We start from the raw sequence: 54863 nt of genomic DNA, 5'->3' as shown, positions 1-54863 counted from the left end.
CGGGCTCCGGCGCGATGAAGCCGTCGAGCGACATCGTCACGCTGAAGAACACCTTCCCGGCCATCAGCCATCCGCTCCCTTCGGTGTGGTCTCGTTGCAGGTGATTTCGGCGACGTAGACCGCCAGGTTGCGCAGCGTCTGCTCGCCGCCCTCGATCGCGTGGTATTTCTCCACCGCCTCGTCGCGCAGTTCCTTGGTGGGGAACACCGTGCGCATCACGATCCGGGTCTCCTCGCCGGCCGGCTCGAAGGTCAGGACCGACTCGAAGGCGTTGGGGTCGTCGCGGGACTCGCCGTGCACCAGCGCGATCCGCTCCGGCGGGACGATCTCGGTCCAGGTGATCCACTCCTGGTAGTCGGTCCCGTCCGGTCCGTGCATCACGAAGGCCCACTCCCCGCCCGCGCGGAACTCGAAGGACCGCGTCGTGGTGGTGAACCCTTCCGGTCCCCACCACCGAGACAAGTGCCGGACCTGCGTGAACGCCTCGAACACCAGCTCCCGTGGGGCACCGATGGCCCGGGAGATCACGATCTCGCGGTCCGTGGTCGTGCGGTCGGGCTCGCCGCCGCTACTGGTCGTCGTCATCCGGTGGTTCCTCCTGCCTTGCCTGTTTCAGATCGCGCACGTACTCGTCCAGCCGGTCGAAGGTCTCGCTCCAGAACCGTTCGAAGCCGCCCACCCACTCGTGGACCGGCCGCAGCCCGCTGGCGTCCAGGCCGTACAGCCGCTGCTTGCCCGCCCCGCGGACCCGCACGAGCCCGACCTCGCGGAGCACCCGCAGGTGCTTGGACGCCTGCGGCAGGGTCATCCCCAGGTCCCGCGCCAGTTCGGTCACGGGCCGCTCGCCGCCCCGCAGCAGCACCAGGATCTTCCGCCGCTGCGGTTCGGCGATCGCGTTGAACGCATCCGAGGTCGTCGCCGCTCGTGCCATGGCGTCATCATATGCCCATATAGGAAAGTGTCAACGTTGTGACCAACGACCGGCTCGGGCTGGTCCGGCTTGCCGTCGGCTGTGCGGTTCGTGCTCATGACCGGGGCACTGGTGGTTGGCGATGACCTGCTGGAGTCGGGCGAGCTGGGGTCGTCGATGTCGGGGGTGCGGCGACTGCTGCGTTCGCCAGTACTCAGCCGGCAGGCGGCGCGGGCGGGTCGAGGACGCAGGTCATGACCTGACCGGGGAAGACCCGCAGGGCGGGGTCCGTGAGTAGCGGCCGCGCAGATGGCGAGTGGCCATGGGCGCCAGTTCGTTCTCGAACGTCTCGACCGGGGTGGTCCGCGGGTAGGTCATGAGCTTGTGCGTGTTCGTCTCCACGGTGAACACGATCAACTCGGCCGCGGTGTCGAGGTCTTGTACGTGGACGTCGGGGTGGCGGGCGAGGAGGTCGCACACCTCGGCGATGCGGTTGGTGGTGCCGCGGCGTAGCCGTGCTCGGCGAAAACGTGAGCAGCCGCGGTGAGGGCGCGGTCGTGAGCGAGTTCCGGGCGCACCTGGCGGGGCTTGCGACGTGGCTGAAGACGGCGGTCGGCCGACGGCATCCGGGAGCCTCCTCAAGGCACGAAAAGCGAGTAGCCAAAGAGCTGAGCTATTACTCACAATAGTGCCATGACCTGCAAGAACAAGGCCGTGCCGGATGTGGGGGGCAGGCTGTGATCCCCAAGGTGTACCTGCCTGAGTCACGCACGATGATCACGTTGGAGGTGCGCCGCCGTGAGTTCCTCACACCGGGCTTCGCGAGCGTCACCCTGGGCGGCCCGGCCGTACGGGACCTGGTCGTCGCCGGCAACGACCAAGCGGTTCGCCTGTTCTTCCCACGCGAGGGACAGACCGCGTTGCGGATGCCGACCGTCTCGAACGAGGCATGGATCGCCCAGCTGATGCTGCTGCCGAAGTCGGTGCGCCCGTGGGTCCGCAACCTGACGATCCGGCGCGCGCGGCCCGCGGACGACGAGATCGACATCGAGTTCGCCGTGCACGGTGACTCGCCCATGTCGTCCTGGGTGCGCCGGGCCGAGCCGGGCGACCCGGCGGGGATCTTCGACATCGGCACCATGTACCGGCTGCCGGAGCACGCGGAGGGGCAGCTGCTGGTCGGCGACGAGACCGCACTGCCCGCCATCCTGTCGATCCTCGACGGAACACCGCCCTCATTGGCCACGGAGGTCTACCTGGAAGTGGCGGCCGCGGCCGACATCCGGTCCGTCGAGGCGCCCGCCGGCGCCCGCATCCACTGGTTCAGCCGCGACGACGAAGATCTGCGGCCCGGCACCTTGGCGCTGGACGCGGTGCGCCGCGCGTCGCTGCCGTCCGGCCGCTTCTACACATGGGTCGCGGGCGAGTCTCGGCTGGCCACGACGTTGCGGCGGCATCTGGTCAACGACCGTGGTGTGCCCAAGCGAGACATCTCGTTCTTCGGCTACTGGCGCCTGGGCCGGTCGACCCCCGGCTGAAAGGAATCCTTGTGCAGCAAGAAAACCAGTTGAGCACCCTGGGTCGGCTGACGACGGTGGACGAGGTCGAGGCCACTGTCGGCCGCCCGGCGTCGGCGGTCATGCTCAAGCAGATCAGTGCCCTCGACGAGGGCTGCCGGACCGTCCTCGCCCTGTGCCCGATCGCGGCCCTCGGCTACCGGGACGCGGACGGCACCAGCAGAACGACCTTCATCGGAGGCGTACCGGGGTTCGCACACGTCCACTCGCCCACACGGATCTCGTTCTCCCTGCCCGAGGCCGGCGACCCGCACGGTCCGGTCTCGCTCTTCTTCCTCCTGCCGGGCGTCGGGGAGATCCTGCGCGTCAACGGCTCGGTGGCCTCGCGGAAGGGCGCGGAGACGACCGTCGCCATCGAGGAGGCGTACGTGCACTGCGCCCAGGCCGTCCTCCGGTCCCGCCTGTGGCAGCCGCCCGCCCCGGCCGAGCCGGCCACCGAGATCGCGGGGGACGGCCCCCTGTGCCGGCCCGGCGTCGTCGAGTTCCTGGCCGCAGCACCGTTCCTCGCGTTGTCCACGTGGGACTCGTCCGGCGGGAGCGACACGAGTCCCCGCGGGGACCGGCAGACGGCGGCGCGGATCCTCGACGGCCGCACGCTCGCCATCCCGGACCGGAAGGGCAACAAACGCGCCGACACGCTCCACAACCTGCTGCAGGACGACAGGCTCTCGTTCGCCGCGCTCGTACCGGGCCGCAGCGGTGTGCTGCATGTCCGCGGTCGCGGCGCGATCACCGACGATCCCACGCTGCTGGAGACGATGGCGCTGCGCGGGATGCCCCCGCACCTGGCGCTGCTCATCGACGTCGAGCACGCCGAGGTGACCGGCAACGACGCCGTGGCCCGCGCACGGCTGTGGACCCCCGGCACACACCTCGACCGGAGCACGGCGCCGGATCTGATAGCGCTCGCGGGAGAACACCTCGCCGTCGGTTCGGCCAACGCCGAGAACGGTCCACCTGCCTTCCTGCTGAAGCTCATCGGGGCGATCCCGGGGGTGACCCGACTGCTACGGCTGGCGACGAACCGTACCTACCGCTCAGGGCTGCGGAAGGAGGGCTACGAGGACGTCGAGCCCAGCAAGGAAGGGCGGCGCCGTGGCTTCCTGCGCCGACGGCCTGCCGACGACGGCGGGACGAAGGACGCAGGGACGGGGAACCCGCTGCGGGAGGTGCGCGTCACCGAGGTGCGCAGAGAGACGCCGACCGCGGTCACCCTCGTGCTTGAGGACGCCGGCCGGAACCCGGGATCGTTCGACTTCCGGCCCGGCCAGTTCTTCACCCTGGTCGCCGACATCGACGGACGCCCGGTACGACGGGCCTATTCGGCCTCGTCGGCGCCCGGGGCGTCCCGGCTGGAGGTCACCGTCAAGCACATCGACGGCGGCCGGTTCTCCACCCACGTACACCGGAGCCTCCGGGCCGGGGACCGCCTCGCGGTGCGCGGCCCGTCGGGGTCCTTCCACGCTGAGCCACAGCCCCCGGACGAGATCGTGCTCGTCGCGGCGGGCAGCGGCGTGACACCGATGATGAGCATGATCCGCACCCGGCTCGCCGACCGGTCGGGCCGCGACCGGATCGCGCTGCTCTACAGCAGCCGCAGCACGGACGAGATCATCTTCGCCGACGAGCTGACCCGGCTGGCGAAGGACCATCCCGACCGGCTCTCGGTCACCCACGTCCTGACCCGCCGCGACGGGCGGCTCGACGCGGACGGCATACGCCGCTGGATCACCGGCCTGGTCCCGGCCAAGGACGCTCACTACTACACCTGCGGTCCCGAACCGCTGATGGACGCCGTCCAGGGCGTCGTGGCCGGGCTGGGAGTCCCGGCCGAGCTGCTGCACCAGGAGCGCTTCGCCAGTGGAGCGGGCGCCGGGACCGCGGTGACGGTGCCGCGGGAGATGACCGTCGAGGAGGACGGGCACACCGTCGGCACGGTGGTGGTCGAGCCCGGCCAGACACTGCTTGACGCGGGACTCGCCGCGGGGCTGCCGATGCCGTACTCCTGCACGGTCGGGAACTGCGGCGACTGCATGGTGCGACTGCGCAGCGGAGAAGTCACGCAGAACGAGCCGAACTGCCTCACGCCGCAGCAGCAAGCCGACGGCTATGTCCTGGCGTGCGTGAGCTGCCCCCTGTCGAAGGTCACCCTCGACATCGCGGACCCGTGATCGCCGGCTGGCCGCCCCCTGCGGCCACCCTGGGGAGCGTAGACAGGGCGGCTGGTGCCACGGGGAGCCCTGCTGGGGTGGTTCAGCGAGTCGGTTGCTGGGCTTCGGCCTCGCCTGCGGTGTCCGCGTCGGGCCTGGCCGCGGTGGGGGTGGGCGTGGGGAGTGCCGTCGTGCGGGTGGCGCGGATCGCGCCGAGGGCGGTCAGCGGCACGAGGGCGAGGGTGACCATCACAGTGCCGACGAGGGCCGGTCCGGTCAGGCCCAGGGAGGAATCCAGGGCGCTGCCCGCGATCCAGGAGCCGAAGGAGACGGCCAGTCCGGCGGCGAAGGTCGGGGCGTTGCCCGCGAACCGCACGGCCAGGGAGGTGACGACCGGGGGTACGGCCATGCCGGTCATGCCCAGCAGCACCACCAGTACGATGGTCGGCACGGCGTGGGCGGACAGCGGGATCAGCAGCAGGAGGATCAGTGCGGCGCCGATCGCGGCGCCGGTGACGGTGGCCAGCGGCTTGCGGTCGCCCAGGCGCCCGCCGAGGTTGGTGCCGGCCAGGGCACCGATGCCGTAGCCGATCAGTACCAGCGGTACCGAGTCGCCGGAGATGCCGGTCCGGTCGGTGAGCAGCGGGGTGATGTAGCTGAAGGCGGCCATGGCGCCGCCTGTGATCAGGGCGGTGGCACTCATCGACAGCCAGAGTCTGCCCTGGCGCAGCGCGGTGAACTCGGAGCAGACCAGGCCGTGGCCCGCTCCGTGTCGGCGGGCACGAACCGGCTGATCAGCAGGGCCGCGGCGGCGGCCAGGGCGGCCAGGGCCCAGAACGTGCCGCGCCAGCCGACGGTCTGCCCGGCCCAGGTGCCCACGGGCACGCCGATCACGGTGGCCAGGGCAGAACCGCTGATCATGATGCCCAGGGCGCGGGAACTCGCGGCAGGGCCAGCCCCATGACCGGTGCGCCGACGATCATGCCGATGGCGAACGCGGTGATCAGCAGTCCTGCCTGGGCGACGCCGACGCCCAGGTCGACGGCCAGGTCGGGCAGGATGCCGGCGATGATGAACTCGGTAGTGCCCATCAGGAACGCACCGATGCCCAGGAGATGGACGACGAACGGCAGCGCGCGGGACTTGTCTTTCGAAGGAGACATGCGGAAGAAACAACCTCTTGCTTCGGGGACGGCCGCAGGAGTGCGGCGATCACCTTCTTGGCGTACTGGTGCGCTGGGCGGCGTGGAGGGACGTGGGGTCAGCCGTCGGTGTCGGCGGAGGCCGGTTCCGCTGCGGTGGCGGCCCAGGAAGCCAGCAGCTTCAGACCGTCCTCGGCCGTGCTGCCGGGCACCGCGCTGTAGACGGCCACGGCGATCTGCTCGTCGGCGGCCAGGAACATGGTCTCGTGGTCGAGATCGAGCCGGCCCACGGTCGGATGGCGGAAGCGCTTCGTCCCGTCTCGGAAGATCCGCACGTCGTGGGCGGCCCCACAGCACCCGGAAGGCGTCGCTGCGCGTGGAGAGCTCACCGATCAGGTTCGACAGTTCGCGGTCGTACGGGTCCTTGGCCGCGGCGACCCGAAGTGCGCCGACGGCGGTCTGGGCGATCTGCTCCCAGTCGACGTAGAACTGCCGGGCCGCGGGACTGAGGAAGCAGAACCGGGCCGTGTTGCTCCCACAGGCCGCATCCTCGTACACCGGTGCGTACAGCGCCCGCCCGAGCGGGTTCGCCAGCAGGACGTCGAAACGGTGGTTCGTCACGAACGCCGGCAGCGTCGCCATGGCCTCCAGCATCCGCCCCACCCCCGCCCGCACCGCCGGACGCACAGCGGCGGCGCTTCGCCGGGTACGGGCAGGTCCCGTGCTCGCGGCGCGGGGCCAGGTCGTACAGGTGCGCCCGCTCCGTGTCGTCGAGTCGCAGCGCCTTGGCGAGCGAGTCCAGAACGGCGTCCGATACGCCGCCGAGGCTGCCGCGCTCCATCCGGGTGTAGTACTCGACGCTCACACCGGCGAGCATCGCGACCTCGCTTTATTCGAGGCTACGGCGTTCCACGCACGGGAGAGGGGCTGCTGGGTGCGGGGGTATCGAGTTCGTCACGGTCGAGGGTGGCGTACCAGGTGGCGAGGAGGGTGAGGGCGTCCTGGGCGGGGGTGCCGGGTTCGGCGCTCAGGGCGGTGAGGGTGAGGCCGGGGTCCGTGGGAATGGGAAAGGCTTCGAAGGTGAGGGTGAGGTCGCCGACGGCAGGGTGGTGGAAGCGCTTGAGACCGGCGTGGTGCAGGCGCACATTGTGCGCTGCCCACAGGGTGCGGAAGTCTTCGCTCTGGGTGGACAACTCGCCGATCAGATCGCTCAGTTCACGGTTGTAGGGGTCGCGGCCCGCTTCGGTGCGCAGAAGGGCCGCGGCCGTGGCGCGCTGATCCTGCACCTCGGGCATGTAGTCGGCGGCACCGGGGTTGAGGAACTGGAAGCGGGCGAGGTTGACCGGACGCGCCGGGTCCTGGAACACGGGCCAGTAGAGCGCCTTGCCCAAGGAGTTGGTGGCGAGGATGTCGAGGCGGCCGTTGCGGATGAAGGCGGGCGCGTCGGTCATCGCGTCGAGCAGCTGCTGCAGAGCGGGCCGGACGGGCTGGGTGGCGCGGCGGCGGACGGGGCGCCGGGTGGAGCCGGCGGTGCGCGCCAGGTCTATCAGGTGGGCGCGCTCGGACTCGTCGAGCTGGAGGGCGCGGGCGAGGGAGTCCAGGACGGCCTCGGAGGTGCCCGAGAGGCTGCCGCGCTCCATGCGGGCGTAGTACTCGGCGCTCACGCCGGCGAGCAGCGCGACCTCCTCGCGGCGCAGCCCCTTGACCCGGCGGTTGCCGTGGGCGGGCAGGCCCGCCTGCTGCGGGGTGATCTTGGCGCGGCGGCTGGTGAGGAACTCGCGGACCTCGCTTCGGTTGTCCATACGTCGAGGCTACGACGATCCCCGAACGTGAAAGGTGCCCTGCCAGTACACGTATCAATGGGTTCTTCCGCACACCTGTGACCTGCCGTTTCATCGATACCAGGCCAGCAGATGGCCGCCCTCCCGCTCCGGTGGCACGCACCGGAGCCGCGGGGCCGAACACAAGCCGATGCCCGCCCTCTGCTGCTGCGGGCATCCCACGGACAGGAGCCGGTGATGGCGCAGGACAAGCAGACCAATGGGCCGCGTCAGCAGTTCGGGGACCTCGCCCCGGCGCTGGCCGGGTACAGCGAGGACGTGCTGTTCGGACAGGTGTGGGAGAACCCGGACCTGTCCCCGCGCGAGCGCAGCCTGGTCACCGTGGCCAGCCTGATCACCGGCGGCAGCACCGAGCAGCTCGCCTTCCACCTGGGCAGGGCGCAGGAGAACGGGGTCAGCGACAAGGAGCTGATCGAGACGATCACCCACCTGGCCTTCTACGCGGGATGGCCCAGGGCCATGTCGGCACTCACCGTCGCCAGGACCGTCCTCACCGGTTCCTGATCCCGCCCCCGCTCGGCCCCGGCGGCGCCCCCACGGCGCACCACCCACTTGTACGCGAAGGATTACGGATCATGGAAATTGTGCAGCCCCCGGCGACCCTGAAGCTGCCGGCGGAGATGTTCACCGGGGACGCCTGGGCGGATGTGATCTACCGCGGCGAGGAGCCGTCCCGCGCGCGGGCGAACCTGGTCCGCTTCGCCCCCGGTGCCCGCACCGCCTGGCACTCCCACGGCCTGGGCCAGACCCTCTGCATCGTCGAGGGCATCGCCCTGATCCAGGCCCGCGGCGGCGAGATCGTCGAGGCTCGCCCCGGGGATGTCATCTTCACTCCGGCCGGTGAGGAGCACTGGCACGGTGCGGCCCCGGACCGGTTCATGGCGCACATCGCCCTGTGGGAGGGCGACGACGTCGACTGGCTGGAGCACGTCAGCGACGCCGAGTACGCGGGCCCCCGCAGCTCCTGACCCCTGGCCCCGCAGCTCCTGACACCTCCCGGCGCCGGAAGTCATCCGGCACCCCCTGCTTGTTTCGCGAGATACGGAAAGAACCATGCGCCAAACCGTGCTGCACGCTCCTCGTGACCTCCGGGTCGAAGACCGGCCCAGGCCCGTCGTCCAGCAGCCGACGGACGCGGTGATCCGCACCGTCGCCACCTGCGTGTGCGGCTCGGACCTGTGGGACTACCGGGGTATCAACGACGTCGCCGAGCCCACCCCGGGCGGCCACGAGTACATCGGCGTCGTCGAAGAGGTCGGCGGCGACGTGACCGGCATCAAGCCCGGCCGGCTGGTGATCGGCTCCTTCTTCGCCTCCGACAACACCTGCCCCAACTGCGCGAACGGCTACCACACGTCCTGTCTGCACCGCGAGTTCGTCGGCGGCGCCCAAGCCGAGTACGTTCGCGTGCCCCTAGCCGACGGCACCCTCGTGCACGTGCCCGGCGACGTCGCCGAGGAACACATCCCCAGCCTGTTGGCCTGCTCTGACGTGATGGGCACCGGCTGGTACGCGGCCCGGGCCGCCGAGGTCGAGCCCGGCGACACCGTCGCCGTCGTCGGGGACGGCGCGGTCGGCCTGTGCGCGGTCATCGCGGCCAGGGAACTCGGGGCCGAGCGGATCATCGCCATGTCCCGCCACGAGCCCCGCCAGAAGCTGGCCCGCGAGTTCGGCGCCACCGACATCGTGACCGAGCGCGGCCAGGAGGGTGCGGCCCGGATCAAGGAGCTGACCGACGGCATCGGCGCCGACGCCGTCCTGGAATGCGTGGGCACCCCCGACGCCATGCGGCAGGCCCTCAACTCCACCCGCCCCGGCGGCAACATCGGCTTCGTCGGCGTCCCGCACGGCGTCACGATCGACGGCGCGGAGCTGTTCTTCTCCCACGTCGCCCTGCGCGGCGGCCCCGCCCCGGTCCGCGCCTACCTGCCCCACCTCATCCAGCTCGTCCTGGACGGCCGCATCAACCCGGGCAAGGTCTTCGACCTCACCCTGCCCCTGGAGCAGGCCGCAGAGGGTTACAAGGCCATGGACGAGCGCCGCGCCATCAAGACCCTCCTGCGCCCCTGACCCCCGCACCGCGCCGAGCCGTGCTCTGCGGTCACGCATGCCCCCGGACCACGGCCGGCGGGCCGGCTGCCGCCACCGCAACGATTGGATCTTCTCCTCATGAACCCGCAGTACAACTTCGAAGGCCAGGTCGCCCTGGTCACCGGTGCCGCCTCCGGCATGGGCCTGGCGGCCGCCCGCCTCTTCGCTCGGGCCGGCGCGGCCGTTGTCCTGGCCGACGTCAACAAGGATGCGGTCGAGGCGGCCGCCAAGGAACTCACCGATGCCGGCCACCAGGCCATCGGCGTCGTGTGCGACGTCACCGACGAGGACCAGGCCGCCGCCATGGTCGACCAGGCGGTGGCCACTTACGGCCGCCTGGACATGGCGTTCAACAACGCCGGCATCCAGGCCCCGCCCTCCGACGCCGCCGACGAGAAGGCCGAGGACTTCGACCGCGTCAACGCCGTCAACCTGCGCGGCGTCTGGGCCGCCCAGAAGCACGAACTGCGCCAGATGCGCAGCCAGGGCTCCGGCGCCATCGTCAACAACTCCTCCCTCGGCGGCCTGGTCGGCCTGCCCGAGCGCGCCGCCTACCACGCCTCCAAGCACGGCGTGATCGGCCTGACCAGGAGCGCCGCCGTCGAATACGCCCCCCGAGGCATCCGCATCAACGCCGTCTGCCCCGGCGTGATCGAGACCCCCATGGTCGCCGACATGCTCGAAGGCCAGGCCGAAGCCATGGCCGCGATCATGCAGCAGCAGCCCATCGGTCGCCTCGGCACAGCCGACGAGGTCGCCGCCGCGGCCGTCTGGCTGTGCAGCCCCGCCGCCAGCCTTGTCGCCGGAGTCGCCCTGCCCGTGGACGGCGGCTACACCGCCCACTGAGACCCCCCGAAGACGTGGGCGGCGACCTGTACGTCCGCCGCTACAACGGCACCGGCTCCCGCTGGTACCAGACGGCGATGAGGCAGAAGGCCGGACTCATCCGCATCGCCGGCACCGAGCACGAAGTGACCTTCGCCCCCGCCGCACAGCCCCCGTACGACCTGAGATCACCGGCCGCGCCATCCGCGGGCACTCCCGCCGCGAAGACATCGTGCAAGGTGGGGGTTGGCCGAGGCGTGCCACCGTTGGTGGCGGTAGGCCGTCCAGTCGGCGGCGAGTTGGTGGGTGGCCTCCTCCAGGTTGATGGTGTGCCGCAGCTAGCTGCGCCGTACCTCGGGAGAGAGCGAGGCCGGCGGTGTGCAAGGTCCGGATCTTCTTGGCGGGCAGCGCGTGAATGGCTGGCAAGGGCGGGCCAGTTCACGTCGGATCCTCTTGGGGGTCTCCGGGGGTGACGACCTTGCCCAGAGCGGATCTTGTCTCCCGTTGCGGGTCGCGGCGGTGAGGTTCCCTCGGGGCAGGATGTGTTGCGCGACCTGGGAGAGGTCGTCGTCGGAGACCTGGGCGTAGCTGCGTTCGAGTCGTACGCGCAGCGATCCCTCCTCCTGGGAGACCTCCGACATGGCCGGGTCCGTGAACGCCGCGTCGAGGGTGGCGTGCGTGTGCCCGCTGAGGTGGTGCGAGACGACGCCGTCCAGCAAGTGCCGAAGTCCCGAGCGCTCCCTGCTGTTGACCATCCGCCGATGATTCCGGAGCTCCGCCGGGCAGTCAGCAGTCTGTGATCCAGCGGGCGGCGAGGAGTCCGGAGACGGCGGTGAGGACGGCGGCGGCGATGACGGTGGCGTTGAGGCCGAGGGCGTCGGCGAGGATGCCGGCGACCAGCGCGCCGGCGGCGTAGCCGATGTCCCTCCAGAACCGGTAGGTCCCGAGGGCGTTGGCCCGCCATGCCGGGTGGGCGTGGCCGGAGACGGACGCGATGAGGGCCGGGTAGACCATGGCAGTGCCCAGGCCGAGGAAGACCGCGGAGAGGACGCCCGCGAGCAGTGGGCGGTCGAGCAGGGTGAGGGCGAGGACGAAGCCGCCGGCCTGGACGAGCATCCCGTAGACGATCAGGGGCTTGCGGCCGATGCGGTCGGCGAGGTGGCCGGTGGCGATCTGTCCGAGGCCCCACAGGATGGGGTACAGGCCCTTGATCAGGCCGACGGCGGCCAGACCGAGACCGTGGTCGGTGAACAGCAGGGGGAAGACGCCCCAGGTGAGGCCGTCGTTGAGGTTGTTGATCAGCCCTGCCTGGCTGGCGCCGCGCAGGGAGCGGTTGCGCCAGGAGGTGCGGGTGAACGTGGCCTTCAGCCCGGCGTCCTCGTCGGTCGGCAAGGGCGTGGTGTGGTGGGCCAGTTCGAGGGCGACGTGGGCGGCGGTGTCGCGGACGACGACAGCCAGAGCGAGGCCCGCGACCACGAAGACCACGCCGATGAGCTCCGGCACGGGGCGCAGGCCGTAGCTGGTGGCGAGGTAGCCGGTGAGCAGGGCGGTGACGCCGACCGCGGCATAGCCGGCGGCTTCGTTCAGTCCGGTGGCCAGCCCGCGTCGGGCAGGGCCGACGAGGTCGATCTTCATGTTGACGGTCATCGACCAGGTCAGGCCCTGGTTCAGGCCGAGCAGGACGTTGGCCGCGACGATCCAGTCCCACGAGGGCGCCCAGGCGAGGGCGAAGGGGACGGGAATGCCGAGCAGCCAGCCGGTGACCAGGAGTTGCTTGCGGCGGAAGCGGGAGGTGAGCGCTCCGGCGGCGAGGTTGGTCAGGGCCTTGGTGATGCCGAAGGCGATGATGAAGGAGAAGACGGCCAGGTCGCTGCTCAGGCCGAACGTCTCGGAGCCGATGAGCGGGACGGTGGTGCGCTCCAGACCGACCAGGCCGCCGACGCAGACGTTGACGATGATCAGCAGGGTGAACTGCAGCCAGTTCTCCCGCAGTCCGAGCCTTACGGGCTGCCCGGCGGCGTCCGTCGGTGGAGTGGCCGTCGGGGTGGCGTTCACGAACGGGTGCCCTCCGTGCCCTGGACGAGGTGCTGGCCTCGGGCGGCGGCGTAGTCGGCCGGTCCGCCGTCGAGGACGGCGACATCGGTGTGGCCGGCGCGCTCCAGGAGGCTGGCGGCGGTCATGGCCCGCTCGCCGTGCCCGCAGGCCACGACCGCGCCCACGGGTGTGTCGGCGGCAGCGGCGGCCAGACCACCGAGCTCGACGTGAGCCGCGCCGGGGACGTGCCCGGCGGTGAACTCGGCTTCCTGCCGGACGTCGACGTACGGGCGGCCCGCGGCGCGGTCGGCGGTGACGAAAGCCGTGGTGGTCTGGGGGTTTCCGTTGGCGAGCCAGGCGTCCATGCCGCCCGCGAGGTGGCCGGCGAGGTGCTCGTAGCCGATCTTGTAGGACTGCCAGACGATCTCGCTCAGATCCTGATCGGCGCCGGTGACGAAGGCGATGGGTGCGGTGTCGGGCAGGAGCCAGCCGAGCCAGGTGGCGAACTGGCCGCGTAGCGGGATGGACAGGGAGCCGGGGATGTGGCCGGCGGCGTAGTCGGCGGCCGGGCGGACGTCGACGACGTGGCCGCCGTCGGCCATCAGGGCCCGCACCTGCTGTGCGGACAGGGCGGGCAGCAGCGGCTGCGCGGTCAGCACCGCCGGGCCGCGCCGGTTGATCCCGCCCAGCCGGTCGAAGTAGGCGGGGTAGGTGCCCAGGCTCCCGATCAGCTGGGAGACGAAGGCGTCCTCGTCTGGTGCGCCGAGCAGCGGGTTGGCCTGCTTTTGCGCGCCGATCGTGGTGGTGCGCTCGGTGCCGGGCGGGACGGAGCAGAAGGAGCCGGCGCCGTGGGTGGGCCACACCGCGGTCGCGTCCGGCAGGGCGGTCAGCTGCTTCAGCGACCGGTACTGGGCCCGGGCGAGTTCCTCGGTGCGCTGCGGGCCGAGCAGATCGGTGCGGGCGGCGGAGTTCACGATCAGCGACCCGCCGGTGAACACCCCGAGCTTCCGGCTGCCGTCCAGCAGCAGGAAGGACAGATGCTCATCGGTGTGCCCAGGGGTGGCAAGCGCCCGCAGCGTCAGCCCGCCGAGATCGACCTCGTCGCCGTCGGCCAGGCGCTGGTGGTCGAAGGCACGCCGTCCGGCGGCGGAGGCCAGGATCGTGGCGCCGGTGTCGTGGCCGAGCTGGACGGCACCGGAGAGGAAGTCGGCATGCAGATGTGTGTCCGCGGCGAACGCGACGTGCAGCCGGCGCCGCTCGGCTGCCGCCCGCAGGTCGCGCAGGTCGCGGCTGGCGTCCATGGCCAGGGCGCGGCCGTCGCCGAGGTCGAGCAGGTAGGCGCTGTTGCCCAGCCCTTCGTCGACCAGCGGGATGAGGTGATCGTCCGCGAAGCCCACGGCATCCTCCAAGTTCTCTAGAACGGGGGCATGTGGTCACACCCACCAGACTCAACTACAATAATCCATGGATTTATGGAGGATGCCAATGTCGGAGAACACGAAGAGTGCGACGAAGGCCCGTCTGTACGACGCGTTCGCGGCCAGCGGCAAGGCGCTGGCCAGCGGAAAACGCCTGGAGCTGCTGGATCTGCTGGCCCAGGGCGAGCGCACCGTGGACGCGCTGGCGAAGGCGGCCGGGCTGAACCTGACCACCGCGTCCGCGCATCTGCAGACGCTCAAGCAGGCCGGGTTCGTCACGACCCGCCGCGAGGGTGTGCGCATCCACTACCGGCTCGCCGGCGACGACGTCGCCCAGCTGTTCGCACTGCTGCGCAAGGTCGCCGAAGCCCACCAGGCCGCCGTGCCCGCCGCGCGCGACGCCTACCTCGGCGAGGACACCGCCGCCGAGCTCAGCCGTGCGGAGCTGCGCGCCCGCGTCGCCGCCGGGGACGTCGTCGTGCTCGACGTGCGGCCGGTCGAGGAGTACCAGGCCGGGCACATCCCCGGCGCCGTCTCCATCCCGGTCGAGGAACTTGCCGACCGGATCAACGAGTTGCCCGAGGACCTGGAGATCGTCGTCTACTGCCGCGGCGAGTACTGCGTCCTGGCCTACGACGCGGTGCGGCTGCTGACCGACCGTGGACGGCGGGCGATCCGCCTCAATGACGGCATGCTGGAGTGGCGCCTGTCGGAGCTGCCCGTCGACGCCTCGAACCTGACGTGATCGACCCAGTTCTCGGCCTCCCGTCGCCCCTGGGGCTTGCCGACGGGCCGGTCTATCTGGACTGCAACGCCACCGCCCGGGTCGCCGAGGCGATGCGGCCGCACCTGACGAACTTCTTCGGCAGCTCCTCCAGCAGCCGCCCCCTCGCCCAGGAGCCCCGCCGGGCGCTCGCGGAGGCCCATGCCCAGTTCGCCGGTCTGATCGGCGCCCGGCACGGCGGGGTCGTCTTCACCTCCTCAGGCTCCGTCGACAATGACGGACTCGTCCACCCGGCAGCCCTGGCCGACGCGCTCGCCCTCGACGTCGACGGGCTGGGCGTTGACCTGCTTACGATCGTGGGGCACAAGATGTACGCGCCCGAGGGCGCCGCCGCCCTGTACGTACGCGACGAGGTACGGCTGGAACCGGCCGTCGACGGCGGAGGCCAGGAGCGCGGCCTTCGCGCGGGAACGGAGAACGTCGCCTTGGCCGCCGAGCCAGCCGACGGCGCCCCAGGCCGGCTCGGCGGGCACTCCGACCTGACCGCAGGCGTCCTGATCGGCCCCGCCGACCTGTTGGCCCCGGTCGCGACGCGGCGCAGGAACCTCGGCCAGGTCATCGCCCCCGAGACCGCGTTCCTCCTCGCCCGCTCCTGCGCTCCCTTCCCGTCCGGGTCCGCGCGCAGAACACCACCGCCGCGGCCGTCGCAGCCTTCCTCGCCACCCACCCGCGTTCACTACCCGGGGGCTGGCCAGCGGCGGGCACAAGCGAATCGTGGACGCACAGATTCGCGGAGGCGCCATGCTCAGTGCCGTTCTGGACGCGGACGTCGAGCAGACCGCCGCGATGGTGGACCGGCTGCGCCTGTTCGCCATCGTGCCCAGCCTCGGTGGAGCCGAGTCCCTGGTCACCCAGCCGATCACCACCGCCCACCACGGCCTGGACCCGGCCGAGTGGGCCAAGCGGGGCATCGCCGACAGCATGGTCCGCCTGCCCGTCGGCCTCGAAGACGCCGGCGATCTCATCGCCGACCTCGCCCAGGCCCTCGACGCCGACTGAACCCACCCCGTGCACCGGCCCGCCGTGTCCGCGTTGCTCACCCGGTGCCGGGCCGGTGCACGACGGCCGCACCCCCTGGACGGGACCACCACGTCCGCCACGCCCTTCCCACCGGTCCCGCAATCGCTCACCTCCACTCCGGAAAAGAGACATGACCAGCACCGCGCCCGCCAGTACGACGGCCTCCATATCTGACCCCGCCCAGGCCCAGCCCAGGATTCTGCGCGTTCTGGTCGCCTCCCAGATCCTCAGCGGAGCCGGGCTCGCCGCCGGCGTCACCGTCGGCGCCCTGCTCGCCCAGGACATGCTCGGCTCCACCAGCCTCGCCGGACTGCCCAGCGCCCTGTTCACCGCTGGATCCGCCCTCGCCGCGATCGCGGTCGGCCGTATCTCCCAGGCCCGCGGCCGCCGTCCCGGCCTCGCCGCCGGGTACCTCACCGGAGCCATCGGCTCGGCCGGCGTCATCGTCGCCGCCATCCTGGACAACCCGGTCCTGCTGTTCATCGCCCTGTCCGTCTACGGCGCGGGCACCGCCACCAACCTCCAGGCCCGCTACGCCGGAGCCGACCTCGCCGCACCCGGCCACCGGGCCCGCGCGGTCTCCACCGTCCTGGTCGCCACGACCCTCGGCGGCGTCGCCGGCCCCAACCTCGCCGCCCCCACCGGCACCTTCGCCGAAACCCTCGACATCCCCAACCTCGCCGGGCCCTTCATCCTCTCCGGCATCGCCTACGCGCTGGCCGCGCTCGTCCTCGCCCTCTGGCTGCGCCCCGACCCGCTGCTCCTGGCCCGCACCCTTGCCGAGGCGGAGGGCACCGAAGCCACCGCCGGTACGACCGCCGCCGACGCCCCAGGCACGCGGGAGGGCCGCGTTGGCGTGGTCCTCGGCGCGCTCGTCATGGTCCTCACCCAGCTCGTCATGGTCGCGATCATGACGATGACGCCGGTCCACATGCACAATCACGGCCACGGCACCGCCGCCTCCGGCCTCGTCATCGCCATCCACATCGGCGCCATGTACCTGCCCTCCCCGCTGACGGGCTGGCTCGTCGACCGCTACGGCCGGATGAAGGTCACTGCCGCTTCGGGCGTCACCCTGCTGGCCGCCGGCATCCTCGCGGCCGTCGCGCCCGGCGACTCCGTCGCGCTCCTCGCGCTCGCCCTGGCCCTGCTGGGACTGGGCTGGAACTTCGGCCTCGTGGCCGGCACCGCGATCATCACCGACACCGTCCCGTTGGCCACTCGCGCCAAGACCCAGGGCATCGTCGACGTCTCCATCGCCATCGCCGGCGCCACCGGCGGCATGGCCTCCGGCATCATGGTCGCCGCCACCAGCTACCCCGCCCTCGCCCTCACCGGCGGCATCCTCTCCCTCGCCCTCCTGCCCGCCGTCGCCGCCACCGCCTACCGCCGATGAGCACCATGAACCCCGAGTACCCGGCACCGGACATCACCGTCGACGGCACCGGCCTGCTCTGCGTCACCCTCCTGCTGCTCCTGCGCAAGGAGATCGACGGCGCCGAGCCGGGCACCGTCGTCCACGTCATCGCCACCGACCCGGCCGCACCGCTCGACCTGCCCGCCTGGTGTCACCTGACCGGTCACATCTACCTCGGCCCCGTGCCCGGCAACCGGCCGGTGTTCGCGCTCCAGCTGGCTTCCGACGCGCTGCCCACCCGGGCCGACGCCCCATGGCACGCCGCCGGCACCTAGAGGACGCTCGCAGTGACCTCACAGGCTGATCGGCGACAGGTGTGCCCCGGCCGCTGGGGCCGCCTCGGCACTCAGGCCGTACGGGCGTACCCCCCGTACCCCCTCCCGGGCACCCGAGCGGTGTGGCCGGAGAGGGCCGGTTCTGCGAGCGGGTCCGTGTTCGGCGGAATGCGGCTTGCATCCTGTACCTAGGTACAGGTTTACCGTCGAGGTGTCCCCGGAACGCGGGGGCGGATGACGGGAGTGAGCGCGATGAGTGATCTGGCGTGGGTGCCGCAGTCCTGCACGCTGCCCACTGAGGAGCGGCCGTTGCGGGTGGCGGAATGGGATGCGCTGCTCGCCGAGCGGCTGGTCGCGGTGACCCGGTCGCGGCCGCTGACGCTCCGGCTTGCGCTGAAGGACGGACCGGGCGTGGACGATCAGGTCCGGGACCTGGCCGAGCGGGAGGGCGGGTGCTGCTCGTTCTTCACCTTCGCCGTGACCTTCGGTGGGGACGGCATCGGCTTGGACATCTCGGTGGACGCCGGCCACGCGCCGGTGCTCGCCGCCCTGGAGGCACAGGCCGGCGAGCAGGTGCCGCAGTGAGCGCACGTCTGCGCAGTGGGCAGGTCGCCGAGCGGGCCGGGGTGAACCTCCAGACGCTGCGCTACTACGAACGCCGCGGCCTGCTCGCCGAGCCCCAGCGCAGCATCGGCGGCCACCGGCTGTACGGCGAGGACGCCGTGACCACACTGCGGGTGATCAAGGCCGCACAGTGGCTCGGCTTCACGTTGGAGGAGGCCGTCGAGCTGCTGGAGACCAGCCGTCACCGGCACGGCCGCCCGGTGGCCGGCCTGCAGGAGCGCGCGGCGGCCAAGCTCGCCGAGGTCGACGCGAAGATCGCGGACCTCACCACCATCCGTACAGCCCTGGCCGCTGCCGTCGAAGCCGGCTGCGACGACCTGACCGCCTGCGCGGGAAGCGGCTGTTGCCCCATCCCCTTCACCGACCTGGCCGAGGAGACCCGTCATGCCGGACCCTGCTGCTGACCCGAGTCCGCACAAGACGGCCAAGGCCCTGGCGGGCCTGGCCGCTCTGGCGTGCGTGGCCTGCTGCGCGCTGCCCCTTCTGATCACCGCCGGTGTGCTCGGCGCCGGTGCCGGAGCCGTCGTCGGCTGGCTTCCCGCTCTGGCCGTCGTGTTCGCGGTGCTCGCGGCCGGGTCCTGGTGGCTCCAGCAGCGAAGGCGCGGATCCTGCTCCTGCGGGTCCGTACGGGCCGACCGGGAGGGGTGCGGCTGCGGCGCCTCCGTTTAGTGGTCGGCCCGGTCAGGTTAGTAGTCGGCCGGTCGGGCGGGTCGGTGAGGTGGGCAGGGGGACCAGCCGGGGTACGGCGCGGACGTAGATCACCATGCCGATCACCTCGACGAGGGTCTGGGTGACGACGACCGCGGCGACCGCGAGGTTGTCGGGCAGGGCCAGGGCAAGGGGCAGGACGACCAGGGAGTTGCGGGTCGCTCCGGTGAACACGATGGCCCTGCTGTCGCGGGCTTCCAGCCGGAAGAGGCGGGCGACCGCGAGGCCGGCGAAGGCCATCACGACGGGGAAGGCCGCGTAGAACGGCACCACGGCGGCGACGTCGGACAAGCTGCCGCCGTCGCCGAGTTCGGGCACCTGGGAGGCGACCACGGCCAGCAGGGTCGCGCACATCAGCGGGACCACCGCGGTGCCTGCCGCATCGGCTGCCTTCTGCCCGGCCGGGTGGCGCGCTGCCCACGCCTGGGTCAGCCGGGCGAGCGCGAGCGGGATGACGATCAGGACGCGAACGCCTCGACGAACGGGCCCACTTCGACCACGTCGGCCAGCTCCGGGCCCATGAACAGGAACAGGTAGCCGGGCAGCAGGATCATCTGCGCGATCAGCAGCAGCGGCGTCGCCGCGAGCAGGCGATCGCTGCTGCCGCCGGCGAGCCCTGAGAAGACGATCAGGTAGTCGATGCACGGTGCCAGCAGCACCGGCAAGGACCGGGTTGATGGCATGTTCGAGGCCCAGCCCAGCAGCCCGCCGGCGGCAAGGGCCCCGATGTAGAGGGCGACTTGGCGGCGTTCCATGCCTGTGGCCAGGTCGGATGAGGACGACAACGTACGAGCTCGTTGCACGTGTGGTGGAAGACGGGGCGGAACGAGGGTTCGGTCAGGCCGCGGGGGAGGGGGTGAACAACTCCGTGATCCGATCGGCGGCCGCTGCCGGGGCCTGGACCTCCAGGTGCACGACGCCACCGTCGAGGCGCAGGCGGAAGCCCAGTGAGGGGCAGCATTGCTGCTCGGCGGCGGCGAGCTCGGCCAGCGCGCCCGCCCGGCCGATGGGCAGCATGAGCCGCATTCCGCCCGGCATCGCAGACCGGTCCGCGCCGTCGGTCGCTTCCCTCCAGGCGACGACGCGTTCGCGCGACGACTCACCGGTGAGCGAGCACGACGTGGACGCCTCAGTCCGCCCAGCGTCTCCATCGCCACCAACCCCCGCGCCCTCGGGCGTACCCGCCGGAGCGACGTCCGCGGAGTGAGTGGGGATCAGGAAGCGACATCGCGGGTCACAGCGTTCGGCCCGATCAGGCAGGGAGTCCAGGCGCTCCAGACCCTGGTGCGGGGACGCGGTGAACGCGGCCAGCTCCGCCGCCCGCCGTTCGGCGTCCTTGATCCGCGCCACGACCCGGGGCCGCAGATCCGCCTTGACGTCCCGGCAGGACGCGGCCTTCCACACCGACAGCAGCTCGCCGACCTCCTCCAACGGCAGGCCGAGGTGCTTGGCCGCGTTGATGAACGCCAGCCGCTGCACCGCCTCCTCGCCGTACACCCGGTACCCGGACGCTGTCCGCCAGGCGGGCAGCAGCCAACCGCAAAGTGGTGGCCGGCACGCCGCTGCGCTCGGCGAGCTGGGAGATCCGCATCGTTCTCACGCCGTCGACCGTAAACCTTCGACTTACGTGGAAGGTCAAGCAGGCGTGCAGAGGGCGACGTAGTGGCGGCGCCGGGACGGAGGGCCGTGCGGAACTTCACGAACAGCAGGAGCATCCCGGGCGGCAGCCGCAGCCGGCGTGCGAGAGTTCCGCGGTCGATGACCACCAGGGACAAGGTCTTGTCCGACTCGACCGCGACCACCGCAGCCAGGAGGTGCTCCCGGGCGTGACCGAGCGTCTAGTGCTGTGACCGGGATGGTTCACCGTGAGCGGAAGGTGGCTCGTGGGACGAGAGCACGTGAAACGGCTGGTATTACTGGGGTATGCAGGAAGAGACCGCACGCTCCGCGATCGACACGTTCATCTCCGCGTTCAACGCCTCGGACGACAGCTATGTGACTGCCCTGCTCTCCCAGGCCCTGACCTCAGACGTGGTCTTCTGGGGGCCGTTGGGCCGCAGCGAAGGAATCGGGGCGGTCGAGCGGTTCGTGCTGGACATCCGGCGCCACCCGGCGGGGACCGGCACGATGGTGCGCTGCTCAGCGGTGGACATGCCTGACGAGTGGGCCCGGTACCAGTGGGTCTTCACCACGCCTGATGGAGGCCCCCGGCTGGCGGGAACGGATGTCGTCCATCTGCGGCGGAGCCTCATCGACCAGGTCATCGTCTTCGCGGGGGAGATCGAGCCGTTTGCCTCCTGAGTCATCTGTCGCTGTCCTTCTCCTGAACTTGCCCCGTCGGCGTTCGAGGGCTGCTGTTCGCGGTTGGTCAGGCTGCGGTGTTGAGGGGGCGTACGCCCCAGCGGATGCTCTTTTCGCTGCGAGTGCGGGCGCGTTCCTTGCGTTGGGCGGCGAGTACGTCGGGGTGGCGGGCGTTGGTGTTGCGCGAGCGCTGGTGGCGGTGCGGTGCCTGGGTTTGCGCGGGGTGGCTGGGGTGGCGGGAGTTGGCTGGGGTGAACTGCCGCAGCGGGCCGAAGTGGGCCTCGATCGGGTTGGCCCAGGAGGCGTAGGTCGGGGTGAAGCACAGTTCGGCCTTGTTCTTCTTCGCCCAGCGGCGGATGCCCGCGCCGGTGTGTCGGGGTCGGCGCGGATCGACTTGAGCGCGGCCAGGGTGTTGGCGGTGCCCTTGCAGAGGCGGTTGACGCCCCACAGGCGGTCGTCGCCCACGGAGTAGCAGCCGTGGAAGTAGGTGACGCCGTGGGTGCGGCGGTAGGTCGCTGGCAGCCGGTTGGGCTTGCCCTGCTTGGCCCAGCAGGAGCCCGCGGTGGGCCGGATCCCCAGGCAGGCTCAGCCACCGTGCCTCCAGCGCTCGGATCGGACGTCACCGCACATCCAACCGTCACGACCACCAACCCGGTGAACCTTACGGTCACAGCACTAGGTAGGCCAACGAGTACTTCAGTTGGCTGCTCCGACGCGCCACCCCGTGTCCCGGTGATGGATGAGCGCGCACCACCGCATAGTGGGCGGTCTTCTACTGGCCGGCCTGCATCCGGACGACCGCGACCCCTCCATCCAGGTCTACCGTCGTCCGGTTCGGCGGCGCCCCGTCCTGCTCGTCGTCCCGCATGACCAGGGACGACTGCCGCTCCTTGAGTTCGTTTTGCTTCCCCGGCGAGAAGCTCGCGTGGAGCTGCTCAAAACCGGTCGCCGATATCTGGCCCTGGCGAGCGCTGTTCCGCCACGGCAACAGGCCGGCGCGCCCAGCCCGGAGAAGTAGCTGATCCACGAAGGCCACGACGGTCAGCACGATGACCAGTCCGGGCAGGGTCATGAAGACGGCGAATTCCATGGCCCGAGTATGGGCCCCGGGAGGGCGAGGCCGCAGGGCGTGCGGCGTGGTCGACCATGACGCGCAATCTGTACTCGGTCACAGCATCCGGCAGACGATCCGGGCGTTCGACCCGCACCAGGTCCTGCTGCCGCCGTCGCTGGACGACCGACTGCCCGAGGATCATCTGGCCCGGTTCATCACCGACTTGGTCGACGAGGTGCTCGACCTCTCACCGATCCTCGCGGACTACACCGATGGGCGGAGGGCGGGATGACCTTGGTGCGTGGGCTGCGACCCGCTGAGCTGGGATCGCTTGGCCAGCGGGGCAGGTGCCGGGAGTGTCTTGACGACGCGGCCGTCGGCGATGACGTGCATCAGCCGGCCGCCGAAGCGGAGGGTGACGGGCTGTCCGGCCAGGTGCTGCGGGGTCTTGTCCTTCTGGCCGCCGAGGCCGATATCGCCGTCGCGTCCGACGATGCGGCGGGGAACTTCAGCTGCTGGTTTGTCGGGCAGGCAGAGCCTGCCGATCGGCGAGATGACCACCTCGAACTCGACGGCTCGGATGTAGGGGAGGGAAGCTGCGGCGCCAGCAACTCGGCCACCACCGCAGGTCGGCTCATCCGCCGGTTCGGGCAGATGGACCTGGTGCTGCTGGTCCTTGACCGGGGCCGGGCGGAACACAGCGGCCGGTGAACTGCTTTTCCGTGGTCGGTCAGCACGTCCGACGGCACTCCGTACGTGGTCATGGCCTCGGCGACCACCTTGGCAATGACGATGAAACGGGAGTGGTCGTCGATGCCGGTGACGAGCTTGCATTCGCGGCCACTCGCCAGGAACACCCCGCCCATGAGATCGAGCTGCCACAGCTGCATCGGCCGGATTCTGCGGGCGCCCCAGCGCGGGTAGGCCCGACGCAGTTCACAGACCGGGGCCTCGGCCTCGCCTGCCACCTGGTGCGGCGAGGTATGCGGGCTGCGGGACCTGGCCACCAACCCGCCCGGTCCACCGGTGTGATATCGCTCGGCCCAGGTATGGATCGACTGCCGCGAGACCCCGAACCGGCGGGCGACCTCGGTGACGGGGACCCCGTCCAGCATCTGGAGCGCTTCGCGGTACCGGTGCTCGGCCATCCACCGGCTCCGATTCGCCTGCTCCTGCCACGTCAGGGTCAACGAGACCGCGACGTCCAGGATGTGCCGAGGCATTCAGACGTCTCATGGGACCGTCAAGCATCAATCCGGTACGGACTGTTCGACAACTCGGGGGACTTCACACTACGGGGAGAACGAAATGGCCGTTGACACTCAGCGAAGGCCGGCACCAGATCGGTGCCTTTGCGTGAGCGGAGCACGAACCGCCCGGCGTCCAGCGACAGCAGGGTCCGCCACCCGTCGTTCACCAGACTTGACCTGGCCGACGCTCTGCCGGCCAGAGCCTGCGGCGGGCTGACTGCCCTGCCCGACCGTGGTGTGCGGTGGCATCACGCATCGGAGGGGAACCTCTCCAGGTCGTCAGCGTGATTGCCCGGGTGCGGGCCGGTGGCCGAGGGTGGGTCGATCAGCCAGTCCGCAGCGATCGCGGCGGTGCGCTGTTCGAGCAGCGCACCGGCGTCGCGGACGCAGCGTGCGGGGTCGGATTCGATGTCGGTGAGGGAGTAGGCGGCCCGGATGCCCGCGCCGCGCAGTTGCTCGACGGACAGCTCGGTGCGGCCGGCGACCGCGACCACCGGGACGCCCTGGGTGCCCGCCGCGCCGGCCACGCCGACGGGTGCCTTGCCGTGCAGGCTCTGCGCGTCCAGCGATCCCTCGCCGGTGATCACCAGCCGGGCTCCGGCCAGCTCCTGGCGGAAGCCGAGCAGATCCATGAGGACCTCGATGCCCGCGCTCGGCTGGACGCCGAGGAAGGCCATGGCAGCGAAGCCCACGCCGCCGGCGGCTCCCGCGCCGGGTCGCCGGGCGTGCTCGTCGCCCACCACCGCGGCGGTGGCCTCGGCCCAGTGAGCCAGGGCCGCGTCCAGCACCTCGACGTCCGCCGCCGTGGCGCCCTTCTGCGGGCCGTACACGGCGGCGGCGCCCAGCGGGCCGAGCAGCGGATTGTCGACGTCACTGGCCATGACGACCTTCACCTGGCGCAGGCGCGGGTCCAGGGAGGTCAGGTCGATGGTGTGCAGCCTGGCCAGAGCCGCCCCGCCGCGCGGCAGTTCGGTCCCGGAGCTGTCGAGCAAGGCCCCTCCGAGGGCCTGCACGAGGCCCGCGCCACCGTCGGTGCAGGCGCTGCCGCCCAGCCCGAGGACGATACGGCTGCACCCGGCGTCCAGAGCGGCCCGGATCAGCTGCCCGGTGCCGTAGCTGGACGCGTTCAGGGCGTCCGGTCTGCCGTCGGGCAGGAGGTGCAGCCCTGACGCCTGCGCCAGCTCTACAACCACCGTACGGTCCTTGACCGCGACCGCGGCCTGCACCGGTTCCCCGGTGGGTCCGGCGGCGGTGACGTCGACGCGGCGGAAGCCGGCGGACAGGGCCGCCCGGAGGGTGCCCTCGCCGCCGTCAGCGATGGGGACGGTGCGGATCGGCAGGGTCGGGATCACTGCGCGCAGGCCCGCCGAGACGTGGTCGGCGACCTCGACGGCGGTCAGCGAGCCCTTGAACTTGTCCGACGCGATGACGACATGGCCACGGGCGGGTGCCGGCTGGATCATCTGCACGATCTCACTTCCGGGAGATACGGCTCCGGGAAGCTGCTCGGAGCGGTGAGAGACGAAGAATGGCGAGGCGAAGAATGACGGGCGAAGAAGAGGGGGAGGTGTCTCCCGGCGGCGCCGGCGCGACCGGATTTGGGTCACGCCGCCGGGAGGAGTTTTTCGATGCTGCGCAACTGAGGGCGCGGGGTCGGTCAGTCGAGTGTGTTGAGCACCGCCGTGGGTGCGTCCGAGGCATGGAGGGCGACCGATTCGAACTCGTTGATCGAGTCGAGGCCGGCGCCGCCCATGGAGACGTTGGTGACGCGCTCCAGGACGACCTCGACGACCACCGGGACGCGGTAATCGGTGATGAGCTTCTTGGCCTGGTCGAACGCGGCACCGAGCTCGTTCGGGTCGAAGACCCGGATCGCCTTGCAGCCCAGCCCCTCGGCGACCTTCACGTGGTCCACGCCGTAGCCGTTGACCTCGGGAGCGTTGACGTTCTCGAAGGACAGCTGGACGTGGTAGTCCATGTCGAAGGCACGCTGCGCCTGGCGGATCAGGCCCAGGTACGCGTTGTTCACGACGACGTGGATGTAGGGGATGTTGAACTGCGCGCCGACAGCCAGTTCCTCAACCATGAACTGGAAGTCGTAGTCGCCGGAGAGCGCGACGACCTGGCCCTCGGGGTCGGCCGTGGCGACACCGAGTGCGGCCGGCAGGGTCCAGCCCAGCGGGCCGGCCTGTCCGGCGTTGATCCAGTTGCGCGGTCCGTAGACGTGCAGCAGCTGCGCGGCCTGGATCTGTGACAGACCGATGGTCGTGACGTAGCGGGTGTCACGGCCGAAGGCCTTGTTCATCTCCTGGTAGACCCGCTGCGGCTTCACCGGCACGTTGTCGAAGTCGGTCTTGCGCAGCAGCCGGCCCTTGCGCTCCTGGCAGCTGGACGCCCACCGGGAACGGTCCTTGAGCGCCCCGGCCTCCTTGCGTTCCTTCGCGACCTGCACGAAGAGCTCCAGGGCGGCCTTGGCGTCCGAGGCGATGCCCAAGTCCGGCGCGAACACGCGGCCGAGCTGGGTCGGCTCGATGTCGACGTGGACGAAGGTGCGGCCCTCGGTGTACTTGTCGATCGCGCCGGTGTGGCGGTTGGCCCAGCGGTTGCCGATACCCAGGACGAAGTCCGACTCCAGCAGCGTCGCGTTGCCGTAGCGGTGCGAGGTCTGCAGACCGACCATGCCGGCCATCAGCTCGTGGTCGTCCGGGATCGTGCCCCAGCCCATGAGAGTGGGGACGACCGGCACGCCGGTCAGCTCGGCGAACTCGACCAGCAGATCGGAGGCGTCCGCGTTGATGACACCGCCGCCGGAGATGATCAGAGGCTTCTCGGCGGCCTGGAGTATGTCCAGGGCCTTCTCGATCTGCGCCCGGGTCGCGGTCGGCTTGTAGACCGGTAGCGGCTCGTAGGTGTCGATGTCGAACTCGATCTCGGTCATCTGGACGTCAATCGGCAGGTCGATGAGCACCGGGCCGGGACGGCCGGAACGCATCAGGTGGAAGGCCTGCTGGAAGACACCGGGGACCTGAGCGGCCTCGAGGACGGTGGTCGCCGCCTTCGCCAGCGGCTTGGCGATCGAGGCGATGTCGACGGCCTGGAAGTCCTCCTTGTGCAGCTTGGACACCGGCGCCTGGCCGGTGATGCACAGAATCGGGATCGAGTCCGCGGCGGCCGAGTACAGGCCGGTGATCATGTCGGTGCCGGCCGGGCCGCTGGTGCCGATGCAGACGCCGATGTTGCCGGCCTTGGCACGGGTGTAGCCCTCCGCCATGTGCGAAGCACCCTCGACATGCCGGGCCAGGACGTGGGTCAGCCCGCCGTTGGTCCGCATCGCGGCGTAGAACGGGTTGATCGCCGCGCCGGGCAGCCCGAACATATGGGTGACACCCTCACGCTTGAGGATCTCCACCGCGGCCTGGGCCGCTGTCATACGTGCCATGTCAGTTCACCTCTCGTCCGGCGAGGCGCTCGACACCTCGGAGCAACGCGGAGTGGTCGAGCGGGCCGTCGCCGTTGGCGCGGGCCGAGGCGACGAGCTGGGCGGCCAGCGAACCGATCGGCAGCGGTGCCTCGACGGCGCGGGCGGCGGCGGTCACGATGCCCATGTCCTTGTGGTGCAGGTCGATCCGGAAGCCCGGAGCGAACTCGCGGTTGACCATGTTGGCCTTCTTGCGGTTCAGCACGGTCGAACCGGCCAGGCCCCCCGCGAGGACGTCCAGGGCGGCCGGCAGGTCGACGCCCGCGTTCTCCAGGAAGACCACGGCCTCGGCCACGACCTGGATGTTCACCGCGACGATGAGCTGGTTGGCGGCCTTCACGGTCTGGCCGGCGCCGGTCGGACCGACGTGGATGACGGTGGTGCCCATGGCGTCGAGAACCGGCTTGGCGTCGGCGAAGTCGTCCGCCGCGCCGCCGACCATGATGGACAGGACAGCCTCGATCGCGCCGGCCTCGCCACCGGAGACGGGGGCGTCCAAGGTCCGCACGCCCTTCTCCTTGGCGGCGGTGGCGACCTTGATGGAGGTCTGCGGGGTGATGCTGCTCATGTCGATGACGAGCGTGCCCGGCTGCACGTTCTCCAGGACACCGCCCTCGCCGAGGATGACCTCCTCGACCTGCGGGTCGGCGGGGACCATCGTGATGACGACCTCGGCGTCGGCGACGGCCTCGGCGACGCTGCCCGCGCCCTTGCCGCCGGCGGCGACGAGCTTGTCGATGGCGGGCCGGCTGCGGTTGTAACCGGTGACGGTGTGGCCGGCCTTGACGAGGTTGGCGGCCATCGGGCTGCCCATGATGCCGAGGCCGATGAAGGCGATCTTCCGGGGGGTGGTACTCAAGGCTTCTCCTTGGTCGATTTTCTGCGTGCGGACCGGATCTTCAAGGGGCCGTTCAGCCGGCGCGGCGCTCCCGGGGAAGCCAGTCGAAACTGTCGGCCGAGGCGACGGTCGGCTTGTACTCCAGGCCCACCCAGCCGCGGTAGCCGGCGGCTTCCAGCCGGGCGAGTTGGCCCTCCAGGTCGATCTGCCCGGAGCCCGGCTCGCCGCGTCCCGGCGCGTCCGCGATCTGTACGTGGCCGATGCGGGCGGCGTGAGCCGTGATCACGGCGTCGACGTCGTCGCCGTTGACGGTCAGGTGGAACAGGTCGGCGAGGAAGCCGACGTTGTCCACGCCGCTCTCACCCTCGACCCGGTCGATGACGGCGATCGAGTCCGCCGCGGTGAGCAGCGGGTAGGCCGGAGCGCCGCTGACCGACTCGACCAGGACGGTGGCGCCGGTCCGCTGCGCGGCCCTGGCCGCGAGGGCCAGGTTCTCCGCGGCGAGGTCATCCTGCGCTTCGGGGTCGACGCCCTCCACCCGGTTGCCGTACAGCGCGTTGAAGGCCTTGCAGCCGAGCTGCTCGCCGATCCCGAGGGTGACGTCGATGTTGTCACGGAACTCGGCGGACCGGGCGGGCCACGACACCAGGCCGCGGTCGCCGCCGGCCATGTCGCCGGCGAAGAAGTTGAGCCCTATGAGCTGGACGCCCGCGTTACGCACGGAATCGACGAACGCGTCGATGTCCCGGTCGGACGGCACAGCCTCAGCGAACGGCCACCAGAACTCGACCGCGTCGAACCCGGCGGCCTTCGCCGCGGCCGGACGCTCCAGCAGCGGGAGTTCGGTGAAGAGGATGGACAGGTTGACCTCATACCGAAGCTGATGCATCTTCATTTCCACATCCTGGAAGAAGTGTTTTGCTGCATGGAATATCTATCTGCGGGTCCGGGCTGCCGTCAAGAGATTCCATGCGCGAAATATCCCTGGTAAGCCCAAAGATGCCGCTGGGGCGCCGGCGTGGATCGCCGTCAGCTACTGCGAACCCTGGATCAGGCCTCGCGGCCGAGGGCCTTCAGGTAGGCGCGCCACCCGCCGAACTCGGTGATCTCTTTGTGGAGTTCCCGCTCCAGCTCGCCTTGGCGAAGGATCATCGAGAAGCAGGCAGAGCCGTCCTCGAGCTTGATGATGCCGAACTCCAGCTCGGCCGGCTCGGTAGGCAGCAACTCGTCACGCAACACCTCCATGGGTACGTCGTAGACCTCGCCCTCGATGGCCGTGTCGACGGAGGCGTCCGGGAGCAGACCCGGGCAGGTCTCGCGGATGGAGAAGAAGCGGTAGCCGGGAGCCGTACGGGTCCTCTGCACCAGCGGGGCGCCGCGGAGGTGGTGGTGGAACGGGCCACCCTGCATCGCCTGGCCGTTCAGGAACATGTGTGCCATGGGGACCTTCTCTCTGAGGTGCGCTGAGACGACAGAGTCGTCGTCGGGCCGGGGGAGGTCGGACATGAGCGGGGCGCGGTGGCCGGTCGGTCGCGCGAGCGGCCGGTCAGTCCAGCAGGGCATAGCCGGGCACGGTGAGGAAGTCGGCGAAGTCGCTGTCGAGGGCGACCTGTTCGAACAGCGCACCGGCCTGCTGCCAGCGGCCGGCGTCGTACGCGGAGTCGCCCAATGCCGACCGCGCCGTGGCCGCGCAGCCACGCCTCGATGTACCGCAGGCCGACCGCGATGGCGCTGTGCAGGCCGCGCTCGGTGCAGGCGCCCTCGGTGCCGGCGACGTCGAGCAACTGCTCGGCGGTGATCACGACGCTCTCGACGGGCCGGCCCTTCTGGTTCGGCCCGTCGCCGAGAACGGCGTCGAAGGCGGCCCGGCAGACCGGCACCAGGTCGGGGTGGGCCACCCAGGAGCCGTCAAAGCCGTCACCGGCCTCGCGGTTCTTGTCCGCCGCGACCTTGGCCAGCGCCGCCTCATTGCCCGCAGGGTCGCGACGCGAGGGGATGAACGCGGCCATGCCGGCGATGGCGTGGGCGCCGCGCCGGTGGCAGGTCCGCACCAGCAGGCGGGTGTAGGCGCGCATGAGCGGCGACGTCATGGTGATGGTGTCGCGGTCGGGCAGGATGAAGCGCTCACCGGCGTCGCGGAAGTTCTTGATGGCGCTGAAGAGGTAGTCCCAGCGGCCGGCGTTGAGGCCCGCGGCGTGCTCGCGCAGCTCGTACAGAATCTCCTCCATTTCGAAGACCGCGGTGATGGTCTCGATCAGGACCGTGGCGCGGACGGTGCCGCGCTCGATGTCCAGTGCCTCCTGGGCGTGCACGAACACCTCGTTCCACAGCCGCGCTTCGAGGTGGCTCTCGGTCTTCGGCAGGTAGAAGTACGGGCCGCTGTTCGGATCCTGCGCTCCCCGGGCGATCAGCCGCCGCGCGTTGTGGAAGAAGTACAGGCCGAAGTCGAACAGGGCGCCGGCGAAGGGCTTGCCGTCGACGAGCAGGTGGCGCTCCTCCAAGTGCCAGCCGCGTGGGCGGACCACGACAGTGGGGAGCTCCGCGTCCGGCCGCAGGCGGTACTCCTTGCCCTCGGGCGAGGTGAAGTCGATCCGGCGCTCGAAGGCGTCGATCAGGTTCGCCTGGCCCTGGACGAGGTTCGACCAGGTCGGAGCGGTGGCGTCCTCGAAGTCCGCCAGCCAGACCTGCGCGCCTGAGTTGAGGGCGTTGACGGTCATCTTGCGGTCGGTGGGACCGGTGATCTCCACCCGGCGGTCGAGCAGGGCGGCAGGCGGCTCGGCAACCTTCCACTCGGCCGCGCGGATCTCCGCGGTCTCGGGGAGGAAGTCCAGCCGGCCGGTGCGGGAGATCTCCTCGCGCCGCGCGGTGCGCGCCGCCAGCAGTTCCTCGCGCCACGCGCCGAAGCGGCGCTGCAGACCAGCCACGAAGTCCAGCGCCTGCGGCGTCAGGATTCGCTCGGACTCCTCGACATGGGCTCCGGTCACCTCGATGTCAGGCATTGTTTCCCCCTGAGAGCCCGGCGCGGTCCTGGTCCCGGTCATTCGCGGTGGTGTGCGCGGCGGCGGCCTCACGGACGGCTGCGGCGACGGCCGGGGCGACCGAGGCGTCGAAGACGCTCGGGACGATGTAGCCGGCCGACAGCTGCCGCGGGGGCACGGCGGCGGCGATGGCACGGGCCGCGGCGGTCATCATCTCGCCGGTGATGTCCGAGACGCCCGCGTCGAGCAGTCCGCGGAAGAAGCCGGGGAAGGCCAGCACGTTGTTGATCTGGTTGGGGTAGTCGGACCGCCCGGTGGCGACCACCGCGGCGTGCCGTCCGGCGGCGACCGGGTCTACCTCCGGGTCCGGGTTGGCCAGGGCGAACACGATCGCGCCCTCGTCCATCGCCGCGATGTTTTCCTCCGTGAGGAGGTTCGGCGCGGAGACTCCGATGAACACGTCGGCGCCGCCCAGCGCCTCCTTGAGCGTGCCACGGCGCCCGGAGCAGTTGGTGTTGTCGGCGATCCACCGCCGGAAGTCGTCCATGCCCTCCTGCTCGGGGTTGAGGACGCCGTGCCGGTCGCAGCCGATGATCTCCCCGACGCCCTGCCTGTGCAGCAGCCGGATGATCGCGTGGCCGGCCGCGCCGACACCGGAGACCACGATCGTGATGTCCTCGATGCGCTTGCCCACCACGCGAAGGGCGTTGGTGAGGGCGGCCAGGACCACGATGGCGGTGCCGTGCTGGTCGTCGTGGAAGACCGGGATGTCCAGGGCCTCGCGCAGCCGGGCCTCGATCTCGAAGCACCGCGGCGCGGAGATGTCCTCCAGGTTGATCCCGCCGTACACCGGCGCCAGGGCCCTGACGACGGAGACGATCTCGTCGGTGTCCTGGGTGTCCAGGCAGACCGGCCAGGCGTCGACGTCCGCGAACTGCTTGAACAGCGCGGCCTTGCCCTCCATGACAGGGAGCGCGGCCTCGGGGCCGATGTTGCCCAGTCCGAGCACGGCCGAGCCGTCCGTGACCACGGCGACGGTGTTCCGCTTGATCGTCAGGCGGCGGGCGTCGGCCGGGTTCTCGGCGATCGCCGTGCAGACCCGCGCCACGCCGGGGGTGTACGCGCGGGAGAGGTCGTCGCGGTGCTTGAGCTGGACCTTCGGCGTCACCTCCAGCTTCCCGCCGAGGTGGACCAGGAACGTCCGATCGCTGACCTTGAGGACGGTGACTCCGGGGACGGCGGCCACGACCTTGCCGATCTGCTCCGCGTGGTCCGCGTCGCGGGCATCGCAGGTGGCATCGACGACCAGGCGGGCGGCCCGATGCTCGGCGACGTCGAGCGCGGTGAGCGCCCCGCCCGCCTCCCCGATGGCCGCGGCGATCGCCGAGGTCACCGCGGTGTCCGCGGGACCCTCGACACGCATGGTGATCGAGTAGCCAGGAGTCGGGGGTGTCGTCTTATGGCCAACCTTAATTTCCATATGGTGGAGCCTAGCTTCCGCATTGCAGAAGTCAAGGGCGCCGAGAGTCTCCGGATGCAAGCCGCCCGGCCGTTAGCCACCCGGGAACGTGCGCACTTCCGCCATGCGAAAGCCCGTGGTCCCATGCCCCCGACGGCCCGGCGGATGTCGGACGACTTCGGGGGCGGTCCCGCATGCCGGGTGCTGGACCCATCGCCCCCGACGAACTTCGCCGGCAAGAGCCGGCCGAAGTCCCCACGGCGGCCCAAAGTGGGGAAGTATGCTTTCGCTATGCGAAAAACCCAGAGCCCCGAGGAGTCATCTCCGGCGCGGCTTGGCGGCGTCCAGTCCATCGTGCGCACCTTCGAACTGCTCGAGGCGCTGGCCGACCAGGGCGGCTCGGCCAGCCTGTCCCGGCTGGCCGAGACGTCAGGCCTGCCGCTGCCCACCATCCACCGGCTGGTCCGGACCCTGGTCAGCCTCGGCTACGTACGCCAGGAGGCGTCTAGGGAGTACGTGCTCGCCCCGCGGCTGATCCGGCTCGGCGAGAGCGCCGGCCGCATGCTGTCCACCTGGGCCATGCCCCACCTGGCGAAACTCGTCGACCTCCTCGGCGAGACCGCCAACCTCGCCATGCTCGACGGCGATCAGATCGTCTACGTCGCGCAGTCGCCCGGCCGGCACTCGATGCGCATGTTCACCGAGGTCGGCCGCCGGGTCTCGCCGCACTGCACGGCCGTCGGAAAGGCGCTGCTCGCCGACCTCTCCGAGGCCGATGTCCGGGCGCTGCTGCGGCGTACCGGTATGGCGGAGCACACCGAGCACACCATCACCGACCCGCAGACCTTCCAGGACCAGCTGACCTGGGTCCGCGAGCACGGCTACGCCACCGACGACGGCGAGCAGGAGATCGGCGTCCGCTGTGTGGCCGTGAAGATCCCCGACGTGCCGTCGAGGATCGCCTTCTCCATCTCCGGCCCCGCGCCGCGGATGACCCAAGACCTGATCGACCGGGCCGTGCCGCTGCTGGCCGACGCCGCCGAGAGCCTGTCCGCCGAGCTGAGCTCGGGACGGCCCTGAGGTGAGGGTGCTGCCCGCCTGCGCCTGACCAGCCGGCGGGCAGCACGTGGTCGAACCGGATCGGGTGCAGATCTTTCGCGCGAGAGCGCCTTCAGCGTCAGGCCGTGAGGTTACCGGTGGCGCCGACGAGGTCGATGGTGGCGCCGGCGATCACGTGCGCGGCCTGGAGGGCCGCAAGGGCGTGCGGCGTCCCCCGTCCCATGCGGTCATGGCGCTGGTGAACGCCTGCATCAGCCCGCCGCAGGGCGTCACCCGCGAATCGCTGGTCGCGTTCGACGCGACATTCTTGCCAGAGCCCTGCCGACTGTGCCGTTGTCCGTGCCGCATCCGATCACGAGGGCCGGTCTCGAAGGCGGAGGACTCGCGCTCGTCTGACGGCGGCAGGGTGCATTCCCTTCTGTGATGTGGCCGCACGTTACCGGCCAGGGCGGTGGCCCACCCGGGCTTGACGTGGGGCGTTCCAGTCGATTAGCAACGGTTTGTCCGTGTCCCGGTTTAATTTCGTCTGGACTCTTGACGGTGCTCTTGGCGAAAACTACGTTCTGCATGCCGGAAGTGCTCTTCCGGAATGCAGAAAACATCCAACGCGCCCTTCCCCCTGCCCCGGGAGCCCCGTATGCCTCCTGTTGTGGATGACCGATCGACCGTGGAAAGCAATGGCACCGCCAGCTCCGGTCTCTACACGTACGATCTAGCCCCGACCAAGAAGGAAGGGCGCCGCTGGGGCGCCTACAACGTCTTCACGCTCTGGGCCAATGATGTGCACAGCCTCGGAAACTATGCGTTCGCGATCGGTCTCTTCGCGCTCGGCCTGAACGTATGGGGCATTCTGGCGGCCTTCGCGCTCGCATCTCTGCTGCTCTTCCTGCTGCTGACCCTGTCGGGGTTCATGGGGCACAAGACGGGCGTCCCCTTTCCCGTCATGAGCCGCATCGCGTTCGGCATCAAAGGCGCGCAGATACCGGCGGGTGTCCGCGGCGCCGTAGCGATCGCCTGGTTCGGCATCCAGACCTACCTCGCCTCCTCCGTCCTGAGCGCGCTGTTGCTGGCGCTGTTCCCCGGTCTGCAGGGCCTGCAGGGCCACTCCGTGCTCGGTCAGTCGGTGCTCGGCTGGATCACCTTCATGATCCTGTGGCTCCTTCAGGTCCTCATCGTGAGCTACGGCATGCAGATGATCCGGCGCTACATGGCCTTCGCCGCGCCCACGACCCTCATCGCCATGAGCGCGCTGGCCGCATGGATGTTCTTCCGGGCGGGCGGATCGATCTCCCTGTCCAACGGCCACCCGCTCACCGGCGGCGCGATGTGGCTGCACATCCTGCAGGGCGCCGCGCTGTGGGTCGTGATCTACGGAACCTTCGTGCTGAATTTCTGTGACTTCACCCGGTCGGCCAGGAGCCGCGGTTCCATCATCCGCGGCAACATCGTCGGCATCCCGGTGAACATGCTCTTCTTCGCCGTCATCGTGATCGTCCTCAGCGGCGCGCAGTTCAAGCTCGACGGCCAGATCATCACCAGCCCCACGGACATCGTCAGGACCATCCCGAACATGATCCTGCTGGCCGCGGCGTCGCTCGCCCTCATCGCGCTGACGATCGCGGTTAACCTGCTGGCGAACTTCGTCGCGCCGATCTACGCGCTGGTCAACCTCTTCCCGCGGCGGCTGAACTTCCGCCGGGCCGGCCTGGTGAGCGCGGTCATCGGACTGGTGATCCTGCCGTGGAACCTCTACAACAGCCCGATCGCGGTGGAGTACTTCCTCGGTGGGCTCGGTGCCCTGCTCGGGCCGCTCTTCGGCGTGATCATGGCGGACTACTGGCTGCTGCGCAGGGCCCGGGTGAACGTGCCCGACCTCTACACCGAGGACGCGCAGGGCGAATACCACTACCGCCGTGGCTACAACCCGCGGGCCGTCTGGGCCGTCGTACCCTCCGCGGCGATCGCCGTCGTCATCGCCCTGGTACCGGCCTTCCACGCTGTCGCCGGTTTCTCCTGGTTCATCGGCGCCATCCTCGGCGCCGGGCTGTACGCCGTCATCGCGGACCGCAACGTCCTGATCCGGGACGTGGACGGCGAGGCCATCGCGGTCGCCGCCGAGTGAACCGGTCAGCAGAGCTCACCAGAATCCGTCCAGAAAGCCGATCCATGCGCATCCTCGTCGTGAACGTCAACACCACGCAGTCCATCACCGACTCGATCGGTGAGCAGGCGGCCGGTGCAGCGTCACCCGGTACCGAGATCGTCCCGCTGACCCCCTCCTTCGGAGCGGAGTCCGTGGAGGGCAACTACGAGAGCTACGTCGCCGCCGTCGCCGTGATGGAGGCCGTCCGCGCCCACACCGAGCCGTTCGACGCCGTGATCCAGGCCGGATACGGCGAGCACGGACGGGAAGGCCTGCAGGAACTGCTCGACGTGCCCGTCGTCGACATCACCGAGGCCGCCGCGAGCACCGCCCAATTCCTCGGCCGCTCCTACTCCGTCGTCACCAGCCTCGACCGCACGGTCCCGCTCATCGAGGAGCGTCTCCACGTCGCCGGCCTGAGCGCCCGGTGCGCCTCCGTGCGCGCCAGCGGGCTCGCCGTACTCGATCTGGAACGGGACGAGAAGGCCGCCGTCGACGCGATCGTCGAACAGGCCGCCCGCGCGGTGGAGGACGACCGGGCGGAGGTGATCTGCCTGGGCTGCGGAGGCATGTCAGGCCTCACGGAACGCGTTGCCGAACGCACCGGGGTCCCCGTCGTCGACGGTGTGAGTGCCGCCGTGACGATCGCCGAGTCCCTCGTCCGGCTCGGGCTGTCCACCTCGAAGGTGCGCACATACGCACCGCCGCGGCCCAAGCGCATGGTCAACTGGCCTCCGCAGACGCGTTGATGCAGGTGGGGGAGCGAGGCCGGGTCCGGCCGCTGTGATGAGGCCCGGCTGGCCGTGAAGGTACGGACTCGCAGAATCAGGCAGTGACGACGTCGTTCCGCTCTTCGAAAATCCAGACGTTGGTGAAGGGCGACCGTCAACAGAGAACCAGCACAAGAGGGGGGTCCGTTGCCCGACGTACAGCTCATACTGCGCTCAACGCGCGTCATCACCCCCGAGGGCACGCGCCCCGCGTCCGTCACCGTGGCCGACGGCCGGATCGTGGACGTGCTCCCGCACGACGCCGAGGTGCCGGCCGGAGCCCGGCTGGAGGACTTCGGCGACGACGTCCTGCTGCCCGGACTCGTCGACACCCATGTGCACGTCAACGACCCGGGCCGCACCGAGTGGGAGGGCTTCTGGACCGCGACGCGCGCAGCGGCGGCCGGCGGCATCACCACCCTCGTCGACATGCCCCTCAACTCCCTCCCGCCGACCACGACCGTCGACCACCTCCGTACGAAGCGGGAGGTCGCCGTAACCAGGGCACATGTTGACGTGGGCTTCTGGGGCGGCGCGCTCCCTGACAACGTCAAGGACCTGCGGCCGCTGCACGAAGCCGGGGTCTTCGGCTTCAAGGCGTTCCTGTCGCCGTCGGGCGTGGACGAGTTCCCGGCACTCGACAGGGAGCAACTGGACCGGTCGATGAGGGAGATCGCCGGTTTCGGCGGACTGCTGATCGTCCATGCCGAGGACCCGCACCACCTGGCCTCCGCTCCGCAGCAGGGCGGCCCGAAGTACGCCGACTTCCTCGCCTCGCGCCCGCGTGGCGCCGAAGTCACGGCCATCACGACCCTGATCGAACAGGCGAGGCGGCATGGCGCCCGTGTGCATGTGCTCCATCTGTCGTCGAGCGACGCGCTGCCGCTGATCGCCGGGGCCAGACGGGAGGGCGTGGCCATCACGGTGGAGACCTGTCCGCACTACCTGACGCTGACGGCCGAGGAAGTCCCGGACGGCGCCAGCGAGTTCAAGTGCTGCCCGCCCATCCGCGAGGCCGCCAACCAGGATGTGCTCTGGCAGGCGCTGGCCGACGGCACGATCGACTGTGTGGTCACCGACCACTCCCCGTCCACGGCCGACCTCAAGACCGACGACTTCGCCACCGCCTGGGGCGGCATCTCCGGTCTCCAGCTCAGCCTGTCGGCGGTATGGACCGAGGCGCGGAAGCGGGGCCACGATCTGCAGGACGTGGTCCGCTGGATGTCGACAGGTACGGCACGGCTGGTGGGCCTGGACGCACGCAAGGGCGCCATCGCGGCGGGCCGGGACGCCGACTTCGCCGTGCTCGCCCCCGACGAGACGTTCACCGTCACCCCCGCGGCCCTCCAACACCGCAACCGTGTCACGGCGTATGCCGGCAGGACCCTGTACGGCGTGGTCAGATCCACCTGGCTGCGTGGCGAACGCGTCTTCGCGGCAGGCGAGTTCACCGAACCGAAGGGCCAACTCCTCACCCGGCCCTCCTGATGCCCGTTCCGCACCTCCAGCGGTCCACACCGAAAGGCAGACCTGATCACAGTGACGGCGATTCCGACTTTCACCGGCGACGCGAACCCCTATGGAGGCGGCGACCCGTACGCGGACTACCGCACCGCTGACTTCCCCTTCACCCACCTCGCCGACCTCGCCGACCGCCGGCTCGGCGCCGGAGTCATCGCCGCCAACGACGAGTTCTTCGCCCAGCGGGAGAACCTGCTGCTGCCCGGGCGCGCCGAGTTCGACCCCGAGCGCTTTGGGCACAAGGGCAAGATCATGGACGGCTGGGAGACACGTAGGCGCCGCGGTGCCTCGGCGGACCACCCGTGGCCGACGGCCGAGGACCACGACTGGGCGCTGGTCCGGCTCGGCGCCCCGGGCGTCGTGCGGGGCGTCGTGGTCGACACCGCTCACTTCCGCGGCAACTACCCCCAGGCCGTGTCGGTCGAGGGCGTGTCCTTCCCCGGCAACCCGTCCTCGGAGGAACTCCTCGCGGACGACGTGAAGTGGACCACTCTCGTCCCCCGCACTCCGGTCGGCGGCCACGCGGCCAACGGCTTCGCCGTGTCCGTCGAGCAGCACTTCACGCACCTGCGTGTGAACCAGCACCCCGACGGAGGCATCGCGCGCCTCAGGGTCCACGGCGAGGTCGTCCCGGACCCCGCGTGGCTCGCCGCGCTCGGCACCTTCGATGTGGTCGCCCTGGAGAACGGCGGACAGGTCGAGGACGCCTCCGACCGCTTCTACTCACCCGCCACCCACACCATCCAGCCGGGCCGCTCCCGCCAGATGGACGACGGCTGGGAGACACGCCGCCGCCGCGACCAGGGCCATGACTGGATCCGCTACCGGCTCGCCGCCCAGTCCGAGATCCGTGCGATCGAGATCGACACGGCGTATCTGAAGGGGAACGCCGCGGGGTGGGCTTCGGTGTCGGTACGCAACGGCGAGAACGGGGAATGGGCCGAGGCCCTGCCGCGCACCCGTCTCCAGCCCGATACCAACCACCGCTTTGTCCTCGGTACGGCGGCCGTCGCCACGCACGCCCGCATCGACATCTACCCCGACGGCGGCGTCTCGCGGCTGCGGCTGCACGGTTCCCTGACGGAGAAGGGCACGGCGCGCCTGGCGGAGCGGTACCGGACGCTCGGCGGGTGAGCCCCGGAGACTTCGCAAGCTCGTCGCTCGGGAAGGCCCGTGGCCCGTACCAGCGAGGTGGACCTCGAGTACTACGACGACTTCTCGAACATGTGGCACACCGCAGGGACCGCACGTCAGTCCAGTTGCGTGCCACCGCTGCGGCAACCTGTGAGAACCGCCCCGTTCTGTACGTGCTTTGCGCGTAGTGGGAAGTTGGAGGGCCTGGTGGTCGTCGGACTGGTTTTCGGCCCCAGGCCTTCCACTTGCCGCTGAGAGGATCGACCGTGACCTCGGACCACGACATGCTGTGGTGTCGCTGCGCGCTTCTGGGCCGTGTCCTGCTGCCGCTGGTGGACGAGGAGCCATGGCGGCAGGCTCGTCGCCACGAGACCCTGGGGGCCCGGGGCATCGACGTGGCGACGGGCGAGCGAATGATTGAGGTCTTCGCGGCCCTGGCCGCCCACGCCGTCGCGGTCGACGCTTCCTTGTCCGCCGCAGAATTCGACGCTCTGTCTCTCAACGTCGTGGCCGACGCGGCGACCGGCAAGCACGACTACGAACTGCTCGCCGGGCTCCCGGACACTTTCGCCGACGACCATGACGGACAGGCCGTCAACGTCTTCCGCCTGTACACCTACAAGGGTGGGCAGTACAGCCACCAGCTATTCCTGCTGGGCAGGGAACTGCGCTATGCGCTGAACGTCCTCGCCGAACGCTCACCGACACCGTCCCTCACGTGCGGGGACGTGTTCCGCCGGGCGGACGAGGCCGGCCTGCCGTAGTGATCACGGATGGACTGAGGGAGGGGGCGGCCGCTTTCTTCGGCCCCTCCCCACAGTCCCGCGCGGGCAGGAGGCCCCGAGCCGCCGCAGCAACTTTCAGTCCCCATGCGCCATGCCGGGCTTCGCATCGGCCGCGGCGGACGTCGACACCGGGTCCGGCTTCCGCGAGACCGCCGCAGGGAAGTAGTCGGCGTCCGGCGGGCACCGCGCGGGCCCCTTGACCACGCAGGTCACAGCGACTGTGCGGCTTCTTCACCCCGCCCAGGGCCTTGACCAGGCCGTCCACGCTGCGGGTGGGCACCCCGTGCACGTCCGCCGCGACCGCCGCCGCTGTGGGCCGACGCCGGACGTCGCGCGTTGCACGCCTGGGTGGGAACGACGGCCACGGCGAAGTGTCGTGGCCGTCGTCGCCCGCCCGGCCGGCCCGGCGGCATCAGCATCGGGACAGGACTCAGACAGGGAGTACGGAAAGCGAGACCACACGTGCGTCGTTGCGGGCCCGGCCCCTGATCCGTAGGGCCACGTAGCGGGCGGTGCCCTGCGTGGTGAGTGTCGCGACACGGCCCCTGGTACGGAAGGTTCCGACCGGCTCGTACGACAGGCCGTCGGTGCTGAACTCGGCCTCCGCCGACGGCACACGCCCCCCTGTCCAGCTGATCCGGATCTCGCCGATCGCCGTCGGTGCTCCGAGGTCGACCACCATGCGGCCGTCGGCCCCAGGAGTCCAGGAGGTGTGCGGGTCACCGTCGACCGCCGCCGCCGGGTCGGACATGCCGGCCGGGAGCGGCGCCGTCGGGAAGGTGACGCGACCGAGTGCGATGTCGGTGAGTGGATAGGCGGTGGTACCGAGCACGGTGACGTTCTCGGTACGCCCGCGGCGCACGCTGACGTGCGTCGCACGCCCGCCACGCCCGCCCAGCGGGATGACCACCAGTCGGCAGGAGGGCCCTGTCAGCCGGAGCGTGGCCGCGTCCACGACCTCGGCGCGCAGTCCGGCCGGAACGCGCCCGCCGCCATCGGGTCGCAGGACGAAGCGGGCGGGTGCCACCTCCGCCCGGGCGGCGGGGAGTTCGGCGCGGTAGTCGGTGCCGTCGGCCGTCAGCGTCTGTATGCCCGCGTACAGCCGTACCGAACGGGTGTCCTGCGGTACGGACACCGTGGTGGTCACGGCAGCGGCCGACAGATTGAACAGGCTGAGGTGACCTCCCGCGGTGCTCGCGCGTACACTGGGATGCTCCGACCTGGGCGCCTCGCGCCCCGCGGCAGCCTTCACCTCGGACGGGTCGCCGTCGGCGTAACCCTCGACGAGGACGGCCTCGGCCGGACCGTCGGAGAGGATCAGCGTGTCACCGTAGACGGCAAGCGGGTTCTTCCCACCGCGCACGACGAGGCCCGCCCGCCCGTCCACCGAGACCCAGCCGCCGGTGCTGGTGAGGTCGGCGTGCGGATAGCGCTCCAGGTCGGTCCAGGTCTTTCCGTCCACCGAGCCCTGGAGCGCGTACGCCCGGCCGGCGGCGGCCTCCCAGCGCAGAGTGACACGGTCGAACTCCCGCTCCTGCCCGAGATCGACGGTGATCCAGCTGTCCGCCCGCGGGCGGTCGGCGACGGAGACGGCCCAGCGCGTCGCGAGGTCGCCGTCGACGGCCAGGGCCGCGCCCTTGCCGGCGTCGGAGGACGAAGCGGTCGCGGTCGCACCGCGCGCGAGGTCCGCCCCCTCGGCGCCGTCGCGCACCTCGATCGCGTACAGGGAGTATCCGTACTTCGGGTCCGGGGTGATCCCGCGCATCCGCAACTGCCGGTAGGAAGCCCTGGTGAAGGTGATGTCGTCCGTGCGCCCGCCGCCGGGCGCCGGGGCGCCGCCGTCCTTGGCCGCGACGGTGGTTGCCCCCTCGGCGGCGGTGTACGTACGGCCGCCGTCGAGGCCCTTGATTCCCGGCATGGTGAGGTTGTGCACTTCGAGGTGGCCCTCGCCGGCCGAGGTGCCGCTCGTCGCGTAGACGACGTCCCCGGAGGGAAGAGTGGTGAACCCCGCGAAGCCCGTGGGCAGTGTGAAGAGCGTTGCACTGCCGTCGAAGCCGTCACGGAGCTCGCTGTACGTGGTGACGGAACGGGCGGCCGGTGTGGCGTTGGTCGCGGGAAGGAACATGGGTGTGTTCCCACTGAGGGTGAACAGCCAGTCGTCGTGGGCGGGTTGCCAGGCGAACTTGACGTAGCCGGGCTTGCTGACGGCCGCGGCCCAGGCTGCCGGCGACTGGTGCGCGACGAGGCCGGGTCCCGAGCCGAAGTCCCGTACACCACTGGCCCGTTCGAACAACTCCCGCTCCGTGAGCGGGCGTACCTCCTTGCCCTGCGCGGCCCGCCACTCGTGCAGCAGATAGCTGATGGCGATTTCGGCGCGGGCCTCCGGCTCGTACTTGGGCTCCCCGGAGAACTTGGTCAGACGGTTGACCGGCGCGTACGCCTGGTAGGCCGCCAGGCGCTCGGCCAGCGCGGCCTCGGCGCGGGCGGCGGCCCGGTCTCCCAGCACCTGGGCGAGGAACGCGAGAGGGATGACGTCGCGTCCGTAGAGGTGCTCACGGTCGTTGACCATCGGCATCAGCGGCTCACCAGAGTCGCTCATCACCATGAGGAGGGTGTCCCACAGGAGCCCGGCGTTCGGCTGCGCGGTCAGGACCTCGGGCAGCGGCCGGCCGGCGGTGACGAAGTGCGCGGCGGTGCGCCCGGATGTTCGCCACAGTTCGGACTGGTAGTGGGGGCCGAACGAGCCGTGGTTCTCGACGATGAAGGTGTCGTAGAGGTTCTGCGCGGTGTTGTCGCTGATGGGAACACCGTCGACCAGCGCCGGATTGGCGCGGTCCGCGGCAGGCAGCCCGGCCTCGTTGCGGCTCCAGCGGCCGAAGGCGTCCCTCCACTGCGGATACTGCACGTTGTCGGGCGCCCAGGCGAGTCCGGGGGCCAGCGCCTGCGCGTAGACACCCATCTCCTCCAGCTTCGTGTCGCCCACGAAGCCGCCGTTGAGGCCGCGCGGTGTCCAGTCTCCCGAGGCGGGGTCGTCACCCGTGCCGAGACCGGCGGTGAACTCGGCCTGCGCCCGCGCGATCGTGTCCACGTTCTCGCGCGTCGCGCTGTCGAGCCGATCCCAGAGAAGGCGCGCGGCAAGGACGAAGTAGAGCTGGAAGGTGGTGTCGAAGAAGAGGGTGCGGCCCCATTCGGTGCCTCCGGTGAGGCGGTTCGAGGAGGCGAAGTGCTTGATGGTGGCGAGGGTACGGGCGAGCAGGGTCTTCTGACGCCGGCCCGTTCGGCGTCGTACGTACCGCGGGTGAGCAGCAGAGCGTTCCCGAGGACGACGGCGAAGCCGAAACTCTTGGCGGTGTAGTGTCCCTTGGAGGCGTCCCACTGGGTCTCGGACCAGTGGGTGTGGGTGAGCAGGGCCCGGTAGTAGACGTCGGCGATGTGATCGGGAGCGGCCGGGCGATGAGCACCCGGCGCCTCGTCGGCCGCGGCCGACGAGGCGCCGAGCGACGTCGACGCCGCCAACGCCACGGTCAGGCCGGACAGTTGGGCGAACCGGCGTCTGCTCAGCGCGGGCAGGTGGTGGTTCACGGGAATACGCCTCCTGGAGCTAAGACAACGTTGTCAGAGTCCGGTTCATTCTTTGTTCGCAAAGTCCGAACCGTCAACCCCCGGGAGCCCCCGCTCGCGCTCGGCTCCAACTCGTGTCCAAGTCAATGGCAGACGGTGTCGCGGGCGAGGATGTCGGCGGCGTCCGGGCTGATGGCCGTGCCGTCGTGCTGCCAGCGGATGCAGCCGGTGCGCAAGCGGCGGATCTCGTCGCTGTGTTGGCCGCTGAACAGTCAGGTCAGCGCCACGGCCCGGGAAAGCTCCAGTGGACAGCGCGGACCGGTGCTGGTTGTGGGCAGGTCCTCGGAGGCGAGGTTGACGTCGGCCCACAGCAGCTTGGCCCACACCGCGTCGGGGATAACGCGGGGGTTGGGACCCCAACAGTGCGCGGATGCTGCGGGGCGTCTCCGGAGCGCGCCGGACTTCGACCCGGAACAGGCCGAGCAGGTGCTCGACGGGCTGATCGCCCGCATTGCCGAGGAGACCGGCTCGGGGCCGCAGTCCTGACAGGAGCTCAGGCCCCCTCGGTGCGCCGCAGGGTGGCCACGCACAGGTGTGGGGTGACGAAGGGCTCCAGGTTCTCCGCGGTCAGTGGGGCCCGCAGCGCCTCCACCGTGCCCTGCATCAGGCCGAGATGGATCGCGCAGACGATGTCGGGGCGGCGCTGGGCCACCTCGCGGAACGGGCAGTGGTGCAGACGCAGCCGCCGGTCGGTGGTCCGGGCCGGGGCGTCACCGGCTGGATCGCCCGTGCCCGCCTCGGGTTCCCGCTCCTGCTCTGCTTCCGTGACGAAGCCCATGCCCTCCAGGGTCGCCACCAGCCGGCGCTCCCCCTCCTCGGCACCGACGCGCTCGGTGGGCGCGGGAGGGTCGGTCAGGTACGAGCCCCAGGAGCGGCCGGCCAGGGTCGCCGCGGCCACCGGGTCCTCCACCGAGGAGGACACGACACCGAGCAGGATGTCGGACAGCAGCCGGAAGCTGCGGGAACCGTCCGGCCCGTCCGGGGCGACGGCCGAGTAGACGATCTTCGGCCGCCCCGGCTCCCCGCGTGGCGCGCTGTCACGGACCGCCAGGCCGTCGGCGACCAGCGCGTCCAGATGGAAGCGGGCGGTGTTGAGATGGACCCCGACACGCTCGGCGGTCTCGGCCACACCCAGCGGGCGGCCGTCCTCCTCGCGCAGCAGTTGCAGGACGGCGGCGCGCCTTCCCCGCTGCACCGGAGCGCCGGTACCCGCGTCGGTGAGCTGTCGTCGTGGAGTCATGGAGAAATGATACGACCATGAGGGTTAGAAACAAGAAGTCTCATTTCTAACCCTCACGGCAGGACGGTGGCGCGTCGGTCACTCCGGTGGCGAGACCTTGGCGTGCCGCAGCCTGCGGCCCAGCAGGGCGAGGAGCGCGCCGTGCGGCAGGGCCACCGCCACGAGCAGCGCGAGTTCCGCCGGGGAGTGGTGACGGAGCGCCTCCCCGCTCGCCAGGACGACTGCGACCACGGACACGAACAGCGACACGGCCCGGTGGAAGCGGTGCACCTCCGAGTGCGGCCACGCGTCGCGGCTGACCGGTTCGGGGGTCTGTCCGGCCGCCCGGTGGTAGCCGGTGAAGACGCGTGACTCCCAGGCGCCGGTGCTCTGACGGCCGTACAGGTCAAGGCCGGTCGCGACCAGCAGGAGCACCCCCAGGTATCCGGCGGTGAGCAGAGTCTCCCCGCTCACGGGGCCACCGCCTCTGCGGCGGGCGGTTCGGGGGAGCCCCCGCCGTCCCCGTCCGGATCGTCGTCCTCCGTGCTGCCGTCGGCCCCGGCCGGGGCGGGTCCCACCGCGGTGAACAGCAGGCTCACCCCGGCGTCCGCCGGCTGCCTGGTCCGGCCGGCCCGGTGACGTACGCCCAGCCAGGTCAGCCACAGCAGCGGCAGTACGCCTCCGACCAGGAACACCACGTCTCCGGGCAGGCGCAACCACTCCAGGAAGACATTGGTGTCCCCTTGCAGATAGCCGAGGCTGCGGGCGTCCGCGTAGCCGCTCTCGACCACCTTGTACAGCTGAAGGGCGCCACCGGGCAGCAGCGTGGCGAACGACATCCACGCCAGGCCGAGGTTGAGCGACCAGAACGCCATCCGGGGCCAGCGGTCCGACCACCGGTCCTCGGGGATGAGGTAGCGCAGCGCGAACACCGCGAAGCCGACAGCCAGCATGCCGTACACGCCCATCATCGCGGCGTGCGCGTGGTTCGCCGTCAGGCCCGTGCCCATCTCGTAGTACGACACGATGGGCAGGTTCACCAGGAAGCCGAACACACCGGCTCCCAGGAAGTTCCAGAAGCCGACCGCGGCCAGGAACATCACGGCCCAGCGGTGTGGGAACGGTGTGCTCGACGCGCTGTGCCGGCGGGCGCCGATCTGCAGGAAGCTCCACGCCTCGACGGTGAGGAAGAGCAGGGGCACCACCTCGAGGGCGGAGAACGTCGCGCCCAGTGCCAGGTGTTCGGCGGGTTCACCCGAGAAGTACAGGTGGTGCATGGTGCCGATCACGCCGCCCGCGCCGTACAGCACGATGTCGAGGAAGATCACGGACAGTGCCACCCGCTCACGGACGACACCCAGCAGCACGAACAGGTAGGCGACTGTCGCGGTGGTGAAGAGCTCCATGAAGTCCTCGACCCACAGGTGCACCACGATGAAGCGCCAGAAGTCGGCCGCGGTGAACTGCGTTTCGGGAGTGGCCAGCAGGCCGACGGCGTAGAACGCGGGCAGCGCGAGCGCGGCCAGGAAGAACAGCCACGGCATGTTGGCGACGCTCTCCCGGCGCAGTCTGCGGCGCAGTCCGCGGAAGAGGATCACGACCCAGATCACCATGCCGGCGGTCAGCAGGATCTGCCACAGCCGGCCGAGGTCCAGATACTCCCAGCCCTGGTTGCCCAGCATGCTCCATAGGGAGCCGAGCCAGCCGCGCTGTCCGGCCAGTTCGCCCAGCAGGCTGCCGACGACCACGACGACCAGCGCGCCGAGCAGGATCCTGCTGAGCAGGGCTTGCTTGCGGGGCTCCCAGCCGCGGGCGATCAGCGGGGTGATGAAGATGCCGATGGCCAGGAACGAGGTGACCACCCAGAAGATCGCCAGCTGGGTGTGCCAGGTGCGGACCAGGTTGTACGGCAGCCAGCGGTCGAGCGGGATACCGAAGAAACTGCTGAGGTCGGCCCGGTAGTGCTGGGCGGCCGAGCCGAGCAGCGCCTGGACCAGGAACAGTCCGGCCATCGCGAAGAAGAACCACGCCGTGGCGTGTTGTGCCGGGGTGAGCCGGACGCTGTCGGGCGCGTGGAAGCGCAGTTCCCGGTGGTCGCGCCGGTGCCAGCCGAGGAAGTTCCAGCGGCCGAAGGCGGCGAAGAGCGCGCCGGTGCCCGCCAGCAGGAAGATCAGCGACAGCACGCTCCAGGTCACGGTGTGACCGGTCGGCTTGTTGCCGACCAGGGGCTCCGACGGCCAGTTGTTGGTGTACGAGTAGTCGTGGCCTGGGCGTTCGGCCGCAGCGGTCCACGCCGTCCAGCCGAAGTAGGCCGTGACGTCGTGGATCTCGCCCCGATCGGTGATCGCGTCCGGCCTGAGGCCCTGCTTTCCGTCGGGACGGCCGAGCAGGTCGGCGTAGTGCTTCGTCAGCTCGGTGAAGGCGGCGGCCTGGGCGTCGCTCCACACCAGGGTGCCGGTCGCCTTGTCGTAGCGGTTGGTCCGGTACTCCCCGACGGTCCGCTCGGCGGCGTTCGCGGAGCCGGCACCGCCGTACTGCTTGCGCACCATCGAGGCGCTGCGGTGCAGGTAGTCGGCCGTGAAGTCCGGTCCCAGATAGGCGCCGTGGCCGTAGATCGAGCCGTACTGCATCAGGCCGGCGCGCAGGAACACCTTCTGGCCGTCGCGGACGTCGTCACCGGTGAAGATGACCTGGCCGGAGGCGGTGACGGTGCGTTCCGGTATCGGCGGCTGGGCCTGGTAGGTCCGTATCGCCAGCAGCCCGAGAACGAAGAATCCGCCGAGCGTGACGAGGACCGCCGCCTGGACCCATCCCCGGGCGATCATCCGTGGCCGCTTGTCTTCCACCGGGCTGCCGCCTGCCCGTGATCTTCCCATCTGCTGTGCCCTCCTTGAGATCCGGCACCCGCCGACGCGGGTGGTCGCGTCCTGCAGGGAGAGTAATACCAATGAGAATTGTATTTAACAGGGGGTCTTGTCTAAACTGGCCGACAGACGGCCATCGCAACACCACCGGACGACCGGCGTGACGGGAGAGAGGAGAGCCTCTGAAGGGACGCACGAAGACTGGAAGGCTTCCCTCGCCACGGGAGGCCTCGGTGCGGAAAATGGCGGAGCACCCCCGGCGCGATACGGGGGTGCTCCCTCAGTCGGCCAGGCCGGGCGCGTCCCGGAGCGGGAACCAGTGCGTTGTGACGCCGGTACCGACCGGGCTGCACGCACAGCGGACAGAACGTGCCGCGCTTGGAGAGGTACACGAGCGCCAGGCGGCGCTCGACCTCACCCCGGAACCCCGCCGTTGAGCACAGCAGTTGCGGTCCGAAGCCGTTGGCCTCCATCGCGGAGTTGAATCCGCAGCGAGTTCAGTGGAGAGCCCGACACGGAACCTACATACGCCCTCTGAGGGTCGGCATGAGGGGCGAGGTGTTCGGCGTCGACCTGGCCGTGGCGCTGCGCGCCGCAATGGAAGCGGCGGGCAAGAACGGTGGCAGCGGTCGTACGGCAAAGCCGAAGCCGCGTAAGACACTCAGCCTGCGGATCACTCAGTACATCCGGGCACACCTGGCTGACCGCGATCTGCCGGCGGCACGGATCGCCGACGCACAAGGCATCTCCGTACGTCATCTCCACGCTGTGCTGTCCGGGTCCGGCATCAGCCTGGGAGCCTGGATCCGTGCGCACCGCTTGGCGGAATGCAGGCGAGAGGTGGCCGGCCCGAACGGCCGGCTGCGGACCATCAAACTCATGCCCGACGGAGCCGTCTTCGACCGGGCGACAAGAAGTTCGGCCTCCAGGAGCAGGGCCACGAGTATGCAGAAGCACAGGTCATCGCGGTCGGAGCGCCGGTGCCGTGGGCTGGCAGCATAGGTTCGCCAAGCTCCTCAGGCCGCGGCGACGGGACGTCCGCCCCAGTGGATGCCTCTCTTGCTGCGGATCCGGGTGCGTTCCTTGCGTTCGGCGGCCAAGACGTCGCGGTGACGGGCCCGGGGCCGGTCGCCGGCGCGGAAGCCGTCCTGGCCTGCTACGTCATGCACGACATCGTCGCGGACGACCGCACGGCCCAGAACGTTCTCGGCACCCTGCGCGACGCGCTCGCCCCCGGCGGATTCCTCGCCGTGGCCGACGCCGTCTCCTACGCGCCACAGCCCGAGGAGCGCAGGTTCAGCGGGCTCTTCACCTATCTGCACTCCGCCTTCATGAGCATCCATCTCCCCTCCGAGCAGGAGTGGTTGGACAAGTTCGCCACGGCGGGCTTCGCACGGACCAGGACCGTGCCGATCGGTCTGCCCGGGGGTCGGCTCTTCGTGGCGAGCCGATGACGACCGCCGTACGGACCCTCCACCGCGAACTCGCCGTCGAGTTGTGGAACGCAGTCAGAACCCGCCGGCCGGTGCCGCCCGTGTCGCTCCGGCACCCGCGACTCGGCCTGGCGGACGCGTACGCGATCCAGAGCGAGGTCCGTGCGCTCGATGTGGCGGACGGTGCCGTTCTGGCTGGGCTCAAGATCGGAGCCACCAGTGAGGCGATCCAGCGGATGTTCGGCATCGACCATCCCGACTTCGGCTACCTGACCGACCGGATGCTCCTGCCCGACGGCGTCCACCTCGATCTGCGGAGGTTCATCTCACCGAAGGTCGAGGGCGAGATCGCCTTCCGGATGGCGCAGGACCTGAGCGGCCACGACGTCACGGCCCGGGACGTGCTCGACGCCACCACGGAGGTCTGCCCCGTCCTGGAGGTGCTCGACAGCCGGATCGAGGAATGGAGGATCGGCCTGGTGGACACCGTCGCCGACAACGCCTCCTCCGCCGCTGCCGTGGTCGGCCCCGGCGTCCCACCGGACACTACCGACCTGGCGGGGGCCCGGATGGTCCTGCGCGGCGGCGACACCGAGTGCACCGGCGACGGCTCGGCGGTCATGGGGCATCCGGCGGAGTCGGTGGCCTGTCTGGTCCGCATCCTGGCGGACTTCGGCACCGGCATCGCGGCAGGTGACCTCGTACTGGCCGGCTCCTGGTCCGGCGCGGTGGACCTGCTGCCGGACCAGGAGGTGCACGCCGCATTCGGCGCCCTGGGCTCGGTGTCCCTCAGCACATGGGGCCGCCGGTCCCGCTCCGGCTGATGGGCCCTCGTCGCGAGGACGGCGTAGGCGTGCCCGGTGTCACACCGCCCCGCTCCGCCCGGGATCGGGGGAGTGGTGGCGGGCCGCGGCGTGGCCCGCGCCGCGGCCGGTCGCGTGGGTCGTGATCAGTCCGTCGCGGACCCGGATCGCGATCTCGGTGAGGTCGAGGTCGTCGGCCGAGGGGTGGTCGAGGGCTGCCGGGACCGTGCCGGTGTCGTCGAACACGACGCGTGCCCGGGGCAGCCGGTCGGCCGTGAACACCCGGCGCAGACAGCCGACGAGATCCACGATCCGGAGCCGGGCCAGTCGGCCGATCTCGGCGGGGTCGCTCGTGACGACGACGATCGTCACCTCGTCGTCCGGCCGCGCCGAGCGCATCGCGTCCCCGGCCGCGGACAGGCGCCCCACACCCAGCACGACGACCACCCCGTCGTCGCCGAGGTCGACCGGCCGGCCGGTGATCTCGTCGCGCAGACCGCCCGGCGGCACCCACGGCGCCTCGGTCGAGCGCGCCGGAGCGACATAGGGCAGATGCGGCGGCTCCGGGTCGTCGCCGAGGGCGATATCGGCGAGATGCTCGGCGGCGCGCGCCAGATCGAAGGGATCGCCGACGCCGGGGGCGTTCTCCGCGAGGCCGGCCGCACCGTGGAGCAGGGTCAGGGCCAGCCCGGCGGGCCGCACGGTCCCGGCGCGCACGGCGGAACGCGGCTCAAGTGCCAGCGCGAGCAACAGCGCCTCGAACCGGACGAGTTCCGCGAGCGCGGCCCGCGCCGACTCGGTGCCCAGCACTCCGGACAGTGAGCGCAACTGCAGATGGCCGCTTCCCGGGGTGTCACCGAGGAGGGGCAGCCGCTCGAGCCAGACCCGGGCGAACGAGCCGAGCGCCTGTCCGACGGAGTCGGGGGATTCCGCCGGGGGTTCGGCGGCGTCCCGGGTCCGTTCGGCGGCGTCGACCAGCACCGCGAAGTAGAGCGCGCGCTTGCCGGTGAAGTTGGAGTAGACCGCCCCCCTGGTCAGTTCGGCCCGCTCGGCGATCCGTCGATCTTGGCCTCGACGTAGCCGAACTCGGCGAACTCCTGCCGGGCCGCGACCAGCACCGCCGCACGGGTCCGCTCCTGCTGCTGTGCGCGGGTCAGTCTCGCCATCATGCCCCCTTCGGCTCCTGGTGTGTGCGCAGCCCGCGGGATCACCGCCTAATACAACCAGCCGGTCACCCCGGTCCAGATCGGTGAGCAGGCCGATGACTTCGAGCGGCGCCGGCTCGCGCTCGCGCGGTATGACGCCGACATCCGTCAGTAACCTCCCTGTGCAGCGTGCGCCTCGCTTCGCTTGGGAACTCCAGGGGCCGTCTGTACGGACATGCCACCTGACCTCGCCGGATGATTGTTCGGCACCCGCACCGGTCAGGTCGCCGGCGGTGGAGTCTCCGATCAGAGGGTCAGCGAGGGACGACGGCCTGACCGAGTTCGTCCCAGTTCGCCTTGACGGCGGAGACGATCTCGTCACTGCTCAGCCACTCGGGACTGCGCAGAAGCTGGGTGGTCTCCCGGTATCGGACGTAGCGCTCCGGGTCCTGTGCCATGTACGCGGCGAGGCGGTCGGAGAAGTCCGACGAACTCGGTTCGACCTGGCGTGCTTCGCCGTCCACGGTGTACTCGACGCCCGGGATCCGGTGGTCGAGCGTGTTCGAGCTGTTCCAGCAGTACTTGATCAGGGTGTCGGCCTTCGCGTAGAAGCGCTCCGGCAGCCCGGTCAGGTCGCCGGTGGTCGCGTCCAAGTGGGCGCTCAACTCGTCGCGGAGATCTCGAGCTTCGAGCGCAGCGGCGGTCATACCCTGGCCGTAGACCGGGTTGAAGCCCATCCAGGCGTCCCCCACGGCCAGGAAGCCCTCGGGGCGGTTCGGCTGTCCGGCGAAGTCCCAAAGCCGACTGCGGGTGTCGCGCCACATCGAGATGGGTTCGGGAAACTCCACGTCGTCCAGGGCCTTGACGAGTTCGGGGACCCCGATCGAGGAGATGAACTCGCGGAGCGCGGCCTCCTTGCGCGGCGGGTGGTCACCGGCCGATCCCTGCACCGTGAGGATCCAGCGGCGTTCGCCCTCCACCACCCACATCGCCATCGCGCGGGAGGCCGAGGCAGCGCTCAGCGCGCCCTCGCCGAAGGGCGTGACGGCCAGGGCCTGGAAGCCGGGTGACCAGTTCTCGGGTACACGCAGGAAGGTCGACGAGTAGCCCCAGTGGGCGTTGACGATCTCTTTGGTCGGAGCCGGGTAACCCAACTCTTCCAGCCATTCCACCGCCTTCGAGAAGCGACCACTGGCGTCGATGACCAGATCAGCGCAGACCTCGCGGCCGTCCTTGGTGCGGACCCCGGTGACTCGTCCGCTCTGCGCCACCAGGCCGGTGACCTCGACGCCGGACTCGTAACGAACTCCAGGCAGCGCGCCCGCCTTGTCCCGCAGCGCCTTTTCGATCAACGGCCGACTGGCCATGAGGAATTCGAGGGTGGACCGGAAGCGCGGGGACCAGCCGACGCGGTCCAGCCGCATCACGTTCTCGGCGGAGTCCAGCCGGACCGCGCCCATCGCGCAGGCGTGCTCGGAAAAGCCCGGCAGGAGTTCGTCCATCGCCTGCCGTCCGGCCGCCAGCAAGGCGTGGAAGTGGGCGCCTTGCGGTACGCCTTTCCGGAACACAGGTTCATCAGGCAGCTCGTCCCGGTCGAGAAGCAGCACCTCGGCGAAGTGTGGTGCCACCGCGGCGGCGGCCAGGGTACCGGCGATGCTGCCGCCGATCACCAGGACGCGCCCAAGGGGTCCCTCGCTAGTGGTCATCGGACGCTCCCGCTATTAGATAAAGGCAAGACTGCGAGCATAACAAGCGAGCATGACAGGCGACAGGGCTCAAGCGATGCTGATCCCGGCGTCCACGGTCATCGCCAGGCCGGTGACGTACCGGGACTCCTCCGAGGCGAGGAAGACCACCGCGTGCGAGATCTCCACCGGATCGACCCACGGCACGGGCATCGCCATCCGCGACAGCGAGGCGGCGGCCAAGTCGTCACGGCCAGGGTTCTCCAGGTCGGGCCGGGCCCGCCGGTACATGAACTCGTTATGGATCATCGGGGTGTCGACCTGCGTCGGGTGGACGCTGTTGACGCGGATCATCTCCGGCCCCAGCTCGAGCGCCATCGCCTTCATCAGCCCCACGACGCCGGTCTTGCTCGCCACGTAGTGCGACGTCTGGCGGGAGGCTCGAAGTCCGGCGCTCGAACTGATCAGGATGATCGATCCGGCGCCCCCAGATGCCCTGAGGTGCGGCATCGCCACCCGGACGGTGCGCCAGACACCAGTCAGGTTGATGTCGATCGTGTCCATGAACGCGGCCTCACTCATCCGGTCGAACGGCCCGACGGCGGTGAGCACCCCCGCGTTCGCCACGACGACGTCCAGCCGCCCGAGTTCGGCCACACCTGCGTCCACCGCCGACTGCAGTTGGTCCAGGCTGCGGACGTCGGCCTTGCGCGTCACGACCCGACGGCCGGTCTTTTCGACCAGCCGACCGGTCTTGGCCAGATCCTCCTCGGTGCCGCCGGGGTAGGTCATCTCCGGCACGTCCTCGCACAGGTCGATCGCGATGATGTCGGCCCCCTCCTCGGCCAGCCGAACCGCGTGCGCCCGTCCCTGCCCTCGTGCCGCACCAGTGATGAAGGCGACCTTGCCGCTGACACGTCCCATGTCTAGTTGCTACCTTTCTCTAGTTATTCCAAAGTTATGTCAGATCGTTAACGAAGGGAATCGCCTTGCGTGTCCTCGTCATCGGAGCCGGCATCAGCGGGCTCGCCATGGGCGTGCGGCTGAAGCGGGCCGGGATCGACGACTTCCGGATCCTCGACGCCGAGGACGGCCTGGGCGGCACATGGCGGGTGAACACCTATCCGGGCGCCGCCGTGGACATCGCCTCGACGATCTTCCAGTTCGGCTTCCGGACCCACCCCTGGCGGCGAACTCACGCCACTCAGGACGAGGTCCTCGAGTACTTGGAACAGGTAGCCAAGGAACAGGGGCTGGAGCCGCACTTCGTGTTCGGCGCCCGCGTCACCGAGGCGCGATGGGACGACCGTGGCCACGAGTGGTCGGTCACCACTGCCGCAGGCGCGACGTATCGCGCCAACGTGCTGGTGAGCGCGGTGGGTCTGCTCAGCCACCCCAACGACCCGACCTGGCCGGGCCTGCCGGAGTTTCGTGGCCCGGTGATGCACACCCAGCAGTGGCAGCACGACGTCGACCTGAGCGGGCGCCGTGTGGCGGTGGTGGGCGTCGGATCCTCGTCGGTGCAGATCGTGCCGGCCATCGCCCCGGTCGCCGAGTCGGTCCACATCTTCATGCGTGAGCCAGGCTGGGTCCTGCCCAAGGGGGACCGGCGTTACGACGACTTCGAGCTTCGGCGTTGGGCCCGTCCTTGGTACCGCCGGCTGATGCGCACGCGTGAGGTCGTCAAGAAGGAGTGGCACAATCTCACCGGCCGCCCCAGCTACCACGCCGGAAGCAAGCGCAATCACGCCATGGAGCAGCTCGCACGCGGCTATGTCGAGACAACCTTCGCCGACCGGCCGGATCTGCGGGCGGCCGTCACTCCGGACTATCCGTTCGAGGGCAAGCGGGTGGTGCTTTCCAGCGACTACTACCCGGCCCTGCTCCGCGACGACGTCCACCTGGTCCCGCACCCGGTCGCCTCGCTCACCCCGACCGGCATCGTCGACGCCACTGGCGTGCACCACGAGGTCGACGTGGTCGTCACGGCCACGGGCTTTACGGCGGCCGACTACCTGGCCACCTACGACGTGTTCGGTCGGGGAGGCTGCCGACTGCGCGAGACCTGGCGCGAAGGCGCCTTCGCACACGCTGGCGTCACCGTGCCCGGCTACCCGAACTTCTACCTGCTGTTCGGGCCCAACACCAATGGCTCAGGAGCCGTCAGCGTGTTCTGGAAGGCCGAGATGCAGGCCGCGTGGGTGGTGGCCGACCTGCGGCGCATGACTCGCCGCGGCCTGAGCGCAGTCGACACCCGCGCGTGGGTGTGTGCCGCCTACAACGTGTGGATGCAGCGGCGGTTGAGCCGCACGGTGTGGGCGACGTCAAACAACTACTTCAAGCATTCGTCCGGCCGGAATGTTACCCAGTTCGACGGGAGCATCACGCTGCAGTGGCTGATCCTCAAGCTCGGGCGGCCGCTCGGGACGTATGGACTCCGGCGTAAGGAGGCTCGATGACCGGGTGGCGTGACCTGCTCGACCCCGAGTTCGCGGACGTGCTCGAAC

The 54863-nt window shown here is 70.3% G+C and carries 53 protein-coding genes and 13 pseudogenes (2 of these 66 only partly in view); 30 read left to right on the top strand and 36 right to left on the bottom strand.

What is annotated here, in order from left to right:
* From CTZ28_RS22570 to CTZ28_RS22555, 4 genes and pseudogenes are all read right to left on the bottom strand, one after another.
* Window positions 1–64, bottom strand: the 5' end (the start) of a protein-coding gene (locus CTZ28_RS22570; RefSeq protein ID WP_121891477.1) for a dihydrofolate reductase family protein. Its footprint begins 614 nt before the window's first position; 64 of the gene's 678 nt are visible here — the first part of the coding sequence; its start codon is at window positions 62–64; its stop codon lies off the left edge, out of view.
* Window positions 64–585: an SRPBCC family protein gene (locus CTZ28_RS22565; RefSeq protein ID WP_121891476.1), complete on the bottom strand. Its 522-nt coding sequence runs from the start codon at window positions 583–585 to the stop codon at window positions 64–66. The genes CTZ28_RS22570 and CTZ28_RS22565 overlap by 1 nt, the downstream gene beginning before the upstream one ends.
* Window positions 569–931, bottom strand: coding sequence for an ArsR/SmtB family transcription factor (locus tag CTZ28_RS22560; RefSeq protein WP_121891475.1), 363 nt, complete (start codon window positions 929–931; stop codon window positions 569–571). Before CTZ28_RS22560 ends, CTZ28_RS22565 begins: the two co-directional genes overlap by 17 nt.
* A gap of 231 nt (window positions 932–1162) precedes the next feature.
* Window positions 1163–1536 (bottom strand): annotated as a pseudogene (locus CTZ28_RS22555) (hypothetical protein).
* Window positions 1537–1683: 147 nt separating this feature from the next.
* On the opposite strand from CTZ28_RS22555, the gene CTZ28_RS22550 reads away from it, so the two are divergent.
* Both CTZ28_RS22550 and CTZ28_RS22545 read left to right on the top strand, forming a co-directional pair.
* Window positions 1684–2448, top strand: a complete 765-nt coding sequence (locus tag CTZ28_RS22550; protein WP_183154524.1) for a siderophore-interacting protein — start codon at window positions 1684–1686, stop codon at window positions 2446–2448.
* Between the two features lie 29 nt (window positions 2449–2477).
* Window positions 2478–4658 carry a 2Fe-2S iron-sulfur cluster-binding protein gene (locus CTZ28_RS22545; RefSeq protein WP_259471743.1) on the top strand — a complete coding sequence of 727 codons (2181 nt, stop codon included), beginning with the start codon at window positions 2478–2480 and terminating at the stop codon, window positions 4656–4658.
* Window positions 4659–4740: 82 nt separating this feature from the next.
* Here the strand turns inward: CTZ28_RS22545 and CTZ28_RS48495 are convergent, their stop codons facing one another.
* The 6 genes and pseudogenes from CTZ28_RS48495 to CTZ28_RS22530 form a co-directional block, all read right to left on the bottom strand.
* Window positions 4741–5340 carry an MFS transporter gene (locus tag CTZ28_RS48495; protein ID WP_259471742.1) on the bottom strand — a complete coding sequence of 200 codons (600 nt, stop codon included), beginning with the start codon at window positions 5338–5340 and terminating at the stop codon, window positions 4741–4743.
* Entirely contained in the window at window positions 5337–5558 is a 222-nt protein-coding gene (locus CTZ28_RS48490) for a hypothetical protein (RefSeq protein WP_259471741.1), read from the bottom strand. The genes CTZ28_RS48495 and CTZ28_RS48490 overlap by 4 nt, the downstream gene beginning before the upstream one ends.
* The gene (locus CTZ28_RS48485) at window positions 5555–5800 is read right to left on the bottom strand and encodes an MFS transporter (RefSeq protein ID WP_259471740.1); all 246 of its coding nucleotides are present in this window, start codon (window positions 5798–5800) and stop codon (window positions 5555–5557) included. The genes CTZ28_RS48490 and CTZ28_RS48485 overlap by 4 nt, the downstream gene beginning before the upstream one ends.
* A 98-nt stretch (window positions 5801–5898) precedes the next feature.
* The gene (locus CTZ28_RS49325; RefSeq protein WP_310887618.1) at window positions 5899–6114 is read right to left on the bottom strand and encodes an MmyB family transcriptional regulator; all 216 of its coding nucleotides are present in this window, start codon (window positions 6112–6114) and stop codon (window positions 5899–5901) included.
* Between the two features lie 73 nt (window positions 6115–6187).
* Window positions 6188–6421, bottom strand: a pseudogene (locus tag CTZ28_RS49320) (MmyB family transcriptional regulator); the annotation flags it as partial.
* A 257-nt stretch (window positions 6422–6678) separates the two neighbouring features.
* Window positions 6679–7581 carry a helix-turn-helix transcriptional regulator gene (locus CTZ28_RS22530; protein WP_121891473.1) on the bottom strand — a complete coding sequence of 301 codons (903 nt, stop codon included), beginning with the start codon at window positions 7579–7581 and terminating at the stop codon, window positions 6679–6681.
* Window positions 7582–7797: 216 nt separating this feature from the next.
* On the opposite strand from CTZ28_RS22530, the gene CTZ28_RS22525 reads away from it, so the two are divergent.
* The 5 genes and pseudogenes from CTZ28_RS22525 to CTZ28_RS47755 form a co-directional block, all read left to right on the top strand.
* A complete protein-coding gene (locus tag CTZ28_RS22525; RefSeq protein WP_121891472.1) occupies window positions 7798–8124 on the top strand; it encodes a carboxymuconolactone decarboxylase family protein in 327 nt (108 codons plus the stop codon).
* Window positions 8125–8195: 71 nt separating this feature from the next.
* Window positions 8196–8588: a (R)-mandelonitrile lyase gene (locus tag CTZ28_RS22520; protein WP_121891471.1), complete on the top strand. Its 393-nt coding sequence runs from the start codon at window positions 8196–8198 to the stop codon at window positions 8586–8588.
* A gap of 85 nt (window positions 8589–8673) precedes the next feature.
* Window positions 8674–9690, top strand: a complete 1017-nt coding sequence (locus CTZ28_RS22515; protein ID WP_121891470.1) for a zinc-dependent alcohol dehydrogenase family protein — start codon at window positions 8674–8676, stop codon at window positions 9688–9690.
* Window positions 9691–9789: 99 nt separating this feature from the next.
* On the top strand, window positions 9790–10557 hold the full coding sequence (locus tag CTZ28_RS22510; protein WP_121891469.1) for a glucose 1-dehydrogenase: 768 nt from the start codon (window positions 9790–9792) through the stop codon (window positions 10555–10557).
* Window positions 10488–10649: pseudogene (locus tag CTZ28_RS47755) on the top strand (hypothetical protein); the annotation flags it as partial. The gene CTZ28_RS22510 and the pseudogene CTZ28_RS47755, both read left to right, overlap by 70 nt.
* A 225-nt stretch (window positions 10650–10874) precedes the next feature.
* On the opposite strand, the gene CTZ28_RS47750 reads toward CTZ28_RS47755, so the two are convergent.
* From CTZ28_RS47750 to CTZ28_RS22485, 3 genes are read right to left on the bottom strand one after another with little or no spacing between them, the layout of a single operon-like run.
* Window positions 10875–11291: a hypothetical protein gene (locus CTZ28_RS47750; RefSeq protein ID WP_220795381.1), complete on the bottom strand. Its 417-nt coding sequence runs from the start codon at window positions 11289–11291 to the stop codon at window positions 10875–10877.
* A 31-nt stretch (window positions 11292–11322) separates the two neighbouring features.
* Entirely contained in the window at window positions 11323–12591 is a 1269-nt protein-coding gene (locus CTZ28_RS22490; protein WP_121891468.1) for an MFS transporter, read from the bottom strand.
* On the bottom strand, window positions 12588–13967 hold the full coding sequence (locus tag CTZ28_RS22485) for an MBL fold metallo-hydrolase (RefSeq protein WP_121891467.1): 1380 nt from the start codon (window positions 13965–13967) through the stop codon (window positions 12588–12590). Before CTZ28_RS22485 ends, CTZ28_RS22490 begins: the two co-directional genes overlap by 4 nt.
* A gap of 88 nt (window positions 13968–14055) precedes the next feature.
* Here CTZ28_RS22485 and CTZ28_RS22480 point away from each other — a divergent pair, with 88 nt between their 5' ends.
* Window positions 14056–14733 (top strand): ArsR/SmtB family transcription factor, encoded by a 678-nt coding sequence (locus CTZ28_RS22480; protein WP_121891466.1) that lies wholly within the window; start codon window positions 14056–14058, stop codon window positions 14731–14733.
* 52 nt (window positions 14734–14785) lie between these two features.
* On the opposite strand, the gene CTZ28_RS48480 is transcribed toward CTZ28_RS22480, so the two are convergent.
* Complete coding sequence (locus CTZ28_RS48480; RefSeq protein ID WP_259471755.1) at window positions 14786–14965, bottom strand: hypothetical protein; 180 nt, start codon at window positions 14963–14965, stop codon at window positions 14786–14788.
* A gap of 115 nt (window positions 14966–15080) precedes the next feature.
* Here CTZ28_RS48480 and CTZ28_RS48475 point away from each other — a divergent pair.
* The 7 genes and pseudogenes from CTZ28_RS48475 to CTZ28_RS22445 all read left to right on the top strand — a co-directional run.
* Window positions 15081–15137, top strand: a pseudogene (locus tag CTZ28_RS48475) (hypothetical protein); the annotation flags it as partial.
* A gap of 322 nt (window positions 15138–15459) precedes the next feature.
* Window positions 15460–15771 carry a PLP-dependent transferase gene (locus tag CTZ28_RS47745; RefSeq protein ID WP_310887620.1) on the top strand — a complete coding sequence of 104 codons (312 nt, stop codon included), beginning with the start codon at window positions 15460–15462 and terminating at the stop codon, window positions 15769–15771.
* 151 nt (window positions 15772–15922) lie between these two features.
* Window positions 15923–17188, top strand: coding sequence for an MFS transporter (locus CTZ28_RS22465; protein WP_121891465.1), 1266 nt, complete (start codon window positions 15923–15925; stop codon window positions 17186–17188).
* Window positions 17185–17484 (top strand): sulfurtransferase TusA family protein, encoded by a 300-nt coding sequence (locus CTZ28_RS22460; protein ID WP_121891464.1) that lies wholly within the window; start codon window positions 17185–17187, stop codon window positions 17482–17484. The genes CTZ28_RS22465 and CTZ28_RS22460 overlap by 4 nt, the downstream gene beginning before the upstream one ends.
* A gap of 252 nt (window positions 17485–17736) precedes the next feature.
* A complete protein-coding gene (locus CTZ28_RS22455; RefSeq protein WP_121891463.1) occupies window positions 17737–18069 on the top strand; it encodes a hypothetical protein in 333 nt (110 codons plus the stop codon).
* On the top strand, window positions 18066–18512 hold the full coding sequence (locus CTZ28_RS22450) for a MerR family transcriptional regulator (RefSeq protein ID WP_121891462.1): 447 nt from the start codon (window positions 18066–18068) through the stop codon (window positions 18510–18512). The genes CTZ28_RS22455 and CTZ28_RS22450 overlap by 4 nt, the downstream gene beginning before the upstream one ends.
* Window positions 18493–18777 (top strand): hypothetical protein, encoded by a 285-nt coding sequence (locus tag CTZ28_RS22445; protein WP_121891461.1) that lies wholly within the window; start codon window positions 18493–18495, stop codon window positions 18775–18777. The genes CTZ28_RS22450 and CTZ28_RS22445 overlap by 20 nt, the downstream gene beginning before the upstream one ends.
* A 12-nt stretch (window positions 18778–18789) precedes the next feature.
* On the opposite strand, the pseudogene CTZ28_RS22440 reads toward CTZ28_RS22445, so the two are convergent.
* Together CTZ28_RS22440 and CTZ28_RS22435 are read right to left on the bottom strand one after the other, a co-directional pair.
* A pseudogene (locus CTZ28_RS22440) lies at window positions 18790–19601 on the bottom strand (bile acid:sodium symporter).
* 52 nt (window positions 19602–19653) lie between these two features.
* Window positions 19654–20295, bottom strand: a complete 642-nt coding sequence (locus CTZ28_RS22435; protein ID WP_259471739.1) for a MerR family DNA-binding protein — start codon at window positions 20293–20295, stop codon at window positions 19654–19656.
* Between the two features lie 444 nt (window positions 20296–20739).
* Here CTZ28_RS22435 and CTZ28_RS22430 point away from each other — a divergent pair, with 444 nt between their 5' ends.
* Window positions 20740–21117, top strand: a complete 378-nt coding sequence (locus tag CTZ28_RS22430; RefSeq protein ID WP_086831186.1) for a hypothetical protein — start codon at window positions 20740–20742, stop codon at window positions 21115–21117.
* A gap of 67 nt (window positions 21118–21184) precedes the next feature.
* On the opposite strand, the pseudogene CTZ28_RS22425 reads toward CTZ28_RS22430, so the two are convergent.
* Window positions 21185–21696 (bottom strand): annotated as a pseudogene (locus CTZ28_RS22425) (IS630 family transposase); the annotation flags it as partial.
* 193 nt (window positions 21697–21889) lie between these two features.
* Entirely contained in the window at window positions 21890–22207 is a 318-nt protein-coding gene (locus CTZ28_RS22420) for a DUF6191 domain-containing protein (protein WP_121891460.1), read from the bottom strand.
* Window positions 22208–22292: 85 nt separating this feature from the next.
* Between CTZ28_RS22420 and CTZ28_RS22415 the strand changes: the two are divergent.
* Window positions 22293–22451 (top strand): annotated as a pseudogene (locus tag CTZ28_RS22415) (IS5/IS1182 family transposase); the annotation flags it as partial.
* Between the two features lie 8 nt (window positions 22452–22459).
* Complete coding sequence (locus CTZ28_RS48470; RefSeq protein WP_259471754.1) at window positions 22460–22882, top strand: hypothetical protein; 423 nt, start codon at window positions 22460–22462, stop codon at window positions 22880–22882.
* A gap of 239 nt (window positions 22883–23121) precedes the next feature.
* Here the strand turns inward: CTZ28_RS48470 and CTZ28_RS49590 are convergent.
* The 8 genes and pseudogenes from CTZ28_RS49590 to CTZ28_RS22375 form a co-directional block, all read right to left on the bottom strand.
* Window positions 23122–23286: pseudogene (locus CTZ28_RS49590) on the bottom strand (helix-turn-helix domain-containing protein); the annotation flags it as partial.
* Window positions 23287–23669: 383 nt separating this feature from the next.
* Entirely contained in the window at window positions 23670–24884 is a 1215-nt protein-coding gene (locus CTZ28_RS22405; RefSeq protein ID WP_121891458.1) for a glycerate kinase, read from the bottom strand.
* Between the two features lie 194 nt (window positions 24885–25078).
* Window positions 25079–26860, bottom strand: coding sequence for a glyoxylate carboligase (gene gcl, locus CTZ28_RS22400; RefSeq protein ID WP_183154521.1), 1782 nt, complete (start codon window positions 26858–26860; stop codon window positions 25079–25081).
* A gap of 1 nt (window position 26861) precedes the next feature.
* On the bottom strand, window positions 26862–27758 hold the full coding sequence (locus CTZ28_RS22395) for a 2-hydroxy-3-oxopropionate reductase (RefSeq protein ID WP_121891457.1): 897 nt from the start codon (window positions 27756–27758) through the stop codon (window positions 26862–26864).
* Window positions 27759–27810: 52 nt separating this feature from the next.
* Window positions 27811–28632: a hydroxypyruvate isomerase family protein gene (locus CTZ28_RS22390; RefSeq protein WP_121891456.1), complete on the bottom strand. Its 822-nt coding sequence runs from the start codon at window positions 28630–28632 to the stop codon at window positions 27811–27813.
* A gap of 155 nt (window positions 28633–28787) precedes the next feature.
* A complete protein-coding gene (locus tag CTZ28_RS22385; RefSeq protein WP_121891517.1) occupies window positions 28788–29177 on the bottom strand; it encodes an allophanate hydrolase-related protein in 390 nt (129 codons plus the stop codon).
* A gap of 106 nt (window positions 29178–29283) precedes the next feature.
* A pseudogene (aceB, locus tag CTZ28_RS22380) lies at window positions 29284–30736 on the bottom strand (malate synthase A).
* Entirely contained in the window at window positions 30729–32195 is a 1467-nt protein-coding gene (locus tag CTZ28_RS22375) for an NAD-dependent malic enzyme (RefSeq protein WP_121891455.1), read from the bottom strand. Before CTZ28_RS22375 ends, aceB begins: the two are co-directional and overlap by 8 nt.
* A gap of 270 nt (window positions 32196–32465) precedes the next feature.
* Between CTZ28_RS22375 and CTZ28_RS22370 the strand changes: the two genes are divergently transcribed.
* The 6 genes from CTZ28_RS22370 to CTZ28_RS22345 all read left to right on the top strand — a co-directional run bounded on the left by CTZ28_RS22370 (window position 32466) and on the right by CTZ28_RS22345 (window position 39565).
* Window positions 32466–33254: an IclR family transcriptional regulator gene (locus CTZ28_RS22370; protein WP_121891454.1), complete on the top strand. Its 789-nt coding sequence runs from the start codon at window positions 32466–32468 to the stop codon at window positions 33252–33254.
* A 616-nt stretch (window positions 33255–33870) separates the two neighbouring features.
* Window positions 33871–35355, top strand: a complete 1485-nt coding sequence (locus CTZ28_RS22365; protein WP_121891453.1) for an NCS1 family nucleobase:cation symporter-1 — start codon at window positions 33871–33873, stop codon at window positions 35353–35355.
* 44 nt (window positions 35356–35399) lie between these two features.
* Window positions 35400–36125: an aspartate/glutamate racemase family protein gene (locus CTZ28_RS22360; protein ID WP_121891452.1), complete on the top strand. Its 726-nt coding sequence runs from the start codon at window positions 35400–35402 to the stop codon at window positions 36123–36125.
* Between the two features lie 168 nt (window positions 36126–36293).
* Window positions 36294–37634, top strand: a complete 1341-nt coding sequence (gene allB / locus CTZ28_RS22355; RefSeq protein ID WP_121891451.1) for an allantoinase AllB — start codon at window positions 36294–36296, stop codon at window positions 37632–37634.
* 51 nt (window positions 37635–37685) lie between these two features.
* Window positions 37686–38801, top strand: coding sequence for an allantoicase (alc, locus tag CTZ28_RS22350; protein WP_121891450.1), 1116 nt, complete (start codon window positions 37686–37688; stop codon window positions 38799–38801).
* 266 nt (window positions 38802–39067) lie between these two features.
* Window positions 39068–39565 (top strand): hypothetical protein, encoded by a 498-nt coding sequence (locus CTZ28_RS22345; RefSeq protein ID WP_121891449.1) that lies wholly within the window; start codon window positions 39068–39070, stop codon window positions 39563–39565.
* A gap of 451 nt (window positions 39566–40016) precedes the next feature.
* Here CTZ28_RS22345 and CTZ28_RS22340 read toward each other — a convergent pair.
* Window positions 40017–43168 (bottom strand): annotated as a pseudogene (locus CTZ28_RS22340) (discoidin domain-containing protein).
* Window positions 43169–43555: 387 nt separating this feature from the next.
* Here CTZ28_RS22340 and CTZ28_RS47130 point away from each other — a divergent pair.
* Window positions 43556–43693 carry a hypothetical protein gene (locus tag CTZ28_RS47130; protein WP_183154520.1) on the top strand — a complete coding sequence of 46 codons (138 nt, stop codon included), beginning with the start codon at window positions 43556–43558 and terminating at the stop codon, window positions 43691–43693.
* A 7-nt stretch (window positions 43694–43700) separates the two neighbouring features.
* Here the strand turns inward: CTZ28_RS47130 and CTZ28_RS22330 are convergent, their stop codons facing one another.
* The 4 genes and pseudogenes from CTZ28_RS22330 to pspAB all read right to left on the bottom strand — a co-directional run.
* Window positions 43701–44447, bottom strand: a complete 747-nt coding sequence (locus tag CTZ28_RS22330; protein WP_121891447.1) for a helix-turn-helix transcriptional regulator — start codon at window positions 44445–44447, stop codon at window positions 43701–43703.
* Window positions 44448–44525: 78 nt separating this feature from the next.
* On the bottom strand, window positions 44526–44900 hold the full coding sequence (locus CTZ28_RS22325; protein WP_121891446.1) for a hypothetical protein: 375 nt from the start codon (window positions 44898–44900) through the stop codon (window positions 44526–44528).
* Complete coding sequence (locus CTZ28_RS22320) at window positions 44897–47302, bottom strand: nitric-oxide reductase large subunit (RefSeq protein ID WP_220795378.1); 2406 nt, start codon at window positions 47300–47302, stop codon at window positions 44897–44899. The genes CTZ28_RS22325 and CTZ28_RS22320 overlap by 4 nt, the downstream gene beginning before the upstream one ends.
* A 305-nt stretch (window positions 47303–47607) precedes the next feature.
* Window positions 47608–47772: pseudogene (gene pspAB, locus CTZ28_RS49585) on the bottom strand (PspA-associated protein PspAB); the annotation flags it as partial.
* Between the two features lie 166 nt (window positions 47773–47938).
* On the opposite strand from pspAB, the pseudogene CTZ28_RS22310 reads away from it, so the two are divergent.
* Window positions 47939–48167, top strand: a pseudogene (locus CTZ28_RS22310) (helix-turn-helix transcriptional regulator); the annotation flags it as partial.
* A 139-nt stretch (window positions 48168–48306) separates the two neighbouring features.
* Here CTZ28_RS22310 and CTZ28_RS48460 read toward each other — a convergent pair.
* Window positions 48307–48408, bottom strand: a pseudogene (locus tag CTZ28_RS48460) (integrase); the annotation flags it as partial.
* Between CTZ28_RS48460 and CTZ28_RS22300 the strand changes: the two are divergent.
* Complete coding sequence (locus CTZ28_RS22300) at window positions 48400–48744, top strand: hypothetical protein (RefSeq protein WP_183154519.1); 345 nt, start codon at window positions 48400–48402, stop codon at window positions 48742–48744. The pseudogene CTZ28_RS48460 and the gene CTZ28_RS22300 overlap by 9 nt on opposite strands.
* Window positions 48741–49547 (top strand): 2-keto-4-pentenoate hydratase, encoded by an 807-nt coding sequence (locus CTZ28_RS22295; RefSeq protein ID WP_121891442.1) that lies wholly within the window; start codon window positions 48741–48743, stop codon window positions 49545–49547. The genes CTZ28_RS22300 and CTZ28_RS22295 overlap by 4 nt, the downstream gene beginning before the upstream one ends.
* A gap of 39 nt (window positions 49548–49586) precedes the next feature.
* Here CTZ28_RS22295 and CTZ28_RS22290 read toward each other — a convergent pair whose 3' ends face one another.
* From CTZ28_RS22290 to CTZ28_RS22280, 4 genes are all read right to left on the bottom strand, one after another.
* Window positions 49587–50507, bottom strand: coding sequence for a TetR/AcrR family transcriptional regulator (locus CTZ28_RS22290; RefSeq protein WP_259471753.1), 921 nt, complete (start codon window positions 50505–50507; stop codon window positions 49587–49589).
* 53 nt (window positions 50508–50560) lie between these two features.
* Window positions 50561–50695: a hypothetical protein gene (locus CTZ28_RS48455; RefSeq protein WP_259471752.1), complete on the bottom strand. Its 135-nt coding sequence runs from the start codon at window positions 50693–50695 to the stop codon at window positions 50561–50563.
* A gap of 290 nt (window positions 50696–50985) precedes the next feature.
* Entirely contained in the window at window positions 50986–52377 is a 1392-nt protein-coding gene (locus tag CTZ28_RS22285) for an FAD-dependent oxidoreductase (RefSeq protein WP_121891441.1), read from the bottom strand.
* A 69-nt stretch (window positions 52378–52446) separates the two neighbouring features.
* The gene (locus CTZ28_RS22280; protein ID WP_121891440.1) at window positions 52447–53280 is read right to left on the bottom strand and encodes a mycofactocin-coupled SDR family oxidoreductase; all 834 of its coding nucleotides are present in this window, start codon (window positions 53278–53280) and stop codon (window positions 52447–52449) included.
* Between the two features lie 65 nt (window positions 53281–53345).
* Between CTZ28_RS22280 and CTZ28_RS22275 the strand changes: the two genes are divergently transcribed.
* Both CTZ28_RS22275 and CTZ28_RS22270 read left to right on the top strand, forming a co-directional pair.
* Complete coding sequence (locus CTZ28_RS22275; RefSeq protein WP_121891439.1) at window positions 53346–54815, top strand: flavin-containing monooxygenase; 1470 nt, start codon at window positions 53346–53348, stop codon at window positions 54813–54815.
* Window positions 54812–54863: the start of an alpha/beta hydrolase gene (locus CTZ28_RS22270; RefSeq protein ID WP_121891438.1), read on the top strand. The gene runs 896 nt beyond the window's last position; the window shows 52 of its 948 coding nt (coding positions 1–52); its start codon is at window positions 54812–54814; the stop codon falls past the right edge of the window. Before CTZ28_RS22275 ends, CTZ28_RS22270 begins: the two co-directional genes overlap by 4 nt.

This window comes from Streptomyces shenzhenensis, from assembly GCF_003688995.1.
GTDB classification, from domain to species: domain Bacteria; phylum Actinomycetota; class Actinomycetes; order Streptomycetales; family Streptomycetaceae; genus Streptomyces; species Streptomyces shenzhenensis_A.
Note: the sequence above shows the minus strand (reverse complement) of the source record. Positions and strands in the feature narration are given on the sequence as shown.

Coding starts and splice junctions, on each gene's coding strand:
- CTZ28_RS22565 (WP_121891476.1), bottom strand. CDS start 585: ATGACGACGACCAGTAGCGGCGGCGAGCCCGACCGCACGACCACGGAC.
- CTZ28_RS22560 (WP_121891475.1), bottom strand. CDS start 931: ATGGCACGAGCGGCGACGACCTCGGATGCGTTCAACGCGATCGCCGAA.
- CTZ28_RS22550 (WP_183154524.1), top strand. CDS start 1,684: ATGATCACGTTGGAGGTGCGCCGCCGTGAGTTCCTCACACCGGGCTTC.
- CTZ28_RS48495 (WP_259471742.1), bottom strand. CDS start 5,340: ATGAGTGCCACCGCCCTGATCACAGGCGGCGCCATGGCCGCCTTCAGC.
- CTZ28_RS48490 (WP_259471741.1), bottom strand. CDS start 5,558: ATGATCAGCGGTTCTGCCCTGGCCACCGTGATCGGCGTGCCCGTGGGC.
- CTZ28_RS48485 (WP_259471740.1), bottom strand. CDS start 5,800: ATGTCTCCTTCGAAAGACAAGTCCCGCGCGCTGCCGTTCGTCGTCCAT.
- CTZ28_RS22530 (WP_121891473.1), bottom strand. CDS start 7,581: ATGGACAACCGAAGCGAGGTCCGCGAGTTCCTCACCAGCCGCCGCGCC.
- CTZ28_RS22525 (WP_121891472.1), top strand. CDS start 7,798: ATGGCGCAGGACAAGCAGACCAATGGGCCGCGTCAGCAGTTCGGGGAC.
- CTZ28_RS22520 (WP_121891471.1), top strand. CDS start 8,196: ATGGAAATTGTGCAGCCCCCGGCGACCCTGAAGCTGCCGGCGGAGATG.
- CTZ28_RS22515 (WP_121891470.1), top strand. CDS start 8,674: ATGCGCCAAACCGTGCTGCACGCTCCTCGTGACCTCCGGGTCGAAGAC.
- CTZ28_RS22510 (WP_121891469.1), top strand. CDS start 9,790: ATGAACCCGCAGTACAACTTCGAAGGCCAGGTCGCCCTGGTCACCGGT.
- CTZ28_RS47750 (WP_220795381.1), bottom strand. CDS start 11,291: ATGGTCAACAGCAGGGAGCGCTCGGGACTTCGGCACTTGCTGGACGGC.
- CTZ28_RS22480 (WP_121891466.1), top strand. CDS start 14,056: ATGTCGGAGAACACGAAGAGTGCGACGAAGGCCCGTCTGTACGACGCG.
- CTZ28_RS22465 (WP_121891465.1), top strand. CDS start 15,923: ATGACCAGCACCGCGCCCGCCAGTACGACGGCCTCCATATCTGACCCC.
- CTZ28_RS22460 (WP_121891464.1), top strand. CDS start 17,185: ATGAGCACCATGAACCCCGAGTACCCGGCACCGGACATCACCGTCGAC.
- CTZ28_RS22455 (WP_121891463.1), top strand. CDS start 17,737: ATGAGTGATCTGGCGTGGGTGCCGCAGTCCTGCACGCTGCCCACTGAG.
- CTZ28_RS22445 (WP_121891461.1), top strand. CDS start 18,493: ATGCCGGACCCTGCTGCTGACCCGAGTCCGCACAAGACGGCCAAGGCC.
- CTZ28_RS22430 (WP_086831186.1), top strand. CDS start 20,740: ATGCAGGAAGAGACCGCACGCTCCGCGATCGACACGTTCATCTCCGCG.
- CTZ28_RS22420 (WP_121891460.1), bottom strand. CDS start 22,207: ATGGAATTCGCCGTCTTCATGACCCTGCCCGGACTGGTCATCGTGCTG.
- CTZ28_RS48470 (WP_259471754.1), top strand. CDS start 22,460: ATGACCTTGGTGCGTGGGCTGCGACCCGCTGAGCTGGGATCGCTTGGC.
- CTZ28_RS22405 (WP_121891458.1), bottom strand. CDS start 24,884: ATGATCCAGCCGGCACCCGCCCGTGGCCATGTCGTCATCGCGTCGGAC.
- gcl (WP_183154521.1), bottom strand. CDS start 26,860: ATGGCACGTATGACAGCGGCCCAGGCCGCGGTGGAGATCCTCAAGCGT.
- CTZ28_RS22390 (WP_121891456.1), bottom strand. CDS start 28,632: ATGAAGATGCATCAGCTTCGGTATGAGGTCAACCTGTCCATCCTCTTC.
- CTZ28_RS22385 (WP_121891517.1), bottom strand. CDS start 29,177: ATGGCACACATGTTCCTGAACGGCCAGGCGATGCAGGGTGGCCCGTTC.
- CTZ28_RS22375 (WP_121891455.1), bottom strand. CDS start 32,195: ATGGAAATTAAGGTTGGCCATAAGACGACACCCCCGACTCCTGGCTAC.
- CTZ28_RS22370 (WP_121891454.1), top strand. CDS start 32,466: ATGCGAAAAACCCAGAGCCCCGAGGAGTCATCTCCGGCGCGGCTTGGC.
- CTZ28_RS22365 (WP_121891453.1), top strand. CDS start 33,871: ATGCCTCCTGTTGTGGATGACCGATCGACCGTGGAAAGCAATGGCACC.
- CTZ28_RS22360 (WP_121891452.1), top strand. CDS start 35,400: ATGCGCATCCTCGTCGTGAACGTCAACACCACGCAGTCCATCACCGAC.
- CTZ28_RS22330 (WP_121891447.1), bottom strand. CDS start 44,447: ATGACTCCACGACGACAGCTCACCGACGCGGGTACCGGCGCTCCGGTG.
- CTZ28_RS22320 (WP_220795378.1), bottom strand. CDS start 47,302: ATGGGAAGATCACGGGCAGGCGGCAGCCCGGTGGAAGACAAGCGGCCA.
- CTZ28_RS22295 (WP_121891442.1), top strand. CDS start 48,741: ATGACGACCGCCGTACGGACCCTCCACCGCGAACTCGCCGTCGAGTTG.
- CTZ28_RS48455 (WP_259471752.1), bottom strand. CDS start 50,695: ATGATGGCGAGACTGACCCGCGCACAGCAGCAGGAGCGGACCCGTGCG.
- CTZ28_RS22285 (WP_121891441.1), bottom strand. CDS start 52,377: ATGACCACTAGCGAGGGACCCCTTGGGCGCGTCCTGGTGATCGGCGGC.
- CTZ28_RS22280 (WP_121891440.1), bottom strand. CDS start 53,280: ATGGGACGTGTCAGCGGCAAGGTCGCCTTCATCACTGGTGCGGCACGA.